Source organism: Fulvivirga ligni, assembly GCF_021389935.1.
Lineage (GTDB): Bacteria > Bacteroidota > Bacteroidia > Cytophagales > Cyclobacteriaceae > Fulvivirga > Fulvivirga ligni.
The window spans coordinates 3181707-3238568 of record NZ_CP089979.1; the positions used below are offsets into that span (position 1 = coordinate 3181707).

Below are 56862 nucleotides of genomic sequence, written 5' to 3' on the forward strand. Positions count from 1 at the left end.
GATGGCTTCCAGGCCAGCGGTTACTTCTTGTATGGCCTGGTTGCCGGTAAGGGCGCCAAGACCAGCTACAAATGGTTGTGTATTAAGCTTTTGCCATAACTTCTCTGCGCCTAAACGAGCCAGCGTGTGCTCTACTAACACTGATCCGCGTAAAGCCACCACGTCTTCAGCTGTATATGGTCTTTTAATGTTTTTCCAGCGAGGATTAGACATCCAGTCGCTATATATCTGTTCTATTTGATCTTCTTTTGTCATCGTAAATGCATTTGTGAAGGTTAATCAATTAAATTATAAGCAGGAATAGTGAGGAAGTCTGCCAATTCATCAGTGAGCACTAATTGGTCAAAAAGCTGCACAGCTTCTTCAAATCGGCCCTGGTCAAAAGTATCGGCACCAAGCATGTTCTTGATCTTCGTCAGTTCCTCTCGCTTCAGCTGATGGTATAGATCTGCCGTTATAGGCTGCCCATCTTCTGTACGGGCCTGGGTGTGAACCCATTGCCATAGTTGTGTTCGTGAGATTTCAGCTGTGGCAGCATCTTCCATCAGGTGATACAGGGCCGCAGCACCCTGACCTCTCAGCCAGCTCTCGATATATAAAATACCCACATTAATGTTCAGCCTCACGCCAGACTCTGTAATGGTACCTTTCGGAATTTCTAATAAATCCTTTTGTGAAGTATCCGCTTCATGGCGGGTGATGTGTATCTGATTTTTGGAAGGCATATGCTGGTCAAAGGCCTCTTCAGCTACCTTTACCAGGGCGGGGTGAGCTACCCAGGTGCCGTCGTGGCCATCTCTGGCCTCGCGAAGCTTATCCTGTCTCACTTTTTCTAGCGCTCGCTCATTGGCTTCGGGGTCATGACTGATCGGTATTTGAGCTGCCATACCACCCATGGCATGAAGGCCACGGCTATGGCAAGCTTGAATTACCGCATGGCTATAAGCTTTCATAAACGGAGTAGTCATGGTGATCTGTGCGCGATCTGGCATGATCATGCCGGGCTGTTTTTTCAACTTTTTAATGTATGAAAAGATGTAATCCCAGCGGCCACAGTTGAGTCCTGCACTATGATCTCTTAGCTCGAAAAGGATCTCATGCAGCTCAAAACTGGCGGTAATGGTTTCTATTAGCACGGTGGCTTTAATGGTACCTTTGGGTAAACCTAAATACTGCTGTGCAAATAAAAAGACCTGATTCCATAGCCTGGCTTCCAGGTGTGATTCCATTTTGGGTAAGTAGAAATACGGTCCGCTGCCTTTGGCTAGCAGGTTTTTAGCATTGTGAAAAAAATATAAACCAAAGTCCATTAAGCTGCCGCTCATTGGTTCACCATCCACTAATAGATGTTTCTCATTCAGATGCCAGCCTCGTGGTCGCACCATCAGCACAGCAGTTTGTTCGCCTAAAGCATAGTGCTTGTCCTTTGCTTGGTTGTAATAAGAAATATCTCCTTTTACTGCATCTCTTAAGTTGATCTGGCCTTCAATCAGATTGTCCCATGTTGGTGTGTTGCTGTCTTCAAAATCTGCCATGAAGGTTTTAGCACCGGAGTTCAAGGCATTGATCACCATTTTACGATCCACAGGACCTGTGATCTCTACTCTTCTGTCTAAAAGGTCCTTGGGTAACGGCGCTACCTGCCAGCTACCACTGCGAATGTGCTCGGTCTCAGGAAGGAAATTGGGCAACTGCCCCTGGTCAATCAGTCTTTGTCGATCAACTCTCTTTTTAAGTAAGTCTAACCGTGGTTGGTTGAATTGGCGATGGAGCTGAGTGAGAAAGGCTAGTGCTTCTTCGGTGAGAATTTCACCATAAGCGCCTTTTAACTCGCCTCTGATCTCCAATTCTTGATCAATAGATGGGTGTGCTAGATGTTGGCTCATATTCATAAGGTTTTAATGAAAAGATATATGAATATAGCGAAATTATTTCTTTAGCGAAATTTCGCTAAAAGAAATTTTACGATGATTTTACATATATTTGGTTTATGGTCACTAACAATTTCTCTATCAACCACATACTAGGCCTCAAAATCAGGGAGCTGAGGGCTCTGAAAAATCTTTCTTTTCAGGAGCTTTCTAACAAGACAGGTTTGTCCATCTCTTATTTAAGTGAGATAGAGAAAGGGAAGAAGTATCCAAAAGGTGATAAACTGATGGCTTTGGCCAATGCTTTTGAAGTGAGTTATGACGCATTGGTATCATTACAGGTGTCTAAAAAGCTACAGCCGGTCATTAATCTCTTAAATTCAGATTTCTTCAAAGAGTTTCCATTGGAAATCTTTGGCCTTGACCCTCAAAAAGTGGTGGAGCTATTATCTCAAGCTCCTGAAAAGGTGAATGCTTTTATTCATACGGTGATTAACATAGCGCGTAATTATGAAATGCGAGGGGAGCATTTTTACCTGGCTGCTTTACGTTCTTATCAGGAAATGCATGATAATTATTTTGAGGAGATAGAGCAGGCGGTGAAGTCATTGTCATCTGAGTTTCCACATCTGGCGCAGTTGCCTTTAAAGGCATCAGTAATTGAAAACGTTCTGAAAGAGCAATTTGGAATTACAGTGTCTCGTGATGAGCTATCCCAGGAACCCACCTTGCGTGACTTGCGGAGCTATTATGTGGAGGGCAAGTCGCGTTTGTTGCTCAATACAGGTCTCACCAGTTCGCAGGAAGGATTTTTATTGGCCAGAGAGCTGGCTTTTCACTGTCTGAAATTGAAGAAGAGGCCACTGGCCACACCGCCGTTGGGTGGAGAGGCTTTCGATGTAGTGTTGAATAACTATGAGGCTTCTTACTTTGCTGCAGCCCTAATCATGCCTGAAGACGTGCTGGTAGAAGATATATCAGCCGCTGCCCGACTTACCAAGTTAGATGATCAGATGCTGGTGAAGTTGCTGGAAAAATATAACGCTACACCTGAGATGCTCATGCAGCGTTTAACCAATTTATTGCCCCATCACTTTGGACTCAAAAACCTGTTCTTTTTGCGGTTTGTGGGTACCGACAACTTTAACCAATACGACCTGACCAAGGAACTGCATCTTTCACGTGCACATTCACCCCATGGTAACGGCCTGAATGAGCACTATTGCAGAAGATGGATCAGTATACGATTGATTAAACAGCTAAGAAGTAATAGTCAGCTCACAAATAGAGCAGGAATGCTATCAGGGGCTCAGATTTCCAGGTACTATGGCACTAATGATGAGTATTTGTGCCTTACACTGGCTTTTCCAAATGTTTCAAACCCAGCTGAAAGCATCAGTGTAACCATTGGCTTTTATATAGATGAGGGCCTAAAAAAGCGTATCCGTTTTATAGAAGATCCATCCATAAAGTCGCGTATAGTAAATACCACCTGCCAGCGCTGCGCCTGGACCGACTGCGAAGATCGCATAGCCCCACCAATTCAAGTAGAGAAGCAACGAGCTTTGAAGGAAACTAGTGAGGCGTTGGAGAGGGTAGGTAGTTTGAAGTGAGGTTGCTTTATTCTTTCTGAAGTTTCTATGGCCACAAACTATTCTTTATCGGAATCGATAATAATTTAGTGCCTATTTCAAGTATCTTAACCATAACTTGAAAAACTGAAATGAGCAAAAAGTTAAAAATTATAGGAATCTGTGGTAGCGCAAGCCAGAACTCCGGGAATTTGGCAATACTAAAGTTTATTTCAGAATGTATGAAAGCAGAATTTGATATTCAGCTAATTGATGATCTTGCTCAATTTCCTCACTTCAGAACTGAGCTGACCACTGAAAACACACCAGAGAAAATCAGCGAGTTCAGAAATGCTGTGCAAGAGGCTGATGGAATAATTATTTGTAGCCCCGAATACGTTTTTAGTATTCCGAGCGGACTGAAAAACGTTCTGGAATGGTGCGTATCTACCACTGTGTTTTCAGATAAACCAGTTGCTCTAATCACAGCATCTGCAAGTGGAGAAAAAGGTCATGAGGAGTTGCAATTAATTATGAAAACCATTCAGGCATCTTTCACCGAGGATAGCACACTATTAATTCAGGGCATCAAGGGTAAAATATCCAAAGAAGGGGAGATTTTAGACCAGCATACCAAGATTCAGTTACAGGATTTAGTTAAGTCATTTAATAATCTATTGCGTTAGTAATATATGCTATCTTGATGAAGAACGTCTGTTTGTATTGTTAGAGGTTAAAGTGTCTAGCTTGCCATTATATATTAAATTCAGTTCATGCGTGAATATGTCGAGTTTTTCTGAGACCATCTTTATGTGCTGTGCGTAAGCTTTTAATTCTTCTTCACTCATTCCTTGCTCATAATTTATCAGGTTAGATAAGCCAAGCAGGTTAGCCACTGGTGCTCTTAAAATATGCGAAATATCAAAAGCTATTTGTTCCAGAGCCTCTTCGTATGCCACATGATCCGTAATATCCTGATAAACACCATACCATACCACATCTCCATTTTTAAGTTTTTCAGGCTTAGCCTTTACCATAAACCATTTTATCTTTGTTTGATAAACCGTTCTATATTCAGCGTACCAGTTTTCAAGATTATTGTAGGACTTTTGTAATGATTCCTGCACCAGATTTCTATCATCAGGATGAATTAATTGAAAACCGAGTTCAGGATTGGCCATTAAGTCTGCTAAAGATATATTTTCGGGTAATATATAATCTCCTAAGCTCAAGAAATCATAAGAAATGGTATTGTCCTTTTTCTGCCTCAGTTGAAATATGGTAGATGGGATATTCTCGGTAAGTTTGAATAGCTTTTCGTTACTGGTGAAAAGATCCTTTTTTTGCTTCTTAATTATCCTTCTCGTATTAAGATAGTTCATTGCTTGCTCAGCCAGGATAACTAATGCATCTTCTTGATCTTTGTTGATTTGTTTAACTTTTCGGTCAATCACACAGAGTGTTCCGATAGCGTGTCCATTTTTTGTGATTAAAGGAGCACCAGCGTAAAAGCGGATAAAGGGATCGTTCGTAACTAATGGATTATTAGAAAACCTGGGGTCTTGTGTGGCATCTTCTACCACCATCACTTCATTTGGAGATTGAATGGCTAATGTGCAAAATGACTCTTCACGTTTAGTGCTATTAATGCTTAAGCCTATTTTTGCTTTAAACCACTGATTGTACTCGTCAATAATTGTGATAAGAGCTATCGGGGTATCGAAAATCAATGAGGCTATTTTAATTATTTTATCTAATTTCTCCTCAGGTTTCGTATATGATATTTTGTATCTATCAAGTTCTTTAAGCCGGTCTCTTTCGTTAGTAGTTAGCATTTTCTGAGAGGGAAGGTGTTGGTAACTATAGATAGTACAAATTTGAAATCAAATTGTTACTTAAAACTCGAGTTCAATCTTACATGCTATTCATGATTAATCAGGAGAAATCATCCGGGTTATTACTTGAAGAGATAACATGCAATTATTGGCATTTGTGTAATTTTGAAAATACCATCCGAAGTTAAAGAATTGGCCAAACCAGCAATGAGCACCACTGATTTAAGAAAATATTTAACATCTCACCTAAACATTGATGAAACCGAAATTTCCTCTTTATTAGAAAATTGCACCACCAAAAAAGTTAAAAGGGACCAATTTCTTCTACGTGAGGGAGAAATTTGCAAGCACACCTTTTTTGTGGAGAAAGGCCTTTTAAGGCAGTATTCTATTGATAAGAAGGGGAAGGAGCATCTAATAGGATTTGGTCCGGAAAACTGGTTTGTTACAGATCGGGAAAGCGTATATTTTAATCAACCTTCTGCTTATTACATACAAGCTTTAGAAGATAGTGAATTAGTGTTGGTAGATGAGTTGTTCGCTCAGTCACTTTCTGAGAAATTTCCTGTATTTACGGATTTTAACAACAGATTGCTGCATAATCATATTCGCCATTTGCAGCACCGTATTAATCTTCTGTTGGGGGCTTCTGCTGAAGATAGATACTTAAACTTTTTAGATACATATCCTGATATATTCTCGAGAGTGCCACAAACCATGGTAGCTTCGTATCTGGGTATCACACCTGAAAGTTTGAGTAGGGTGAGAAGGGAGCTTGCTCAGCGAAGCTCAGTGGAGTAGCTTCTTATCATACATCAATGCAGGGGCATGCTGTTCGGGTTAAATTTGAAGTAGAAATATTAAAAATATGAAATCAAGAACTGTAGAATTAGTAGTAAGCCCTAGTGAACCTCATTTTGTGGGTGATGGCTTCCGTGTACATAACTTTATTCCAAGTGGTTTCAGGCTAGATATGCAGCGAATGAATCCATTCATAATGTTAGATTATAACTCTACTTATCATTTCCCGCCCAGTAATAAGCCTAAAGGAGTGGGAGTACATCCGCACCGCGGTTTTGAAACTGTAACTATAGCATATAAGGGAAAGGTGGCTCATCATGATAGTAGTGGAGGTGGTGGGGTAATCGGAGAAGGTGATATTCAATGGATGACGGCGGCCCGCGGCGTTTTGCATAAAGAATATCATGAAGAGGAGTGGAGTAAGAAAGGTGGCGATTTTCAAATGGTGCAACTATGGGTAAACCTACCTCAAAAGCATAAAATGGATGCTCCGAAATATCAGGCTATAAAGTCAGAGAGTATTAACCAATATAAGTTGGAAAACGAACAGGGGGTTATAGAAGTAATTGCAGGAGAATATGAGGGTGTCAAAGGGGTGGCGTCTACTTTTAGTCCTATACATATGTTCAACGCCAGATTGAAAAAGGGTGCTCAGGGTAAATTCCATTTTCCAGCTAGCTACAATACTGCCTTGTTGGTGATTGAAGGAAGTATTCTGGTGAATGACACCGCAAAGGCACCCGCAGATCATTTAGTACTTATGGCTAATGACGGCGATTCTTTTGATATAGAGGCTACAGAAGAGGCTATTGTGTTGGTCTTAAGTGGTGAAAATTTAAATGAGCCTATTGCCGCCCACGGACCTTTTGTAATGAACACCAGGGCTGAATTACAAGAAGCATTTAATGACTTTAATAATGGTAAATTCGGATTATTAAAAGATTAAGATATGAACGTGTCAGATCAATTGCCTTCCTTAGATTATCAGGGAAACGAACAAAAGAAGATGACCTTACATCTGTTTTTACAGATCATAGGTAAGATCAGATTAAAGTCGACTCCCAGGAAAAATCACTGGTGGTTTATTACGCAATACATTTCCACAAAAGGTATTACTACAGGCCCTGTGCCTTATAATGATGGCTTAGATAGTTTTGATATTACTCTTAATGTGCATCGCCATCAGTTGGAAATAAGTACCAGCCAGGGCGAGTTTGAAAGCTTTTCATTAATTGGTACAAGCGTGGCGGATTTCCATGACCAACTTTATAACATTCTTAATAAGTTCAAGATTTCAGTCACTATTTTAGATAAGCCATTTGATTTGGGTATTCAAAAGCCTTTTGGGCAAATTAAGGAGTATTGCCATTATGATCGTAACTATACAAGAAGTCTTTGGCGAATACTACTTTGGGTCGCTGACGTATTTCAAGAGTTCAGCGGTAGGTTTTACGGTAAAACCTGTCCTGTACACCTTTATTGGCATTCTATGGATTTGGCGGTTACACGCTTCTCGGGTAACAGGGCACCTGCTATGCCCAAAGAAGCTCGTATATCTGATAAAGATGCTTATTCGCACGAATGTATAAGTTTTGGTTTTTGGGCGGGTGATGAAAATGTGAAGGAACCAGCATTTTACTCGTACACCTATCCTTCACCCGATGGATTAAATAAGGAGCCATTAGTACCTTCCTCCGCTGCGTGGGTTGATAATAATGGAAGTCCAATGGCATTGTTGACATATGATAATCTGTTGAAAGCTGAAGATCTGCGCGGCACTTTACTTGATTTCATGGAGTCGGCATATACAGCTGGAGCTAAAAAAGCTCAGTGGAGCATCAGTTCATTGGAAGTACCTCAATTGCAACAACTTTAACCAATTAGTAATATGGAATCTAAAGAGTATCATAATGGTGAAATAACCATTGTCTGGAAAGCGCATAAATGTATTCATTCAGGCGTGTGTGTAAAAACCCTTCCTCAGGTTTATAATCCGGAAGAAAGACCCTGGATTAAGCCTGAAAATGCAGCTTCTGCCGATATAATTAAGCAAGTGTCGAATTGCCCTTCTGGCGCCTTGAGTATTAAACAAGATAATGACCAATGATCAAAATAGATAGAGAAGATAATGGAAAAAAAGGGCGCTTTGTCATTTATGAAAACGGTGAATTTGCAGGGGAAATGACCTATGTATGGGCCGGACCAATAAAGTTTATCATTGATCATACAGGCGTAGAAGAGAAATTTGGAGGCCAGGGTTTGGGTGAAAAATTGGTGATGGAAGCTGTGGAATATGCCCGAAGTAATGATTTGAAAATTAAACCACTGTGTCCTTTCGCTAAAAAGGTTTTTGATAGGCATTCAGAACTTGAGGATATCAGGTTCTAATTAATTGAGTAGTATTCGGGAGCCTTAAGTGATATGAAATGTCATTTAAAAAGTCTAAATTAATTAATGTATGAATTTGACTTATGGTTATGATTTATTGAATATATCTTAGAATATTATATTCATGTTTCAAACCAATTAAGAACAAACTGTGTCATTAATCATAAAGGCTTTATTATGAAAACAAAATTAACTCTCTTGATTTGCGCAATGGCTGTCTTATTTTCATGTAATGAAGAGGAGATAGAAAAATCAGTTTATTCAAATGAAAGTTTCTCTATTGAACTTCCCTCGAACTGGGAGTTTAGTGAATTACAAGGCTATGATTCATATGTTGGTGAATTTAAGATCAGTAATAGCCAAACTATAGGAATGGATTTAGGACTTTATTCCTATGACCTGCCGGTAGATGAGCAAACGCATGATATTTCATACAAGTTGATTGACAGCAGGGAAGCCAAAATTGTTCATCCAAAGAATTTTGAAGATGGTACCACAGGTGTTTATTTTGCTGATCTTGACGGGCAAGGTACAAGACTGGAATTAAGCGGAAGCAATTTATCAGAATCTAATCAACGCCTCTTCCTTAAAGCAATTGAGACTATTGAGTTTAAGTAGGTTTCTAAAATGATTATTTTAATGGCAGCGGAGAAGCAACTTTATTTTAGTCTATAAAATGAGTGAAGCATCAGTATTGATGATGATCGCATTAGGATTTCATATAATTCTATGGGTATCATATAAGTTATTAAGACGGCTTATAGTGTATATTCCGGTTTTATTGTTCACATTGGGTATGGCCATCTTTGGATATTTCAATATAGATAATCCAGCTTTTCAAATGGCTAAAGCATCAGCTGCTAATTTTCTTTTCTCCCCTTTAATATTCATTATCCTGTTTAGAATGGAAAGGTTTTTGTTCTTGAAGATTTTCAAAAATGAACCTTTATTATCTGGATATATGCAAAGAAGTTGGGACCAAGGTGAGTACCGAAGGCTTCACTTTGGAGATGTTATATTTACAATTTCTTGTTTGTTGATTCCAATGGTAGTTCCATTATTTTTCGGAAACGGAATAGAATGATATTTGTGAGTACAGATAGGCCTATCAACGAAAAATTCATGAACATGAAGAAGTCTAAATAAAATAGCGAGCATTATTATTGGGGTGATTGCTGGAGTGGGTGGCATTTGGTAAAATCTCAAGCTTTATTGCATAGATTTCTCCTGACGTCGAAATGACATTGAAATGTTGTGACTTACAATAGCTCTGATCATCACGCCTTCGTAGGTGTCCTACCTACGAAACTGCTGCATGTTCTTTTTTCTATTCCATTTTGAGCGAATGTTTTGCTTAAACAGTGTATATTGATCACGCAGAATATCAAGTTTAATAAATTATGAATGGGAAATTGGTGAGGTTTCTTCGTGTTGCAATAGGATTGGCCTTGCTCCTTTATGTTTTTATATCTGGCTATTCGCATGACCATCAGAAGGTCTTTGTAGTGGCTTACCTGCTGCTATTTGCAATCGTGGACTTGATCTTTTTTAGAAAGAACATGCGGAGCCAAAATCTGGTTAAGGTAACTTCCTATGATTGGATATTCATCATTTTATTCATACCAATGTCAATCCTCTGGCTGGCATCTGATCAGATCAATGGTTGGATCACTCTGGCAATGGTAATTGTGGTTTTAGTTGCTGCTATAAACCTGTATACGTCCATTAATGTGGTCTATCGAATTGATAGTGAAGGTATATGGGATCTAAGTAAAAATAAGAAAATTCTAAAGGCATCCATGATAACGAATGTTAAGTATTTAGAAAACGAAATTTCAATAGATACAACCAGATATATAAATCATTTTGAAATAAAACATAGCAGACTTAAATCGCCGAGTTGGGAAGAATTAATTGAACGAATTAAGGATATAGAAAAACAGACTTTATTACCAGCTAAGGAGGAGTGAGGTCTCTATAACTCTCTTCTTGGAGATGTCATCTAAATGCTACTGATCTCATTACACTGCTTTTTCAGCTCAAATACATGGATTTCTCCTGACGTCGAAATGACATGATTTAGAATAGCTCTGATCATCACGCCTTCGTAGTTGTCCCCACCTACGAAACTGCTATCCTGGATACTCATCGATTCCTGTAAGCGGATAAAATTTGTTCTTTATCAGCTTGAGAAAGACCAAATTTTGAACTGTTATTAACGGGTAGAGGGCTGGAGCAATCCAAATAAAGTACTCGGCATATTAAGTATTCACCAATACTCAAAGTTTCACCCAAACAACCGGATTGAAACTCTACGGCATATGTGTTTTCACTGATTGCACTTAAAATTAGATCAGCCTTATTATTGAGATCTCTTTTACGGAGAAGCCCCTCGTAAGCAATAGCTCTAATATTCCCGTTAGGATAGGTGGTTAGTTTTTTAAGCTCACTAATATGTGCAGTTTTCATTATCCAGTACCGTCTTTCTACTTCATTTGTAGTAGAAATACCATCACCACCAATACCGCTTGTCATGGGGGCTGATACTGCCACCATTACAGAATCTTTAATGCTGTTGTGTATACCTGCCCAATTAAAAGTCCATTTTTCCTCATAACTAGATGCTAAGAAAAATGAGGTGCCTGTTATTAATATGGCAGATAAGGTCATGGTGGATAGACTTTTTATCTGATATTTTTGATACTTTGTTTTCATGCACTTTATTTCAACCGATCAACTCAATAAGTATTTTTTGATTAAAAGTCACAGTGAAAAACGTTAAAATAGAATTCATCACGCCTTCGCAGGTGTCCCCACCTAAGAAACTGCTAGTTATTCCAAGTGGCCTTTTACTGTTCTAACCAACCTTTTATTATTGAATTTCCACCTTTCCACTTACCCTGTATATGAATTTCAGTGCGAATCAATTAGATTGATGTTTAATAAATTATATCGAATCTTTATTTAATTGTAGGTTTCAGATTTTGAGACATCTGTCCAGCCCTAACCATAAATTAAAATGAGCGAACTACCATTTGAATACTGGAACAAGCTTACCAGTCAGTTCATTTTGATATCCGTTTTTTTAGGCGGATTTTCAATAGCCCTTACGGCCAACTTAATCATAAGCCAAACCAATGATAAGCTCCATAATATTATCTTAAAGGTGGCCACCACATCCTCTGGAGGATTTCTTGTTACTGTTTTTGCTATGACCAACATTCTTATGGCTACCACGGAAGGTTATCCGCTAGAGGTAACACAAGACGATTTAAATACTCCAAGGATCATCGGTATTCTGGGGTATTTAGTAGGGGTGTTCTCGCTATTCGCTATCATTGGTTTATCTGGCTGGACAAAGTCGAGGGGTACAGGTATTTTCACCACGGTAGTCAGTGTAATAACTCTGGTTCTTTTTTTGGTTTTAGTTTCTAGTTAAAATGAGGGGCTAAGATGATTACTCCACCCAACCTAATCCTCGTTTCCAACAAGATTTGCAGAGATTGGCATTTGTAATGCCAGACATCTCCACTCTAATTATGAAATCTTTTCAATATACTTTAGCTTCCATTCTATATTTACGTATACCACTAAGTATTTAAATCAACCAGATTGAAAATTATAGAAGCTCAGAAAAATGGTTTTACCATTTCTACAGATAAGGATAAATTGGATATAGAAGCTATTCATCAATTCCTGGCTCACGAGGCCGATTGGAGTAGGGGCATTCCTCTGGACACTTTGAAAACCTCCATAGATAACTCACTAACTTTTGGCGTTTATGATAATGGAAGGCAGATAGGGTTTGCCAGGATCATTTCGGATTATGCCACTATTGCGTATCTCGGAGACGTTTATGTTTTGCAGGAGTACAGAGGCCAGGGCCTTAGCAAATGGTTAATGAAGGAAATAATGGCTCATCCTCAGCTTCAGGGGTTACGGCGGTGGATTCTACTCACAGATACTGCTGAGTGGCTCTATAAGAAGTTTGGCTTTGTAACGGTGCCACGGCCGGAGCTTTATATGGAGAAGCATAACGCTACAGTCTATAAGAGCTAGATGCTTTCAATCATTACTTAAAACTTTATGAATCAACTAATTGAAGATGCTAAAGCGCTTGATGCTTTACTTAATGCCACTAAAAATCAAGGTCTGGATTACCTTACTAATATAAATGATCGATCTACCTCGGTGTCTGTAACTGCTGCTGAAAATGGTGTGCTGGCGGAGGCAGGAGTGGGTGCAAAAGAAGCCTTAAACTTGTTTAATCAGCGGTTTGAGCCTATAATGGTGGCCTCATCCGGCCCCAGGTTTTGGGGTTTTGTTACCGGTGGTTCCACGCCTGCTTCTATTGTGGGCGATTGGCTGGCTACCGTGTATGATCAAAATACTCAGGGTGTAACCGGGCATGGAGATGTTTCAGCCAATATAGAAGTAGAAACCATCAGTCTATTATTAGATCTTTTTGGTCTACCGAAATCTTTTCTGGGTGGGTTCGTTACCGGCGCCACTATGTCTAATTTCACTTGTCTGGCTGTTGCACGACAGTGGCTGGGAAAATGTTATAACAAGGACTTCGCAAAAGAGGGTATCACTGAAAAGATCAATGTGCTCAGTGCTACACCTCATTCATCAGCTATAAAATCACTCTCTTTGCTGGGCATAGGTAGTGGCAATGTGATAAAAGTGAATGCCATGGATGATAGAGAAGCAATATCTATCACAGATCTGGAGCAGCAAATTGAGAAATTAAATGGGCAGCCCTTCATCCTGATAAGCAGTGGCGGCACGGTAAATACTGTTGATTTTGATGATTTTACAGCAATTAAACAGCTAAAACAGAAATATAACTTCTGGTGGCACATTGATGCTGCTTTTGGTGGTTTTGCTGCTTGTTCCACTGATTATGCACATTTGCTTAAAGATTGGGAATACGCAGATAGCATTACCATTGATAATCATAAATGGCTTAATGTGCCCTATGAAAGTGCTGTGTTTTTGGTAAAGGAAGAGCATAAAGTATTGCAAACGGAAACCTTTCAAAACTCAAATGCGCCTTATCTTGGCGATCCAATGGAGAATTTTAGCTATCTCAACTTCTTGCCTGAAAATTCCAGAAGATTAAAAGCACTGCCTGCATGGTTCACCCTTACAGCCTATGGTAAGGAAGGTTATAGAGCCATCGTAGATAATTGCATTACATTGGCTCATTACTTTCAGGAAAAGCTAGAGAATAGCGATCAGTTTATGATGTTGGCACCCGTTATTTTGAATAACCTTTGTTTTACCATAAAAGATGATAATCAGGATGTTAGCACGTTTTTAGCTGATCTCAACAAATCAGGTAAAGTATTTATGACTCCCACTTTTTATAATGGAAGGAAAGGCATAAGAGCCTCTTTTGTAAATTGGCGTACGACCACTGCGGATGTAGATTTGGTATTCGATGTAATGGTTAATTTGTTGGCAAGATGATTTGAGGCATCCTTGGCTCCATAATATATAGCTCAAAGCACTCCAGCGATTATGGAGTGCTTTTTTGTTTTAGATGCAATAGATCCAATGATTAAAGGTGTGAATTTAGCAAGTAATAACTTGCGTATTGATTAGCAAGTATTATCTTGCGTATAAATTAGATTGAGATGAGAAGAGATGTATTTCAGGCCATAGCAGACCCTACCAGGAGAGATATTTTAATGTCGCTTACCAAAGAAACTAAGAACATTAATTCCTTAGCCGATCAGTTTGATATGACCAGACAGGCGGTATCGTTACATGTAAAGTACCTGCAGGAGTGTGGGGTTATAACCATAGAGAAGGAAGGGAGAGAGCGGTACTGTAAACTGGAAACTAAGTCGTTGGCCCAGGTAGAAAGGTGGTTAGATCCTTTCAGGAAGCTTTGGGAGGAACGATTAGACAAGCTAGATAACTTTATACGCAAAATACAAAGTAAAGAAAACCCCTAAAACATGGATGATATTAGTAAAAGGTCTTTAAAAATGACCAGAAAATATAATGCTTCGGCAGAGCTGTTATGGAAGGTGCTCATCACACCAGAATACATCGGCGAATGGTGGGGACCTCATGGTTTTACCAATACCATTCATAAAATGGATGTGCGTGAGGGCGGCAAATGGGAGTTTATCATGCATGGACCTGACGGTACTGATTATGAGAATGAATATGTTTATTCTACCATTATTCCTTTCAAAAAAATAGTGCTAGATCACTTAAAAACCCCAAAGTTCAGTATTGTGATATCTATTCATGAAGAGGGAGAACAGACCACTGTAGAATGGTGCAACATATTTGATTCTATACCCACTAAAGAAGAGGCCGTACGAGCTTTTAAAGCAGATGTAGGACTTGAGCAGAACCTACAAAGATTAGCTGATCATTTAAATAAACCTGAAAAAGTATAACCATGAGCAAAATTATATTCGATAGTGGAATATCTCTTGATGGATATTTCGCGGGTGACAACAGAGGCCCTCAAAACCCTATGGGCGGTGTTTCTGGTCAAATTCATCAATGGATGTTTAAACAGAAAGCCTTTTGGAAGCATCTGAAAATGGACGGAGGTCAAGAGCAGGGTGAGGATGGTAAACTGATTGATGCTGTGTTTGCACGTACAGGAGCTTACATTATGGGCAAGCGGATGTTTGAAGAAGGGGAGGTGAGCTGGCCCGAAGATTTATATCAGGCCGATGTCTTTGTGCTTACCCATGAGAAAAGGGAGCCATGGATTCAAAAAGGAACCACTGCGTTTTATTTCATCAACGACGGTATTCATAGTGCTCTCGAAAAGGCCAAAAAATCAGCCAATGGCAAGGATATAAGAATACAAGGCGGCGCCAACACCATTCAGCAGTTTTTAAATGCAGGTCTTATAGATGAGTTCTTTATCCATGTAGCCCCGGTATTTTTAGGTAGTGGAATCCGCCTGTTCGACGGCATAGATAAAGACAAATTCGATCTCCAAATCATGGAAGTACTTACTTCTGATTTAACTACCCATTTGAGGTATAAGCTGAGTAAAAAGTAGTGTGGCTGTTGGATTGAGGTAGCATCTATATTAAGTTTACTATTAAATGAAATATGTTTTTATCCTTTTGACATGCTGTCTTTCTTCTTCGATAGTGTGCGCTCAAGATAGCACAGTCTATTATCAAGAAAATGCGATTTCTTTCAATAATGAATATATTTTCTATTCTGATAATACCTTCAAGCACTATTATTACACAGATGATGGGCAAGTGTGGTACGGTAAAGGAGCATATTTTGATAGAAGGAAAAGTAGGATATTGAAATTTGAAGAACCTGATTCGACCTTTAGCCCAGAACAAGTGAAAGTTCATTATGAGTCAGGCTTTAAACGCAAACTAAAGTGGAAAAGCACCATTTTGTTGTCAGAAGATTATTATAACACGACGAATAAGGGGCAAATTACTTTGGTGGAGTTTAATGAAGAGTAGTTTCTAACGAGAGATAGAATGTTAATAATTATTGGAGGTATATCAATTTTGATATTGGCATTTTCTGTGGTGATAATGGTGATGTCTATTTGGGTAAAATCCTTGAAATTTGGCTGCTATGGCTTAATTTTTATGTTATTAAGCTTCTATGTAACCTCTCAAATCTTGCCCATACAGCATGCGATAACATACTCAGAAATGATATTGGAAAACGCTGTAAGCGATGACTTAGTCATTAAGGAAAATGTTAATGAGGCACAAAGTCAGCTTTATATCTGGGCTCTCATGGCCCTAGTAATATTATTCTTCCAGGTATTGTTAATTTTATCGGCCAAAAGAAGGAAGAGGAAGCTCCCAGATGGTTATAGTTAATCTTAATGATTAATTATGAAAAATAGTATACTAAGGGGGCATATTTAGAAATATGTAGTTAGCTTAATTTATGGTTGACTGCTAACTTAATTTACTTATGTGTGTATTACATGTCACATGCGGGAAAACGCTCATTAAGCCATTCTTGGATGCCACTGAGATGCCGATTTATCAGTTTCATGAAAGAGGAGATACGATAAAAATAGGATTAAACAAAAATGAACTGTACGAAGATTCAGGGTTTTCATGTGAAATTAGTGACAGAAATTGGAATGATTTTGAAGGACAAATTGATGATCTAAAACAATTTCTGCATAATTATCATTCTGATTTAGTTTTATTGAAAACTCATTACGAGATAAAAACCTGGATCGTTGATCTCCCTTATTTTTTAAGGTTAAATGGTGAATTCTTTTCTCAATCCGATTACTTGGACCCTGAGATAATGAAATTATTATCTGCCCTTGATATTGGATTAGAACTTAGTCTTTACCCGCCTGAGAACTGATTTAAGATCAAATACAGATCTCATCAACATCCAACACCAAAATCACCTCATGAAAAAATTACTATGCATACTACTCTTAACCATTTCATATCAATCTTTTGCAGGGTGGTATCAGTGTTATACGTATGAAGGGAAATTGGCGGGAATGAACGTTCATTTCTACCTTCAATTAAGGGAAATTAACTCCAAGAGCCCTGATTCAATTATGGTGTCTGGCGTATACAAATATGATAAGCACAACACGCCTATTTCACTTAGTGGTTATCTGGTTAATAAAAAACATCTATCTCTTTCTGAGCTGTCAGGTGATAACGAAGTCACCGCAACACTTTCATTAGAATGGTCTGATAATAAGTTAATTAATGGCACCTGGACTGGAAATAACAGTAAGAGGTTTAATATCAGTCTCAATCAGATCGGTCAGTTAATAGATACTAATCCGAAGGGTATAAATCCCGCAACAGAAATAATGATGGGTTCTAGTTTCAAAAATGAATATCTGGTGGGTGTTTATGATAAATTACAAATAGACAACAGGGCTAAGATGCTTGAATTGAGAATCATTGATAAAAAGACCAATGAATTAAAATATAGCATCGATTTTAGAGACCATGGTATGCCTGTGGGCAACGTCATGACCGTAATATTTGCCAATGCCTATGTGAGTGAATCCGCTGATGGTCAATCAAAAAGCATTGAAATGATGCAGGACGATGGCCGAATGGGCACAGAGTTTTATTTAAATTATGATGCGGCTTCTGATAGCTGGGTAGTGGAGGAGTAGGAATGTTGGTTGTCTATTTTTGAAACAACTTACCTATCAACATCAACCAATTTAAAGTTTTGGGTGTCTTATTCATGGAAATAAATGCTAACATTATTAACTCCATGCATCATGAAAAAAGAGAAATTATTTTACATTTTGACACTACTGCCATTCTTAGGATGTAATGACACGAATATTGGCTTAGAAGCTCCTAAGTGCCTTGAAGGCAGAATTGAAACATTTAATCAGTCGTCACACTGTGATGATAGCAGCGTGCAAGAATTTATGTTTCAGGGGAAAAAGGTCTATGTTTTTGATCCCGGTACTTGTGGTAATGACATGCAATCAGCAGTTTATGATGCAAATTGTAACAGCCTGGGAGCGCTAGGAGGTTTTGCCGGAGAGACCTCAATAAACGGAGTAGATTTCCCCTCAAATTCTGAATATATTAGAACGGTTTGGGAGAAGTAGGATTTAATGGCTTAATTTGACAAATCCTACAGACGTTCATGCATAAACTAAAACTCTTTATAATTTCTTTCTTGCTTCTATTCTTAAGTTTCAACCTTATTGCTCAGCAACTATCAGAAAAAGAAATGATAGGGTTTGGTTGTTGGTTTTCAGGTCGGCAAACCAAACAGGTTGAGCGCGGTTTTCAATTGCTCTCAAATAATAACTTAAATCAACTCAGAAAAAATCTCAGAAAGCCTAATTCCGCTGGGCAGTTTTTTGCGATAATTGCACTCACCAAGCTGGATAGTGCCGGAACTATCAGTTTAAGTTCTGGCGAACTCGAGCAAATAGCCAACATTCGTAATTCCACAAAGAAAGTTTCATTTTGCTCAGGCTGTACAGGTTTTTATGAATCGACCTTATCTGATGCATTGGACAAAAATAGCGTGATATACAAAGATTCAAACTTTTGGATCAGTCGGAAGCTTAAGGAATTGAATTATTGTCGGGAGTAATGTCCGTACTATGATTTTTTTAATCATTCAAAATCATAGCCCACAAAAAATCATTCAAATCACAGTTACCCTTCTTTCTTTTCGCATTTATTTATAACTATGCATTAGAATAATTCACTAAACCATTTCATACCTACTTACCATTACCTAACTCCTTGCTTCACGCTCCAGAACATATCGGCAGGCTGATTAAGGCCGGAGATGAGAAGGCCTTTGAGCATCTTTTCAGGGCTAACTATGCAGGTATGTGTGGTTATGCCATGAAATATCTGGAGGAGAAGGAGCAGGCGGAAGAGGTGGTGCAAGATGTGTTTATGCACTTTTGGGATAAAAGAACGGCCCTGGAAGTCAGTGGTTCTTTGGAGGCTTATCTGTTTAGGTCGGTACGAAATGCTTGTTTGAATAAGCTCAAGCATGCCAGGGTGCGTTTACAATATGCTGCTGCTCAGGAGCATGAGGAGAAATATAAGGAAGGCCAAATGGTAGATGGTGTAGTGGAGCTGGAACTTCAGGAGAAAATAGAGGAGTGCATCGGTCAGTTGCCACCAGAGCGACAAAAGATATTTTTGCTTAGCAGAGAAGAAGGACTGAAGTACAGGGAAATAGCCGATCAGCTAAAGATTTCTGTAAAAACGGTGGAAGCCCAAATGGGTAAGGCACTAAAATTTTTAAAGGAAAATTTACAGGAATATCTGCCTGTAATATTGTCTCTGGCCTATTTCAAGGTCATTGGCTGGCTGGTGTTTTTAAAAGATTTGTTTAACGAGTAAGGGTAGATGGAGTTTGGGGTGTCATTATATAAATGGATTAAATGAAGCATGAAGAGGAACATATAGATTATGAGCTGATTTCCAAGTATTTGGCAGGTGAAGCTGATGCCGGGGAAGAGGTGCAGTTACAGGCCTGGATGGATGCTTCGGAGCAAAACCAAAAGGATTTTGCCGATATGGAATTGCTTTGGAAGCATACTGGTCGTGTGATCCCTCATGAAAAAGCTGATGTGGATGTCGATGCCGCCTGGAGTACTTTTAAGCAAAAGGCGGATCAAAAGAAAAGTGTGGCACCTAAGGCAAAGGTTAGACCTATGTATTACCTGGCCCGAGTGGCCGCAGTGCTCATTTTTGGAGCAGTGGTTTACCTCGCATACAGAGCTTTAAATACTGAAGTTCAGGTGGTTAACTCCGAATTGCAGGCAACAACCGAAGCTGTTAATGATTCATTGCCAGATGGCTCTCTCATCAGCTTAAATGTTAACTCTACCTTGACTTATCCTGAAAACTTTACTGGCAATCAGAGGCCGGTGGAGCTGGAAGGAGAGGCCTTTTTCAAAGTAGCTCCTGATAAGCAGAAGCCCTTCATTATCAAAGCAGAGCAGCTCACTGTTACCGTGGTGGGCACCGCCTTTTATGTAAATGCTTATGACAGCCTCGGCGCCATTACAGTAGGGGTGGAAGAAGGAATAGTGAAAGTGGCCGCTAACGGTGAGGAATTTACACTTACTAAAGGGCAGCATATTGAGTTCAATAAAGAGGCATCAGATTTTAAAGCCGTAGATCATTATAATGCGAATAAAATATTTTGGAAAACTGGCAACCTTACCTTCCAGAACGAGTCATTGAAGCAGGTTTTTCAGGCTATCGAAGAAGCGTATCATGTTTCAGTTCAGGTTGAAAATCCGGAAATATTAAATTGTAAGCTTACAGCCAAATTCCAAGATCAGCCTGTGGATAGCATTTTTGATATCATCAATACCAATTTTAACCTTAACTCTGAAAACCGACAGGGAAAATTTCATATTTCCGGTCAGGGTTGCCAATAGCTATGCTTAGGTATATTTTGCTCTTTATTTTCTGCTATGTCACTTTTACTGCGTTGGCTCAGGATGATCTGCTGAGAAGGAGGGTGAGTGTAAATATCAATGACCAGCCGCTGGAAAGCACTTTGATGGCGCTGAGCAATAATGCCAACTTCACGTTCTCTTACGATGCCACCATTTTCAATGAAACCCCGGCGGTAACTTTATCGGCAGAAGATGAATCTGTAAAACAGGCTTTGGAGCAAATACTACCAAAAAATGTGGCTTACAAAGTCAGTGGCAATCATTTGATCTTATTGAGAAAGCTCCAAGAACCTCAAAATGAGAAGTTTACGGTCTCCGGAAATGTATTTGACGCCAATACAGGGAAACCATTGACCAATGTGATGGTGTATGAGGTCAGTAGCCTGGTCTCTTCCATGACTGATGCAAGCGGTGCGTTCAAAATGTCGGTGCCGGTTCAGTATGATCAGTTTGGTATCTCATTTAACCAAAATACCATTCGTGATACGGTCATTGTAATACCTCCAAAAGACCACCACTTATCCATTTCATTGTCGCCCATGAAGGCGGCCAGGCCGGTGGAAAACATTGATATTGTGGCTGCTAAGCCTGCTGTTGAGTCGTTGAATCTGGTGCAAAAACTAGTGTCTGATGAATCATTAGTGCGTACTAAAAATGCAGATATTGTATTGCATAAAAAGGCCCAGATTTCGGTATGGCCCAGCGTGGGTACCAATTTAAAAATGGGCGGCCTCATGCAAAATTCCTATTCACTAAACTTATTTATTGGTTATGCCAATGGAGTCGATGCCTTCGAATTAGGAGGTCTTTTTAACATTAATAGAAAGCATGTAAACGGTGTGCAGATAGGAGGCCTCGGAAACATTACCGGTGGGGAAACGCAGGCCGTGCAGATTTCAGGAGTGTTTAATCATAATAAGGCCGCTGTGCATGGTTTTCAGTTAGGGGGAGTATATAATTTTGTTGCAGACTCTCTTACCGGAGTACAGATAGGTGGCGTAAGTAATAATGTGCTGGACCAGATGAATGGCTGGCAGATATCCGGGGTCAGTAATTTGGTGACGCACAGAGGAAAGGGCGGACAGATTTCAGGGGTTTCTAACTTCGTCAAAGAAGAAATGTCAGGTATCCAGATATCCGGGGTGCTGAACAGGGGTAAAGATATAGAAGGTTTGCAGCTATCAGGCGTGGCCAATTGGGCCAAAGGTGAAATTAGTGGCGTGCAGATCACAGGGGTACTCAATGTAGCGGAAAGCTTTAAAACCTGCCAGATTTCAACGGTGGCCAATTGGGCTTCAGAACCATCTTCAGGTATGCAGATAGGTGCAGTGCTGAACTATGCGCAAGACATTAAAGGCGTGCAGGTGGCCTCAGTGCTGAACGTTGCCAGAAATGTGCAAGGTGCACAAATAGGATTGATCAATATTGCTGATTCCACCTCCGGAGTTCCCATTGGCCTGGTGAGCATAGTGAAAAAGGGAGGAATAAGGCCTTTCGAAGTATTTACCAATGAAATAACTGCATTCAATATCGGTTTCCGAACCGGTGTGAGAAAATTCTATAATATATTCACCGCCGGTTATGGCAGTTTCACTGGAGACACACGCTGGACTATGGGTTATGGCATGGGCACAGAACGAAAAATATCAGAAAAGGCCTTTGTAAATATTGATTACACGTCTAACTGGGTAAATGAAGGAAAGGATTTTATAGAAGACCTTAGCATTCTCAATCGACTGGACGTGACCTTTGGTTATGGAAAATTAAAAGGCTTAAAAATAATTGCCGGCCCGTCTTTCAACCTATGGCTTTCAGAAAATAAGGATCCGGAAAGCGGTCAGTTTCTAACAAACCTGGCGCCTTATACGATAACAGAAAGTGTTAAAAGCACTACGCTCATGCAATTTTGGATTGGAGGAAAACTTGCTGTAAGGCTTTGATTTAGAGTGTATTAATCTCTTGTTAAATTGCCTCTTAAATTTTTTTTCATATTTTTTTTAAAGTAGAGTAAGGGTAGATCGATTCATGGTTGTGATCATGATATAAACCAAAAATTATATCACGATGAATCGATTGAAATTCTTACTTATAGCCTTTCTCACCTTAGTGGCAGGGCCGCAAATTTTCGCACAGGCGCCTTATCAATTGAGCCCGGTACAGATGACCTTTATCCACCCTTTAGGCACCAATGGTAATGCAGCGCCAGAATGTGTTAACCACTTCTCTTTCAATGTGCTCTATGGTCGGTCAGCAGGTGTGCTGGGAGCTGAGTTTGGTGGGTTATTGAACCAATCATCCGGAGATGTTAGTGGCTTTCAAATGGCTGGTCTTGGCAATTATTCTAAGCGAGTAACGGGGGCTCAATATGCCGGTCTTTTTAATATTTCCAATGATTTTCAGGGCGCACAGTTTGCAGGCTTATTCAATATTAATGGTGGAGGTGCCGGGCAATCAACGGGATTGCAAATGGCAGGTATCATTAACAAGAGCTCTTATGCCATTAAGGGTGCACAATTGGCCGGTATTGCTAACATCATAACGGATTCTGTAAATGGCTTTCAAATGGCGGGCATCATCAACTCTGCTGAGAATGTAAAGGGCGTACAGGCGTCTGGTGTCATCAACAAGGCCAATACGGTTTCAGGTGTTCAAATCGGCCTGATCAATATAGCAGACGAGGTGACTACTGGCGTTCAGATTGGTCTTGTAAACATTTCCAGAAACGGATATAAAAAGGTAGAAGTAGAATATAATGAGAGCTTCTACTTGAATGTGAACTATAAAATGGGGAAGAGGCCGCTTTATAGTATCTGGTCTATGGCTTACCGTGCTGATGCTGATAAGAAATTCTGGGCAGTGGGATACGGTATGGGTACTTACCACCAGATCGGAATTCTCACCTCTATTAACCTGGATGCCATCCACCTCTTTGTAAATGAAGATGAATGGTGGACTGAAAAATTGAATACCATTGACAAATTAAAATTTACGGCCTCTTGTCAGCTTACACCAGGGTTTGAAATATATGCCGGTGGTTCCGTAAATCTCCAACTGTCAAAATTAAAAGATGCTGAAGGAAGGTTAGAGGGCAGTTCTTTGGATATTCCAAAGCCCTTTTATGATGAAGTGCATCATAATACCCGCATCATGATTTATCCGGGCTTCCATGCCGGAGTAAGGTTTTAACTCGATCAATTAACAATTCAACACAATGCAAAATTTTAAGGTCAACAGCTATGGCTTACTGTCGAAAATAGTGGCTATATCAACACTCATTTTATTATTCAACACATCATTTGCTCAGACTATTACCCAAACCATCAGAGGTAAAGTAACTGATCTGGATACGCGGGGAGCACTTCCCGGAGCCAATGTGGTTATACTCGGCACTAACCCTGTTTTAGGTGGTGTCACCGACATGGAGGGGAACTTCAGAATTGATAAGGTGCCTGTCGGCCGTGTCTCATTGCAGATCACCTATATCGGTTATGAAGAACGTCTGCTACCGAACCTGCTGGTAACATCAGCCAAAGAGCTAATTCTGGATGTGACCATGCAGGAATCTCTCACTGCCATGGATGAGGTGGTGATCACCGCAGAAAGAGATAAAGCAGAGGTGGACAATGACATGGCGCTGATCAGTGCCAGAGGGTTTACCGTAGAGGAGACCAAGCGCTATGCGGGTTCATTTAACGACCCGGCAAGAATGGTGTCTGGTTATGCAGGAGTTACCGGCGATGCATCGGGTAATAACTTTATCGTAGTGCGCGGTAATTCACCCAAAGGTATTCAATGGAGATTAGATGGTATTGAAATTCCTAACCCTAACCACTTCTCAGATGAAGGCGCTACAGGTGGCCCTATCAATGCTTTGAACAGTCAGATGTTGTCGAATTCTGAGTTTTATACAGGAGCTTTCTCGCCACAATATGGTAATGCTTTTTCAGGTGTGTTTGATATGAAATTGAGAAAAGGAAATAACGAAAAGCGCGAATATAGCCTGAGCATAGGCGCCCTGGGAACGGAAGCCACTGCAGAAGGACCATTCTCTAAAAACAGCAACGCATCTTATCTGATCAACTATCGCTACTCCACCCTGGCCATTTTGGACAACCTGGGTCTGGTAGATTTTGACGGAGTGCCTAAATATCAGGATATGTCGTTTAAGGTTTTCGTGCCAACGGCTTCCATGGGTACATTTTCATTGTTTGGCCTGGGAGGCAAAAGTAAAATTTTGGAGAAGGTTTATGATGAGGAGGATGAAGATGATTTGTTAGAACAAGGTGATTATAAGGCGGATATGGGTGTGATAGGATTAACGCATTACCTGACTTTAGGTAAAAATAGCTATCTGCAGAATATGGTTTCTGTATCTACTAATGGTAGCGCCTATAAGGGTTATAGACCCGATGAAAATGACAATCTTCAGCTTCATGATGATGGAACGCTAGACAAAAACACCTGGAGAGCGGGCTCTACGTTTAATCATAAGTTCAATGCTCATCATAACCTACAGGCCGGAGTCATTTACAGCCAATATTACTTTGACTTCACCAACACTTATTTTGATGAAGCTGAGAGTAGATTTATAACTGATCAAAATATGAATGGTGATGCAGGACATTATCAGGGTTTTGTAAGCTGGAAGTATCGTCCGGTAGAGAAACTGTCATTGGTAAGTGGTTTTCATATGCATGGCACCACCCTTAATGATGAGATTTCCTTTGAGCCCCGTGCCAGTTTGAAATGGCAGTTCAACCCTACGCAGGCTTTTACTGCTGGCTTTGGTGTGCATGGCAAAATGGAATCTCTCACGAATTATTATAGCATCATTACCGATGAAAATGGCCAAGCTACTATGCCAAATATGAACCTTGGCTTTTCCAAGGCCAGGCATTATGTGATAGGCTATGAAAATCGTTTGGGAGCCAACCTGTTCCTTAAATTAGAGGCCTACTATCAGCAGTTATACAATATTCCTGTGGAGGATGATGTGAACAGCTCATATTCATTAATCAATCAGGTAGAGTGGTTTACAGACAGAAAGCTGGTGAACGAAGGAAAGGGAAAAAACCTGGGGCTGGAGCTTACGCTGGAAAGGTATTTTGCTGATAACTACTTCTTTATGGTCACGGCCTCCGCTTATGACTCTAAATATACGGCCTTGGATGGCGTGGAGCGAAACACCAGATTCAACGGGAATTTTGCCGGCAACTTTTTGCTGGGTAAGGAATTCTTGTTGAGTAGTAATAATAATAAGAGCAAAGTACTGGGCATCAATACCAAAATTTCTCTGCTAGGAGCCAAGCGATACACACCGATCAATGTTGATGCTTCCATGGAGCAGAAAGAGGCGGTACTGTATGAATCAGAGGCCTTTTCTTTAAAGGAAGATAATGTGTTCATTGCTAACCTGGCCATCACCTACAGAATAGATCGAAAGAAGACCAGTCAGGAATTAAAGCTTGACCTTCAGAACGTTACCAATAATGCCGCCCGACTAGACAGTTATTACAATAACGTGTCTAACAAAGTAGAATACACTGAGCAGCTGCCTTTGCTGCCTGTAATTATGTATACGATTCATTTTTAAGGGGTGGGGGCTGTCTCTTGATAGTAGATATAGACAGCCCTAATCATTTTACCTCAATTCCACCCCAACATCATCAATCATATAATCTGATGCTTCTTTACCGTTCATAAATGTTTTCACAGCTTGACCAAAACCATCAGGAGCAAAGAGAGCAATAAAGTGAGGAGCATCTTTAATCTTCACATACGAGATATTGGAGCTAAACTTGGAGAGTTCAAGTACATGCCTATCTGCGCCATTCAGACTGGTTTTAGGGTCGAGTGTACCGTGAAGAATTAGGGTAGGAGGCAGGTTGAGAGGTGTACCCGCGAAGTATTCATCTCTCTCGTAGCTAGGCATAGAGTTCTCAGCGATCAGTTGAGCTAGGGGGCTGGTGAATAGTAAGTTACCATCTTCCTGGGCCAGCTCAGTTTTTTTAATCTCGGGGCGTAAGTTATTTTCTGAAGATGAAATGACCTGCGCTAATGGGATGGAGCTGGCGAAGGTTTGATAGTCTGAAGCATAAGTGACGTGAAAAGACATAATATCTCTTACAGCCTGGTTAAGTGCTGAGGTATCACCTTCGTAAAGCGTGTTAATGATACTCGGTATGTTGTTTCTTACTTTCGGTATATTGAGCATCATGCCAAAAAGGTGTGAAAGCTTCTGTTGGGGTAATTTGTTTTTAAAGCTTTGGTCTTCTTTTTCTTTCCGAAGTATTTCAGTGAGTTTTATTGTTAAACTTTTTTCAGACTGGCTGATAGAATCATAGTAGTTCAGTACTTCATTACCTACAGCGTTTGTAACAAAAGATCTATGGCTCAGATCGTTATCCTCATCATTTTGCAAAGGCACTAAAGAGTCTAAGATTAGCCCGTCAAGTTGTGGAGATCCCAGCTGCTGCATGCGTAGCGCCAATTGCGTACCATATGAAACGGCATAAACATATTTGGGCCCTTTGGTACTGATCTTTTGGATAAGATAATTAAGGTCCTTGGCTGCATTGGTGATGGAAAAGGATTTCACATAGTCCTGATGAGTGTACATATAGTTGAAGCAGCTGCCCCATTCATTATTGGCTAGTCCTATGCCGTTAGGAGAATCTATGTTTTCTTCATTGGGACAGATTTTGGCAGACAATCCCGTGCCTCTATGGTCTGGTATGATAATATCCAGGTTAGGGAAAATACTGGCGAATTGATCTACCAATGGGTATAGAGATGCTCCGGATTCTCCAGGTCCGCCGGAGATCAGCCATATTGAACCTTCGCTGGTTTTCCTGGCTGGAAATTTTCTTACAAATAGACTGATGGAATCTGAGCTATTAGCCTGGTAGTTCAATGGGACTTTAATATAAGCTGTTTGTGAACCTTCCAACTGAGTATTTATATGGTTGGTTGAAGGAGTAAACTGTGCAGAACATACTAAAAAAGAGAAAAATAAAACTGAGAGTGATAAGAAAGACTTCATTATTAAGGTTTAGTTGTAAGATTGATTCGAGTAATGGACTGTGAACATTTTGAAATGGTTGCATGGAGGCAGAAGAATTTATGCTGGAGCCAGTTATTAATATCTTATCTAAGTCAGATGTGGCTGGAAATGAGTAGATTGGTTATCCGAAAACGAGAATATTTAGACAGAATTGAAGCCTCAGATACACATTGATAAAGACTTCGGCTGGTTTATAGGTCAGTTTGATAATAACCAGAAGCACAGGCATTATGCCCTTCAGTTGAGCATCCCGATTGATGGTAGCATCTGCATCAAATCTTCCGGGATCAGTCTTGAGACAGCATCTCCAGTACTTATTAAACCCAATGTAGTTCATCAGATAACTTCAAATTCCTCGCATTTCCTGCTTTTGGTAAATCCTGCCTCTACAGTCGGGCACTTTTGGAACCAAATCTCCCTAAATGAAATGGAGGAAATCCAAAATCCGGTATCTGAGCATTTAAAGGAGGTTTTAAGAGATAAAAAACCCTCTCTTGAGGATCATTTAAATAAAATCATCAATGAAAATGACTGTTGGTGCGATGCTGTAGTTCATAGAGGTGATGAAAGGATAAATAAAGCATTATCGTATCTTTCTCATCACTTCGATCGTGTAGTTTCTTTGGAAGAAATAGCCCACTATTGCCATCTTTCATCAGGTCGTTTTTTGCATCTTTTTAAGGAAGAAACAGGAATCACCTATAGACGATTACAGCTATGGAACAAACTGACGAAGGCGTTTCCTCAGCTCACCAAAAAATCCCTTACCGAAATAGCTCATCATAATGGCTTTGCTGACAGCGCTCACTTAAGTAGGGCATTTAAAGAGAACTTCGGTTTCACGCCAAGAGAGTTTATTAAGATTAGCCAGTTTATTCAAGTTTAAGATTCACTTACCAATGAAATTTGCTTCATAATCAAAACATGAATAATATGGAGCAATTACTTGAAAGCAGTGTTCAAAGCAATAATTATCTCATCAAAACCCGTATTCTGAATTATGATTCACCCATCATTCAAACCTTAATAAATGAAAAGGGGTGGAGAGAAATGTCAGCTGAGCAGAAGGTGTTACACATTTATAATTTCGTAAGAGATGAGATAAAATTTGGTTACAATCTTTCCGATAATATACCAGCTTCTCAAGTACTACAAGATGGTTATGGCCAGTGTAATACCAAAGCTAACCTTTTCATGGCCCTTTTAAGAGCTGTGAATATTCCTAACAGAATCCATGGATTTACAATTGATAAAGCGCTGCAGAAAGGTGCCATTACAGGGATATGGTATAAACTTTCACCTCAAAATATTCTACATAGTTGGGTAGAGGTTTGGTTGGATAATGAATGGTATAATTTGGAAGGTTTGATCCTTGATAAATCATACTTACAAGCCTTGCAACAGAAGTTTGCTGACTGTAAAACCACCTTCTGCGGCTATGGTGCGTACACCGATAATTTCCAAGAACCTCCAATAGATTGGAATTTCAACAACACCTACATTCAAAACAAAGGCATTAATCAGGACTTTGGACTATTTGATACACCCGATGATTTTTACCAAAAACATCAACAAAAATTAGGTACTCTAAAGAAATGGATTTTTGAAAATTGGGTAAGGCATTTAATGAATAGAAATGTAAATAGGGTGAGGGGGAATTAGAGCACGCTTATTGCTGTAATCAGTTCCAATCACAGTATTCTATGATCAGAGCGTATTTATTATTGATTTGTATTTTAACAACTTTTCAGCAAAATGATATTTCTGGCACCTATTCAAGCCAAGGTAAATTGAACACAATAGGTGGAATAATGAGAAGCAGAAATACCTTACATCTAAAACCTGATAGCACCTTTCAATACCAAATTAATCTATTCACCAGAAGCACGGTAGAAGTAGATAAAACAATATACTCTGGCATGTGGAGCGTTAATACAGATACACTAAAATTGAAATTTACAACAGTTAATCAAACAGCTTACGATGGTGAAATGAATCTACTTTTATTGAATAGGAGTAGGTTAGAGGTTATAGGAAGTGATGAAAAGTTGGTGTTGAGGAGAGTAATAAATTAAATGGACTAATTAAATAATTCCTATTACCCTCCAATCACCTCTGCAGCCTCATAGTCAAGGTCTGATAAAATGAACTGTCTTAGGGTATTCTGATCATCTTTTATAATGAGCTCATAATTTTCTTCATACAGGATGTTTCTTTCTGAATAAGTGCCTATGAAAGTAAGTACCTTCTCATTATTAAATTCTACTCGAATAGAGTCTCCTTCTAGAAAGTAATCAGGATATATCAGACCACCTTCCGGCTCTGAGCTTGTAAATTTTTCAGACTCCCAGCTATGACTGGGATGAATGATGATGGTTTTTTCCTCACCACTACTTTCCCTTGAAAATGATCTCAATACAACTGTGTATCCGGAATTATTTACTATCTCATACCTGGAGTAAGTCTTTTTGCCCATGTCGCATGACATTAAGGTGGCGGTTAAAATAATTAGCAGATGGAAATGAGTTGCTTTCATTATTAACGAAGAGAGTTGAATACTGTAATAACTCAAAAAAAGACAAGAATAGCAATGTGGTAGGAATAATCAGAGCATGGGATAATGACAGACTTCTCTCAGAACCACTAATTCCCGACTTTCCCCCCCCACAAGTACCAAATTATAATTTGGAGCAACTAGCAAGGCCTCTTCTTCTATTTTTGAGCAATTTTAAATATTGTTATAAATCATATGAGGCATTCAATTAAGATTATTCTTGCTCTATTTATTACGTTTACATCTTGTTCTGATGATGAAAATTTGGATATTGATAAAGGTTTTCAGGCCTATGTTCTTGGTCGGTATACAGATGATGATGATATAGATCATGCGGCGTTATTTAAAAATGGTGTACTCATGGATCTTTCCAAAAGTGGTATTTCAGGGCCTAGCAAAGGAACTGATGTGTTCGTAAGTAATGGAGATGTATATGTCTCTGTTATGGAGGTCGATACCAAGGAGGCTCATTTATTGAAAAATGGAAAAAAACTCTATAGCACTGATCCTTCGCAAAATGCGCGTTTCAACGGCATTTACATCGATGGTGACAATGTCTATGCTTGTGGATATATAATCGAAAATAATACCGGGGTAGCGGCTGTATGGAAAAATGGAGAGCTGACCAAGCTTAGTAAAGCCGATGGCACTATTAACTGTAGCGCCGGTGCAGTTTATGCTGATGGGAATGAGGTATATGTAGCAGGCACCTATTACGAATTGCCTAATAACTCAGCAAGTAAAGCCATCTATTGGGTAAATGGTCAGCAGTTTCTAATAAATCCAACTGGATATAGCAACAGAGGGGTAGATATTTTAGCGGTCAATGATGATGTATATGTTTTGGGGCAAGATAGGTATTGGAAAAATAATGAAGAAATAGGTTTATCGGATGGTGCCGATGCCAGTCATATCTTTAGTTATGACGGTGATCTCTACATAACAGGTGATCTAAAAAATGATGCCACTCTGTGGAAAAACGATTCTATTTCTTATCTCCCCACTGTGAATGAAAAAGCTGACACCAGATTCGTTACCAAAGATCAAGACGATGTTTATGTAATGGGAGCAACAATACCTTTTGATGGTACCAGCTTGGATAGACAAGTATCAATTTGGAAGAATGGAGAAGAGGTAGTAACCATGACTCTGGAGAATGTGGCCTGGTTTGAGGCGATGTATTTGGTGCCTTAGACCCAAGAAATAAGAGTTATAAAAGCCCAGACTGTAATCTGGGCTTTTACTAAATGCACGCGACTTACCAAAATGGATTCTGTACCAGGTTTGGATTTTTATCCATCTCAGATTGGGGCACTGGAAACCAATAGTTTTTCTTACTGAATATGCGCTGCTGATAAACACTTCTTACAAAGAATGCCTCCGGGTTGCTTTCGTCATCACTTACCTGGGTACCAGTAAATTTCATTCCCTTAAAACTTCTGTTGAGTACCTCTTCGCCAATTTTCCATCTGCGGATATCATGGTAGCGAATACCCTCACAATTCAGTTCTACTCGTCGTTCTCTTCTTATTGCTTCACGCATTTCTTCTTGGCTCATACCGGTCGGTAGATCAGGGATGCCTGCACGCTCTCTGATCAGGTTCACATAGGTGAGGATATCCGGGTCACCAGGCGTTGCCTCATTTAGCGCTTCGGCATAGTTGAGGTATGCTTCGCCAAGTCTATATAATATTCCTGGTCTGTATGGATTTATTCCATTTCTTGGGTCATGATCCGGGTGCACTTTCTTTCTAACCAGATAGCCATTTTGTGGCGCATCATGTGTTGGTCCACCATCCCATTCTTCCAGCATAAATCTAGTAGTTCGGTTTTCACGCCTGCACCATGCTCTGTTGTAGAGAATAGATATATAAAAACGCGGCTCTCGGTTGCAGTACATGTTGTAAGTCCCAGCCAGTGTCACTTTGCCTTCGTTACCTTCCTGATTGCCTTGCACTTCTATCCATTTTGTGTTTCTAAACTCAGGGTCAGTAGAGAAACCTTCTTCTGTGTACCCAGAGCTTGGATCATCTATTGGCAACCCATTTTTCATGAAAAATGCATCTACCAGAGATTGAGTAACACCCAGTCCACCATTACCACCGGTACCTCTCGGTTGAGCATGCTTGTCATACTCCCAGGTGTTACAGTCTGGTCTTGCAAAAAGGATCTCATTGTTGCCATCCGAAGTTCTTTTGAACATCATATTTTGATAAGATAAGAAGGGATCTATAGATCCATCTTCATTGTATTCATAATAGAGCTGATGACCTTGCTGATGGGCAGCGTCAATCAGTTCTTGTGAAGCAAGTGCGGCTCTTTTCCATTTAGAGGCATCATAAGTAGAATTAAAAAGCTCTTCTCCTTTGTTATTCACGTGGCCAGCGTAGTCTGGATTACCGTTGGTTAATGGACTTGCGGCAAAGAGTAATATTCTCGCTCTTACAGCCAGGCACATAATGCCAGTAGCTCTGCCAAATTTTTGATTTTCAGAATAGGTGTTAGGCAGTACTGTTGATAAATTGTACAGTTCTGTATCTAACCAGTTAATAATCTGGTCAAAAGGGGTTTGGCCAAGGAAAAGCTCTTCTTCAGGGGCATCATTAGACGTTATACCTAGATTAAATGGAACAGCACCATAGGTTTGAACCAGTATAGAGTAGTAGTATGCAATGAGAAAACGGGCCTCATTTTTCATGTTCTCAACCACTTCTGCAGTCACTTTCTGAGAGGCGTTTGGTCTTACATTCTCAATAAAAATATAAGCCGAACGAATGCGTTTTGGTAGTTCGCTCCAGTAGTTAGGGCTCCAGCCAGAGGCAGGGTTCCAGTTACCAGTTTGTTTAGAGATTACATCCCATCCAAACTGTTCCCATCCGGTAGATGGCGCCAGGTCATCTGATAGTGCGTCATAACCTATTTCTCTTGTATAGCCCCAGTAGGGATCAGGAATGTTGGAGTAGATGCCGGCAAGCCAATCTTCAGTTCTGGTTTTGTCATTAAATACCATCTCTAACGTCAACTGGTCGTCAGGCATTTTATCCAGATAATCTGAACATGCACCCAATGACACGAACACAGAGATTAATAGAATATATCTTAAGATCTTCATGAGTTATGAATTTTTTCGTGCTAAATGATTAAAAATTGAGGTCGAAACCAGCGGAGATAGATTTCATGATGGGGTATCTGAAACCATTGGAGGTATTTAGCTCTGGGTCCCATAGATCGAATTTTGAAAACCTGACCAGGTTGTCACCCCTAACGAAGATTCTGCCGTTCTTCATTTTTGCTTTTGAGAGCATTTTCACAGGGAAATTATAACCCACCTCTATGTTTTTCATTCGAAGCATGCTCATGTCTCTAAGCCACCAGGTAGATGCCTGATTGTTATTAGCATTTTGGTAGTTGGAAAGTCTGGGCCAGAACACATCCTGACTAGGGTTCTCCAGGGTCCATCTATCATCAGCATTGTCATAGTAGTTGCCTAAAGCGCCATTACTGGATCCTGGAATGAATGAAGACCCGCCTATGATTCTGCTTGTAAGTGCGTTACCTTGAAAAAACACACCAAAGTCGAAGCTTTTATATCGCATGTTGATTCCAAATCCGTAAATAATCTGTGGGTCTACAGTGCCGCCTATGGCTGTTCTATCTAAATCATCTATTATACCATCATTGTTAATGTCCTTATACTTAATATCACCTGGACGTACAGGGCCAAATGTATGGTTAGGGATTGATTCAATGAGTTCACCGGTTTCTACGTTAGCGAAATCCGCCTCAGTAAATAGGCCATCATCTTCAAAGCCAAAAATCTGTCCTACCGGTTTTCCGGTGGTTGACCTGCTGGTGCCAATAACTGTGCTGGGCTCATCCTGCTCTATGATTTCATTGACAGCATAGGTAAATGTGCCCCACATAGATAGGTTGAAATCCTGGGATATGTTGGAATTTACATTAAGAGAAAGGTCAACTCCGCGATTGTTAACTTTACCATAGTTGGCCCAGGGTGTGTTCACAAAACCACTAGAGCCTGGTATAGACCTTCGCTGCATGAAGATGTCTTTGCGCTCTTCTATGAAATAGTCTGCTTGTAGTTTAATGCTATTAAAAAGGCCTAACTCCAAGCCAAGATTAGTCTTGGTTACGGTCTCCCATGTGAGGTCAGCTACCCCATAGTCGCCTTCCGTACGACCTGCCCTTTGGTAGTCATTATTAACGCCCCATCGGTACCCACCGGTATTACCGATAGTCGTAATATATGCAAACCGCCTTCCATCTATGCGGTCGTTTCCTACAAGTCCATAAGATGCTCTAAACTTGATCTTGTCAAAGACATCCTTATATGGTTTCATAAATGCTTCTTCACTGAGCAGATAACCTACGGCTACGGATGGGAAAAAACCATATCGCTTACCTTTGGCGAAATTCTCCGATCCGTTGTACCCAAAGTTAAATTCGGTCACATATCTGTGGTCAAAAGCATAAGATAATCTACCAGCAATACCCTGGTTTCTGAAAGGCAATGCGGAACCATCGTCATAATTTCGCTGATTGTACAGGAATAGCATATCTATGTAATGCTTACCAAAGTTTTTAGTGTAGGTTAAATCCCACTGCGCGTAGATGTTTTTGTTTCCCCACTCGGTAGTAGACTCATAGCCTAAGAAATCCTGACCATAATTGGCAATTACAAGATCCAGCGTACCATCATCATTTCTACCAACGGCCGGGTTATAGTAGTCAGGGCTCTTACTTCTCTTCACCCCATTGCTTGAATAACGGTCGAAAGCAAACATTAACTTGGTATTTAGGCCGGGTAGGATAGACCCCAGATCTTGATTTAGGGAGAATAAAGACTCGAGCTTGCTCCCACTTCTTCGCTCATATCCCGTTTGAGTGGCCAGGGCATACGGATTATCTCTCTCAGTTACTTTAGGTATTTCACCAGAAGAGTAGATAGTTGGGTGTACATATGGCGGCGTTTCGAAGGCACGAGCGAATAAATTGTCAATGGACTGTGGAGGTCTGTTATCATCTAATATATAGCCACCAATATTGATGCGAAGAAGTGTGCTGGATGTCACGTTCACATCTACGTTTGACCTCATATTATAGCGTTTGAGTTTAATAGATGAGTCCCAGGATTGTGCATTGTCTCTGGCGATTATTCCATTTTCACCATAATAAGAGGTCACTAAAGAATACCTTAGAATGTCACTTCCGCCGCTTACGGTTAGATTAAGTCTGCTGTTTGAAGCATGATCATTGGTGATTTCATCCAGCCAGTTTACATCCGGATATAGGTCCGGATCCTCTCCAGAACGGGTTTTTTCTATTCTTTCATCTGAGTAGGGTGCTGCCTGACCAGACTCTATGGCTATTTCGTTAAGTAGCTGAAGGTAATCTGCTGCTCCTAAAAACTGCGGAAGTTGTACGGGTTGGGTATATCCTTGCTCGTAGCGAATATTTATCGATGGCTTACCTACGTTACCTCTTTTGGTGTTGATTAAGATGACACCGTTAGCACCTCTTACCCCATACACGGCACTGGCCGCAGCATCTTTAAGTACTGAAAAAGAAGCTATTTCTGCAGGATCAATATTGTCGAGAGATCGCTCTACACCATCTATCAAAACCAATGGATTGCTTGATCCTGCAAAGGTAGAGATACCCCTGATCCAGAAATTTGAATTATCATAACCAGGCTCTCCAGAGCGCTGGACAGCAATTATTCCTGATATCCGACCTCCCAAGTTGTTACTCAAAGATCTTTTAGTGCTAGTCTGCAGTTGCTCAGGCTGAACAGTGGAAACTGATCCAACAATCGAATATTCCTTTTGAGTGCCAAAGGCCACGACCACTACTTCCTCAAGGTTGGTCATATCCTCCACCAGGCTTATAGATAGATTGGTCTGACCGGAAAGCTTAATCTCCTGCTGAGCATAACCAAGAAAAGCAACCACCAGTGTTGAACCCTCCGGGACTGATAATTTAAATGATCCATATTCATCAGTAATGGTACCATTTGATGTTCCTTTTTCTATGATAGTTGCTCCTGGAAGAGGATCGCCATTTTCATCGGTCACCGTACCAATGATCTCTACATCAGCTTGTATCACCTCAACCACAGCTTCGCTTCTGTCTTTGTCTTTTCTATAGATATAGATGTTGCTATTGATCCTCTTAAAAGACAACTCTGTTTGCTGGGAAATTTTCACTAACAGATCTCCGAGGGTCATTCTTTCAGAAATAGCATGTAAACGGTATGAAGGGGCTTTTACCTCATTGTCTCTAAATGAAAAGTGGAATTCAGTCTTTTTCTCTATAGACTCCAGTACTTTATCAAGTTTTGCAGGTGCCTTTAGATTCAGGTCGATCTCAATTTCATTAACGCTTTTTGTTTGCGCCTTGCTGTCCATAGCAAATGTCAGTGAATATACAGAGAGCTGTATAACAATAGCGTATATGCACAATTTGGACATATTAATAAATATTTTATGTAATTTTGATTGCATAAAAATTAGGTTTTTGGTAGTAGTTTTATCAAAAGCTTGAGCCCACATTTCCTGAAAAGTTTCGCAGACAGGCCAGGACTTGTGGGTTTTTTTATTCGTTAGAGTAGCTAAAATTTTGTGTTCGTCATTTCATGTGGGTAAGGGGTTTTTGGTTATAGATTTAGTTATTGATTCGTAATCTTATTCAGTGTGACTTTCTTATCGTCTATTGCAAATTCAAAATGATAAATGTGAGATAATCCCATTAGGACTTGAGAAAGGGGCTCGTTTCTAAACTCACCGGAGAAAGGGCCAAGTGGTTCAAAATTTCCATTGATTTCAAATTCTACTCCATACCACCGTTCCAGCTCTTTAATCACATTATTAAATGGCGCATGATTGAAATAGAGTATCTTTTTTGTCCAGCCAAACGCTTCCAACTCATCCACTTCTTTTTTTAATAATTCTGAAGAACTAAGGTTATGCACGCCCATTTCCAAGGGTGTAAGAATTAATTGATCATTAGAGGTTTTAAAGGATACTTTACCTGTTGCTACTGACACAGAAGATGTGCCCTCATTCTGATAAGTTCTTATATTAAAAGAGGTGCCTAAAACTTTGACTTCACTATTTGCAAAGGCAACATAAAATGGTTTTTGTGGTTGATGTGTCACCTCAAAGAAGGCTTCACCAGTAAGTTGAACTCTTCTGCTTTCGTTAGAAAACACCTCAGGATAGCTGATTTTGGAGCCAGCATTGAGTGTTACTACAGTCCCATCTGGCAACTTAGTGGTCACCTTGGTTCCTAACGGAGCTTCTTTAACCAATAGAGCGACCTCTTTTACATAAGTTACAGGTTCTTTTCTAGATGCCTGGTAAGCAATTATGCCTATAACGCCAATGATCAATAAAGCCGCGGCTACTCTGGCATACCTCCATAAAGAAACAGCCGGCTTTAATGGCCTATCTTGAATATTTGTCAAAGCGCTCAGCTCATGCCACACCACCTGCTCCAGTTCATCTGCCTCCTGATCAATGTTTGAGGTAAAGGACTTTAGATTATTAAGTGTAGTCTTATTCAGATCACTCTTTTCCAGCCACTGGCGCAACTCTTCCCATTCTTCATGAGAAAGCTCGTTATTTAGGTATTTGGTGATTAGGTGCTCCATATAATAGGTCACGCATTTTCTGCGCTCGTATTAAGGAGTATCAATGCTTTGAAAAGGCGCTCAAAATGTTAAAAAATTACATTCTGTTTAATGAAACACTGGATTAGTTGTGAAATTAAATAAGAAAAGGCCTTTTTCAGGTTAAAATTCGCAATGAATATATCCTAGCACTAAGAGATATTGGCTAATCATTCTGATATCAGGCAGGTTGGAGTCATCATGATCATGATAGTACTTGATTATGCCTGCTTTGATTTTGACCTGAGCTTTTCTTTTTTGACTTTTTACGGTCACTACAGAAATGCCCAACTCCTGTGCAATTTCCGCATTTTTAAGTCCACGTTCAGTAGCCATTTCAAAAATCAGCTTACATTGATCAGGCAATTCAGAGGTGATTTTTTTGAGCAGGTTCAGAAGTTCCTTTTCTAGAAGGAGTTCCTCCGGGTTAATATAGTCTATAGATTCCAATTTAACTTCCAGTGCTTCTCTGGAAGAGAATAATTTAGCTTGCTTTTGAAGTGCTTGAACGGCCTGATTTCTAACAGACACAAATAGATAAACTTCCAGATCGTTCACGTGAAGTAGACTATTTCTGTTTTTCCATAATGCCAAAAAGAAGTCAGAGACCACATCTTTCGCCAAACTCTGAGAATCTACTATCACTCGTACATAGGCATACAATCTTTTGAAATACTCTTTGTAAATCCCTTCAAAATAAGCCTCCCATTCTTTATCAGAACGGTTTGCTACATTTGATAATTTGTGAATTTTCCGAGTCATTTAATTCAAAAGGATAAGATTATATCGTAGAATAAACCACAATTTAGAAAAAGTGGGATAGATATAAAGCTTATTTCTACAAACTTATTTAGTCTCAGAGACATATGCCCTCTATGGGCTGAATAGTGAGAAGTTTGTGATAAATTTAGAAGAATCTGAAAAAGGATGCGTTATTATGGTAGATAATGGGATTTATAGGTTTTCGGATTTGAGCTTTTCCCGGAATCAAGTATTCACATAGCTGGATCTCCGCATTAAGTTGTCACGCTTGATATTATCCAGTCTTACACCATAAATACTGTTAAGTTCTTTGGTGAACTCATCCATTTTTTTGGATACCAGTTTAATATGTTGTGCATATGCACGCAATTGCTTTTTAGTAAATGATTTTTCCGTTCCAATTAAGTTGGCCAGCCCTAGTAGGTTGACCACCGGGCCCCTTATAAGATGAGATATATCAAAAGTTATTTGTTCTAATGCTTCTTCATAATTGATGTAGTTGGTAATCTCCTGAAATAATCCATACCAAATGGTTACTCCTGCTTTTTTTCTCTCAGTCATCGCTTTTACCATATACCACCTGGTTTCTTCGTTAATGATTACTCGGAATTCTGCAAACCATTTCTTTCCGGTGAGCCGGGCATCTCTTAATGCATGAATCACCAGGCTTCTGTCTTCAGGGTGTACCAACCTAAGCCCCTCCAAAGGTTTTGATTTTATTTCGGAGTCAAGGTTAATTATGCCATCTCCTGAACTTAGAAAATCATAGCCATAGCTACCATTTTTATTTCTTTTCAATTGAAAAATCACTGAGGGGATATTATTGGTGAGCTTAATCAGTGTTTTGCTAATTTCAGTCACTTCAAGTTGTGACTCCAGGAGCTGTTTTTTAGTATTCAAATAGTCCATCACCTTTCGCGCCAATATTTGCAGCCCTTCTTTTTGCTCGCTGGTAATTTCTTTGGGTTTATAATCAATGACACATAAAGTACCAATAGCTTTACCTGAAGGTGTTATCAATGGTGCACCAGCATAAAATCTAATGAAGGGGTGATGGGTTACGAAAGGATTGTCTTGAACTTTTGAGTCCAGGGAGGCATCATTGATAACCATAACATTTTCTGGACATTCTATGGCGAATTGGCAGAAAGAATCTTTTCGCTTGGTCCTATGTATGCTTATACCTCTTTTTGCTTTAAACCATTGATATTCTTTACCAACAAGGGTTATTAATGACACCGGAGAATCACACATTAATGCAGCTATTTGCGCAATTTCTGTTAATTCATTTTCTGAATCGGTATTTAGAACCTTGTAAGTTTTAACTTCCTCAATCCTTTGTTTCTCACTATTATCCATAAAAGGGTACTATTGGGGTTGAAAAGTACTTGGCATTGAACTGCATATTCAATTTATATCTATTAAGGCTTAACACAATTTTAAAATTCCATCTTTAGTACATGTGTAATGTAAAACATTTGCAGTAGTGACCTGCTGTTTTTTACCATATGGTAAATTCATAGCTAATATCTTTGCTTAACTTAAATCCATGAATGAGCTGATCGATTATATTCTGAAATTTGGACATTTAAATAGTCAACAAATTGAGCTGGTAAAGTTTCAGGTGAAAGAAATGACACTCGCTAAAGATGACTATTTTTCGGAGGCTCAAAAGATACCCAAACAGGTGGGCTTCGTAGTGGAGGGTGTGATAAGAGGCTGTTATTATAATAATAAAGGCGAGGAAATTACCAAGTGCTTCATTAGTGAAAATAGTCTGGTGGTAGATTATGTTAACTTTGAGGCTCATGTGGCCTCTTCTGAATATCTTCAGGCATGTACCGAGTGCAGATTAGTGGTTTTCTCTAAGCAGGCCTGGGAAGAATTGTCTAACACCATAGTAGGGTGGGATAATATTAAAAATAAAATGGTGCACATGTGCATGTTTCATAAATCGCGTAGTGCCCCGGTGATCTCGCAAGACGCTACCACCCGATATTTAGAATTTATGGAAACACATCCTACGCTTATCAATAGAGTGCCTTTGACTTACATAGCATCATACTTGGGCGTAACTCAGCAATCACTCAGCCGAATAAGAAAAAACATACAGTAAATCCGTTTTTACCAAATGGTAAACTACTTCATGCTTTGATCTGGCAGCTTTGTACTGTTAATCAAAAGAATGAATAAAATGGATTCGAAAACACAGCAAAACCCAGATTTAAATAAGAATTTACCCAAGACAGCTTTAATAACAGGAGCCAATAAAGGAATTGGTTTTGAAACCGCCAGGCAGCTATTACAGCAAGGCTTCTTTGTATATCTGGGAAGTAGAGATATAGAAAGGGGCGCCCGGGCTATTCAGCAATTACAAGCCATAGGGCTGATTAATGTGAAAGCAATAGCCATTGATGTGACCAAGTTAGAAACTGTAGCGAAAGCCAGAGAGATCATAGAGCAGGAGAGAGGTCGATTGGATGTTCTCATCAATAATGCTGGAATAAGTGGCGTGGTACCTCAAAGTGCTTTAGAAACACCGGCGGATAATTATAGAGAGGTGCTTGAAGTAAACCTCTATGGAGTAGTGAATGTCACTCAGGCATTTATACCGCTGCTTAAGCAATCATTTAGCCCTAGAATTGTGAATGTTAGTACCAGCGTTGGTTCGCTTACCTTACAGAGTGATCCGCAATGGCCAGCCTATGATTACGCAAAATATGCAGTTTATGCGGCTTCAAAATCGGCAATGAATATGTATACCGTTCACCTGGCTTATGAACTGAGAGATACGGCAATAAAAGTAAATGCGATATGCCCAGGATACACCAAAACAGATTTTACTGGCCACATCGGTGGAGAGGTGGAAAATGCTGGAAAGAGAATTGTAAAGTATGCACTCATTGATGAAAATGGCCCTTCGGGTAAATTTTTTGCTGAAGAAACTAACCCTGATAGCGGAGAGGTGCCATGGTGATATAGGTATTTAAAAGAGTTGCAAGTCGATTTTGCAACTCTACCTTTTATTTAGCACTGCTATGAATTTGGGAGTCAATTATTAAGAAGCTCAGCTTCAGTTTAAATAATATTGAATTTTTTCATTTTTCAAATCAACAATGCAAATTATGCTTATTCAATTTTACATATCGAGATTTATCGATATATTAGTTGAATGAATATTGTTGAGATCTGTAAAGTATTAAGCAATCAGGGTAGGGTGGAGATACTTGGCTGGCTAAAGGAGCCGGAAGAGCACTTTCCGCCACAGGTCAATGTGCCAAATTTTGATCAAGGTGTATGTGTTTGCCATATACAGGATAAGATAGGACTGTCTCAATCAGCCACTTCACATTATTTAAATATGATGGAAAAGGCTGGTTTATTGCTATCCACCAGAATTGGTAAATGGACATATTACAGAAGAAATGAAGCTACCATAGATACTTTCATATCTAACCTAAAAACAGGATTGTAAAAAAATTTGATAAAACATATCTATAATTCTCGATATGTTATTTTGTAAATTCTTCAATTACTTTTTCTAAACTAACATTTATGATGAATCAAGACCTTCTCACCCTTGGATCTCAGGCCTTAAAGAAGATGGCACTTAGTCAGGAGGCTAAGTCCTATATAATTGCCAACCCTCAAATATATAACGTATTAAAAAAAGCTACTGATAGATACATTGGTGGTGATAATTTAGAGCAAACTGTTGCCAAAGTGGTGGATGCTAATCATTTAGGATATAAAGCCTCAATTGAATATATGGGGGAAAACGCGGCCGACGAGCGTCATGCAAACGAGGCTACCGATGAATTTTTAAGGATATTGAAGCAGATAGATGAGCAAAATCTGAATGCCACGGTATCACTGGATTTATCTCATATAGGCCTTAATTTATCTACTGACCTGGCCGAGGCCAATTTGGGTAGGATTTTAGATAATGCAGGTAAAACTGAGGTGATCATTAGCGCCGAGGGTGTAGAACAGACCGATCATGTCTTAAATACATATCTCCAATTTTCACCCGATTTCAGCAATTTGTCTATAACCATGCAGGCCTATTTGTATAGGTCTAAAGATGATTTTATCGAGTTAAAGAAACAATCCGGACGAATAAGGCTGGTGAAGGGTGCTTTTGATATACCAGCCCAACTGGGAATGGCTAGAGGAGAACAACTGGATGAGGTTTATTTAGATTATCTGGATCAGCTATTGGCCTCTCATCACATGTGCTCTATAGCCACCCATCATGATATTATTCAGCAGCAAGCCATTAAGCTGATTGAAAAGTATAACGCCCCGCCCAGCACTTATGAATTTGAATCATTATACGGTATTTGTAACGAGCAGCTTGCCCAGCTGAAGGATCAAGGCTATCCCACTAAATTATACTATGTGTATGGAGAAGAATGGTATCTATACTTGTGTAACAGGTTGGCCGAATACCCTTTAAATCTTTTCAGAGCGCTGAATGATATTATTTCAGAGTGACTAGTGATTATAAATATTGTCATAAGACAACAATCTTGTATTCATACCTTTCTAAATTGCTAGTTGCTATTTATAGAATCAGATTATGTTCAAAGCTCTTGAAAATTTCATTTTAGGTCATGGAGACATTGGAGAGAAAGAATTAGACAAGATCCTCCAATGTTTCCATCTAAAGCAAACCGTTAGAAATGAGATGTTGTGTAATATAGGTCAGGTGTGCAAACACTTTTATTTCATAAACTCAGGCTGCCTGCGGCTCTATGAAATCGATGATAAGGGTAATGATATCACAGGCTTTTTTGCCCTTGAAGATTCTATAATTTCAGCCAACACCAGCTTTATTTTACAAAAGCCTTCAAGAGACTGCCTGGTTTCTATAGAGCCATCAGAGTTGCTTATGATTCACAGAGAAGATTTTTATGCGCTTGTAAATTCTGTGCCGCAGTTTGCCAATGTCTACCATCGTTTTATGGAGTTTGCGTTTATCCATTCTCAAATGAGGATTTATAGTTTTCTAGGCATGGAAGGTATTGATAAGCTTAAATGGGTTATGGAGCACGAACCTAAACTATTAACAAGAGTTTCCAGCAAGGCTGTAGCTTCATACCTGGGAATGACCAATTCAACTTTAAGTAAGCTAAGGGCCAAACTACTCAATTCTTAATTCATCCAGCTCAATTCATAGTTCTGGCAATATTAACGACCACAAAAGCATTGTCATAAGACAACTTTTTAGTTTTTCTTACTCATCAACTTTGTCCTGTATTCGCAAGTCAGCGAAGCAATAAAAGTTAAATATTATGAGTAAATCAATGAAGAAAGCATTCGTCTACACAGAATTACAATTTTCAATTCCTTTTGACAATGTACCTTGGGAAGAGATAAATCCCAATCTCCTTAAAGTGAAAGGGTTAGTAAGAAAAACCTGGCTAAGTGGTGTAAGCTCTAATTCAGTAGGAGGATTCTACGAGTTTGATAGCATAGAAAATGCGCAAGATTTTGCCTGGAACGTTTTCCCGCAGGAGGCCCGAAATTTCGGAGTGAGTTTTATGACCAAAATTTTTGATGGAGCCATTACCGAAACTGCCAGTAAAGGCATGAATTCACCCTATTATAACGATTAAGTAATCTCTAAAACTGCAAGAGCTGAGGCATAGGCTCTTGCAGTTATCTAATTAAAAACATTTATGAAACACGTATTATTTATAGTTACGAGCACCAGCATCACAGGCAGTGGTAGACACATGGCCGGATATGAATTTTCAGAAATTGCGGATCCTTATTTTGAATTTATAGCCAATGGAATAGCCGTAGATTTTGCCAGCATTCTTGGAGGGACACCTCCCTATGTAGGTTATAACCCGGAACACAATAACAGTAGACATTTTAAAGAGAGTGCCGGATTTAAAAGACTAAACTTCAGTCATAAACTCAGCAATATCGACATAGCGGCCTATGATGGTGTGTTTTTTCCTGGTGGCTTGGGGCTGATGACTGATATGGTCAATGATCTTACGGTGAAAGAAGTGGTGAGAAATACTTACGAAACAGGGAAGGTAATAGGCGCCGTCTGCCACGGCCCCACAGCATTACTCAACTGTATATTAAGTAATGGGAAAAATTTACTTCACGGTAAAACAATCAATGCCTTCACAAGTGAAGAGGAAAAACTTGATAATCACTTGCTTGATGAGGTCATCCCCTTTATGTTAGAAGATGAGCTGAAGCGGCAAGGAGCTGTGTTTGAACATACTTCACCCTTTGCTCCATATGTGGTCAATGATGGAATGATAGTCACCGGTCAAAATCCGGCATCGGCTGTGGGTGTTGCTTCCAGAATGATAGAGTTGTTATATGTGATGGACGAGCTACTTCCCCATAATCACCTTCCTGTGTTCAGCGCCCCATTCCGCTAAATGGTCTATGATGGATCGTAGACTTAATCCGTACTCGGTAAGCTGATATTGCACGGTCACTGGTTGGGTATCGAGTACTATTCTTTTAACTAACTTATTCATTTCCAGCTCTTTCAGTTCTTTGCTAAGCATTTTGTTAGAGATGCCTTCTACATCATTCAGAATGTCAGAGAAACGCCGCTTATTATAGTAGCACACTGAAGAAATAATAGATATTTTCCACTTTCCATTCAGCACATACATAGCGTCATGCACGGCTCTGATTTGCTTCTTATTGCTGTCATTTTCAGCACACTTGATTTCCTTCATTTGTTACTTGGTTACCCAAAAGTTACTGTTACTTTTGGTTACAAAGTAACGAAAATAAATCTCGAAGTCTAACTTTGTGTCATTAATCATTTAAAACATTTCAAAAATGGATTTCAAGAATAAGAATGTAGTAATCACAGGCGGTAGCACAGGCATTGGCTTTGCTACAGCTAAAGCATATATTGAAGCAGGTGCCACGGTTTGGATTACCAGCAGAAGCGAGGAGAATTTGCGTAAGGCAGCTGAGAAGATCAATAGCCCGCAGCTGAAGACCGTAGTTTCTGATACCTCAAATTTAGAAGGAATAGGTAAGCTGGAACGTGCCATTGCGGATAGTGGAAGCAAATTGGATGTACTATTTTTAAATGCTGGAATAGCCACATTTGCACCTATTGCTGAGGCTACTGAAGAGCAGTTTGATGCCCAATTCAACACTAATGTAAAAGGTTATTTCTTTACTCTTCAAAAATTACTTCCTTACCTTGTTGAAGGTGCCTCTGTTTTGTTTACGTCTTCCACAGTGGCCACTGCTTCTCAGATGTACGGTAGCATTTATTCGGCAACTAAAGGAGCGGTAAATAAAATTGCTCAAGTAGCAGCTAATGAGTTGGCAGATAGAAAGATAAGAGTAAACATAGTAAGCCCTGGCCCAACCCAAACGGAAGGGTTTGATAAGGCTGTGCCTAATTCTGAAGTTAAAGATCAGTTTGCTGCTACCACGGCTCTCCAAAGAATGGGACAACCAGAGGAAATAGCAAAGACAGTTTTATTCTTAACTTCTGATAATGCCAGTTTCATTACCGGAACGGAGTTATTGGTAGATGGTGGATACATTGGCTATGCCTTGAAATAGAAATTAGGTCTGTTCAAATAAGAAAAGCCCATAGGTGTCAACCTATGGGCTTTTTGCTTTAATTGTGTTAGTTTAACAGTCTAAATGACACCTGATGTTGATACCATCAAGATTTTTAATTGCATTGGTTCTATTGTGTTCATGCTCACTTTCTGATTCGGAGTTGATAGAGCGTGTAAACAATGCCAATCGCATAGAAATCGTAGAGACTTACCATGGCGGAATAGGAGGGGAAGGTCATAATAGCTACGTGTTACAACGGAATGAGCATTTTCCTAAAAATGAAGATTGGATTCTTATTAGAGATGAGAATACACAATTTCAAACTTATGTAGTATTAGATTCTGCTCAGCACGCAAATTTTCTATTTTTTCTCCAACGCGCGTTACAAACACATGATGTCACCAGAGAATATGATAATTCTTGCACCACTTTTGGGCCGAATCCAAATGAATATGACATTCATGTCGATTTATATAGCAAACACCTGCAACCAGATGAAAAAACGGATAGCTTGTTTTCTACTTTAGCTACAGCCTTTTGTCCTATAAAGCATGTTTATAAATAAGAAGATCTTTGAGCGTAGTTAAAATCAAATAAATTGAAAGCTATTGCCATTTTCTCGAATTTCATGCTTTAATTTATTCGTTACAATGGCATCTAAACATCAATACCCCGGTCCTGAATTAACTTCAGCTTTAAAGCTGCGGGGCTTTAAGGTGAGCAGAAATACTTTGTCTAAAAGTAAGATCTCGGCCTTTGGGCGAAGGTACTTTTATTTAATTCTATTAAGTAAAGGAAACAGTAAGCTGCATTTTGATGATCATGTAGTGCATATGAATGGAGTCTATTTAGTCCTTATCAATCCCAAGGTGCCATATGCTACTGAAATATTAGAAGATAATCACCAGGGATATTCTTGCGTATTTACAGACGTGTTTATGAAGCCGATGGAAAGAATGCAGAGTTTAAGAAGTTCTCCACTCTTTCAGGTAGCGTCACCCCCGGCCTATAAACTAAACGCCCATCAAGAAGCGGCCATCACAGACATTTTTGAAAGTATGCTTCGGCATGAAAATACCGATTATCTGTATAAAGATGACCTCATGAGAAATTATATTCAAATGATAGTTCACGAGGCGCTACACATTAACCCCACCGATAATTTCAGGAAATATAGTACGTCAGCTTTAAGAATTACCACTCAGTTTACAGATTTGCTAGAAAGCCAGTTTCCAATAGAAGATCTGCATATGTCTGTGCGCCTGAAGTCAGCTCAGGATTATGCTGATATCTTGTCTATTCATGTTAATTATCTAAATAGAACGGTGAAGGAAATAACCGGTAAGTCTACTACTCAATTGATTTCCGAAAGGTTAATAGCCGAGGCTATTACCCTGCTTAGACATACAGACTGGTCGGTAGCGAATATAGCCTATGCACTGGGTTATGAATATCCGAATTACTTCAGTAACTTTTTCAAAAAGATGACTGGATCCACTCCAAAGCAATTTAGATTATAAGTATGGTTTGAAATTTATACTTTTTGACTTGATTCATTTCATATTTTGAATCATGCTACTGCTAATTTTGTAAAAGCTTCGAAGGAAAAAAGATTGCAATCTTAATTTTTTAGGTATTACAAAAAGTGAATTCGGATATGAAAGATTTAGCAGTAAACAACAATAAGGATCAAAGAATTTTTAAAGAAGCCTATTCTTATGACGATGGAGGTATCCATGGCATATGGAGCAAGTTTGATCCTCGCACCGAGATTTTACCCAAAGGTTTTCAACTAGATCAAAAGTTTAAGCCTCTCTCTTCAGATATTGTATTTGAAAAGGATGTGCCAGTGAAAATGCGTGACGGCATCACCATCTACACAGATCTATACAGACCAAAAGGTGAAGAGAATGTGCCGGTAATCATAGCGTGGAGTCCTTACGGAAAAAGCGGTGGATCTGCACCCAGAACCACAGCCCTTTATAACATGCTGGGGATTGATAATGGTATCCTTTCTGGTCTGGCTAAGTTTGAAGGACCAGATCCCGCCTACTGGTGCAGCCAGGGGTATGCTATCTGTAATCCTGACCCTCGCGGAGTGGCCTATTCAGAAGGGGATATATCCATGTTTGGTACTCAAGAAGGTAGAGATTGCCATGATTTGATAGAGTGGCTTGCAGAACAAGAGTGGTGTAATGGTAAAGTGGGCATGAGTGGAACCTCCTATCTGGCTATTTCACAGTGGTTTACAGCAGCGGAGCGTCCACCGCATTTAGCAGCTATTAACCCATGCGAAGGTTTAAGTGATGTATATCGTGACTTAACCAGAAAAGGCGGAATGGCCGACCTGCATTTTACCAAGAGGCTACAGGTAAACCACGTCGGTAATGGCTTACGTGAAGATGTATTTGAGGAGGCACAAACTTATCCGTTTGCAGATCATAGCGTATGGCAGGATAAAATAGTGAATCTAAGCAATATCAATGTGCCGGCGTATGTGGTGGCTAGCTATTCTAATACGCTTCACACCATGGGCACATTCAGAGCATGGTGTAAAATAGCATCTGAAGAGAAATGGCTACGAATTCATAACACACAAGAGTGGCCAGATTACTATGATGAAGACAATACTGAAGATTTAAGAAAGTTCTTTGATTATTATTTGAAAGGTGAAAGTAATGACTGGCAAGAAACGCCACGCGTGCGTTATGCTGTTCACGACTTCAATGGAAACGACAGAGTTAACACTCCTGCAACCAGTTTCCCTCCGGTAGATGTACATAATGAACAGTTCTTTTTAGATGGTAAGACACGAGAATTAAAGCCGGGAAATGCTAGTGAACATATACCTGTAATTTATGATACACAGGCAGGCCCTGGAATGGTCTCTTTTATCCATAGGTTTGAAGAAGAAACAGTCTTAGTAGGTTATCCAAAAGCTCACCTTTGGGTTTCTGCCGAAGATGCTGATGATATGGATCTGTTTTTCTATCTGCAAAAGCTGGATAAGTATGGTAATCACCTACAGCAGTTTGTAATTCCTAATCAAGGAGCGCTAATGCATGACCTTACGGAAGATGGTGGATCAGTATTAAGATATAAAGGATCTAATGGTAGACTCAAGGTATCTGCCAGAAATCTGTCTTCAACATCTGGAGATCAGGTTCCTGAGCATAGCTTTGATAGAACAGAAAAATTAGCTCAAGGTGAAATAGTAGCGATAGAAGTGGATCTTATGCCCATAGGCATGGTGCTTTACCCAGGCGAGCAATTGAGGTTTGTGATTACAGGGAAGAACTTTTTAGGGGCCATTATGCCTGGTACCCCGAGTTATGAGCCAGAGAATGCAGGTAAGCATATTGTGCATACCGGAGGGCAATATAAATCCTTTCTGCAATTACCTGTGATGCAGTAATTTTATTACAAAAAAATCCCACTCATCCGGTGGGATTTTTCATTTTTATAAGCCGGTCTTAAGATGAAATTGGTGACCTTTACTTTTTAAACATTGAAGCAGTTTTAGTCTTCATTTTTCTATATCAGAGATTCATTCTTATGCACCAATCCATCATCCATATAGCCTTAGTAGTAAAAGATTATGACGAGGCGATTGAATTTTATACACAAAAGCTACATTTCAAGCTGGTAGAAGATACTTACATGCCAGAGCAAGATAAAAGGTGGGTATTAATAGCGCCACCTAACTCTAAAGGCACTAATATCCTGTTGGCTAAGGCATCTGGCCCTGAGCAAGAGGCGGCCATCGGTAATCAAACAGGAGGGAGGGTATTTCTTTTCTTAAGTACAGACGATTTTTGGAGAGATTATAATGATATGGTGGACAATGGGATCGAGTTCATGAGAGTACCTAACGAAGCGGAATATGGCACCGTTGCGGTGTTCAAAGATCTATATGGAAACCTGTGGGATCTAATAGAGATGAAGGCAAAATAGTCCAAAGAAGATTAATTTAGCGGTGAAACCTCTCCATTGAAATGTCGTTGTTAGATTTTTATTCTGTTGACTTATGAAGATATTGATCATTGGTGCATCAGGAAATGGAACTACCACCCTGGCGGGTGAAATTGCCAAAAATTCAGCATTCACCCATTTAGATGCGGATAATTATTACTGGAAGAAAACAGAAGTGCCTTTTACAGAAAAGGAATCTTTACAGGATAGAAATGATCATCTAAAAAGTGATTTATCAAAAGTAGAGAATGCAGTGGTCAGTGGTTCGCTCATTAGCTGGGGCCATGAATGGAAGTCTTATTTCGATCTGGTTGTGTTTATATACCTGCCCAATGCTATACGCATGCAGCGCCTTCGACAACGAGAGCAGCAACGCTACGGTGAAAAGCTAATCACCGATGATCTCACCCGAAGAAACTCAGAGGCATTCCTCACCTGGGCCGAACAATACGATGACCCTGATTTTACAGGCAGATCCTTTAAAATTCAGGAGCAATGGCTCAGGGAGGTCTCGGGTACAGTCATTTGGCTGGAAGGAGAGTTGGAGCTGGAGGAGAAGGTGGAAGAGGTTTTCAATCACATAAATCAATGATTGTATAAAAAAAGCTTTATAATTAAAAAAAACTCATGAAATCGGTCATTCTCATCATTTTGGCAATATTCTCCAGTTGTTTCGTGAAAGCGGACGTTGGCGCGTGCCGATTTTATGAAGTTAAAGTACAGTTAAAAGACAATTCTGTATTAAGTGGGTATTTACAACTGGCTTCAAGAAATATCCTTCCGAAAAACAATGATCAGTTGCTGTCTTATTTAAAAAGTGAGAGAGAACAAAAAAACGGAAAGATCAGACTATTTGTATCCATTCAAACTATTAATTTTCCCAAGCCTGAAGAGCCTGTTAAAATTAAATACTCAGCGGCTTCACTAGAAGATATGCAAGTCTTAAGCTTAGAAAATATTAAGAAGATTGATATTGTTGAAATGAAGTCCTGTGAGTGTAAGTTACAGAGAACGGAATGTGAGTATTCAGATTCAGACTTTCAAATTGCCTACTATCATAAGTTGATTATATTGGCTCAAAAGGAGATAGATCAACTAAATTCTGCCCCACCTATATTCTCTAATACAGTTCAAGTGGACCAAACCGATATAGATGTTTTCGCCGTTCTTAGCTATAATCAAGAATTAGATCAATCAGCGTTCAACGACCTTTCGAATAAATTGAAATTCCCCAAGCAAGACGATCAAACATGGGACGATTATGCCATTAAACGCCAAAAGCACATAAATCAGGTCAGAGAATCATTAAGAGAAAAAGGAATAATTATCATTGAACTGTTTAGTTATACCTGATTTGAGCTCGATCGCAATTTTGAGCTCGATCGCAATTATATTGCGATCGAAACATTCCCGGGCATTTGTAATGCCCGAGTTCTATGCTCATCACCCCTTACTATTCACCCATAAAGCATGAATAGCCCCTGGTACCCAGAAGATGATGGTAAGGATAAGGTTAACCAAAAAGGTGGTGCCCAGTCCATGTTTTAGGAATACGGCCAATGGTGGAATTAGTATGCTTAATATAATGGTGAGTAATGACATAGTTTTTTTAGTTATAGTTATTGATTTCATCAACAGCCGCTCACTTACAATTGTTTAAGCCACTCTCATTCGCCGCACCTTCTGAGTAATGAAATGACCAAAATGCCTTAGCTTTGTAATATGAATGCGCAGATTGAAAAGATTGAGGAGGCCATAGCGCCGTTAAGAAAGCAACTTACTGATCACCACCTTTATCAGAAATTATCTTCTCTGGAAGACATAAAAATATTTATGGAGCAGCATGTATATGCCGTGTGGGATTTTATGTCTTTGCTCAAAGCTTTACAGCAAAAACTCACCTGTACTAACGTGCCTTGGGTGCCTGCTTCAGACCCGAATGTGGCCCGTTTTATAAATGAAATAGTGCTGGGTGAGGAAAGTGATGTGAACGAAGCTGGTGATGTAATGAGTCACTATGAAATGTACTTAGCTGCCATGGAGCAAGTGGGGGCTGACACCGCTGAGATCAATCGCTTTCTAGAAAGTATTGCTAATAATGGCCTGGATAAGTCTATTGAAGCCATTGAAATACCGGCCGTTAAGAAATTTGTGCAGTTCACTTTTGATACCATTAAAACCGGTAAGCCACACCTTATTGCCTCTGCCTTTACCTTTGGCCGCGAGGATCTGATACCAGATATGTTCATCGAGATCATCAAGCGCTCAGAGCAAGAGGATAATACCAGTTATAATCAGCTTACTTATTATCTGAATCGCCATATAGAATTAGATGGTGACGAGCATGGACCGCTATCTTTGAAAATGATAGAAGGCCTGTGTGGAGATGATGAGAACAAATGGGAGGAAAGCCTCAAGGTGGCGAAAGAAGCTCTAGAAGTACGTATCAATCTTTGGGATAGTGTGGCTGAGCATATCGGCCAGAAAGTGATTCATTAAGGTACACTAGCTTCTATTTCTCCTTCAAAATAGAAAAGTATTGGTTCATTATTATCTCTTCCGGTTGCTGTAAGATCGGCAGAGATAGACCACCTGTCATTGTTTAGCTTAGAAATGGTCAGCGTTCCGCTCGTAACTGGGTTGAAACCTCTGTTAAAGCATCTACATCCGCTTATTTCTATAAAGGCCTTATAATTTTCCCAGTCGTCTATACCAAGGTCTTTGTTGGAAGGCATGGAAATGACCAAAGTCTTGTCCATTCCGGCATCTATTCTTTTATCACCAGGGCCGATAACGGTGAGGGATAAAATGGTTTGTTCACCTTCAGTAAAAGCTAACGTATTATCAGTGACGGTGAAATCACTTTGGCTATGAAGAGTTAGCGTGGCCTTAGGCTGAGAAGTAGAAGATTGGGCATAGCTGATATGCGTTAGTAATACCAGCCATGCACCTAATATAATCTTAGTTTTCGCTAATTGTAATTTTTTCAATCTTATCACCTTGTCTGATGTTGTCTATAACGTCTACACCATCAACTACTTTGCCAAAACAAGTGTGATTTCTGTCCAGGTGAGCAGTATTATCTCTGCTATGGCAGATGAAGAACTGGCTTCCGCCTGTGTTTCTTCCGGCATGAGCCATAGAAAGAACACCTCTGTCATGATATTGATTGTCACCATCTAGCTCGCAATCAATTTTGTAGCCAGGTCCGCCAGCACCAGTGCCATCAGGACAGCCACCTTGAATTACGAAATTAGGGATTACTCTGTGGAAGGTTAGTCCATCATAAAACCCCTTTTTAGAAAGGTCTATAAAGTTTTGTACTGTTTTAGGAGCATCTTTTTCATAAAACTCCACCTTCATGGTTCCTTTTTCAGTTTTTATCTCTGCAGTTTTCATATTATCTATTAAGGTTAAATGCTTTTACAAAAGTATCAAATTCTGGTTTATTAGCCCTATATTTCACCCATGCTGAGTGATAGAAGAAAGATGAAATTGATTAATTGGTGGCCTCCCATGCTCGGAACAGGCATCAGTTTGAAGAAAGTAGCCCCTGATATGTCGCGTTTTGAGGTGATCATGAAGATGAGGTGGTATAACAAAAATCTGGTAGGCATTCACTACGGCGGGTCTTTATATTCTATGTGCGATCCCTGGTACATGTTCATTCTTATAGCTCAGCTAGGCAAAGGTTATGTAGTTATGGACAAAGGAGCCGCCATTAGATACAAAAAGCCAGGGAAGGGCACCTTAAACTGTGTTTTTGAAGTGAAGAAGGACCAGGTGGAGAAGATAATAGCAGAGCTGGATCAGGTAGGAAAGAAGGACTACACTTTTCTTTGTGAAGTAAAAAATGAAGAAGGCGAAGTGGTGACAGAGGTAGATAAAATAGTCTACGTCCGTAAAAAAGGCTTTGACTTTGACAGCCTCACAGAATCAAAATAATTTGATAAAATAGGCATTTGTGTTTTTAAAAAGTAGTGGCTTAAATTAGTGCATCTTATAGCATTAAAATATCCTCATGATCACTACTCTAAAAACATTCTTTATATCATTACTCATTACTCTTCCCGCCTTTTGCTTTGCCCAGGATCAGCTGGATCTAAAGGTGATGACCTCTAACATCAGGCTGGCCGCAGAAAGTGATGGTATCAACTACTGGGATAATCGCCGAGACTGGTTTGGAGATTTTGTGAGGTTTGAAGATGTAGATATTTTCGGCGCTCAGGAAGTGCTTTATTCTCAGCTAACAGATATTAAAGACAGACTTCCTGCCTATGAGCACATTGGTGTGGGCCGTGAAGGAGAAAACAAAGGAGAGTTTTCACCCATATTTTACAAAAAAGATAAATTTGAGGTGTTAGAATCTGAAACTTTCTGGCTTTCGCCAACGCCGCAAAAGGTGGCTTCTAAAGGTTGGGATGCCGCATTACCACGCATCGTTACCTGGGCTAAATTTAAAGATAAGGCCACTGGCAAAGAGTTTTACTTTTTCAATACACACTTCGATCATATAGGCAAAGAAGCACGTAAGCAAAGTGCAGAAATCATAAAAAACAAAGTGGCTAAAGTAGCTGGTAATCAACCAGTAATCGTTACGGGAGACTTCAATGTGCCTCCGGCTAATGCACCTTATCAGGTACTAACCTCCGGAAGCGATAAGCTGGAAGATACCTTTAAGCAAGCAGAAAGGAAATATGGCCCTTTTTACACATTTAATGGATTCCAACTAGAGCCTGATATGAAAAGAGATAGAATTGATTATATCTTTTACAAAGGCGATGTTTCTATCGTCACTTATCAGGTGGTAGATGGCCAGAGGGGAAAAACCTATATTTCAGACCATTTTCCAATAATCGTTGAGGCGAAAGTTAACTAGAACTTTAATGTGAGCTGTCCGGAGGGTTCTTCTTTCAGCTCATGATTAAGGTTGGAAATGGAGAGCCCTAGGAGCCTTACTTTCATAGATTCGTTGTCAAAAGTGCCTAAAAGCTCTTCGTAGAGCTGCTTTATCTGGGCCTCATCTTCGATCCATTGAGTGATGGTCTTACTTCTGGTAATCTGCTGAAAATCATGGAATTTCACTTTCAAAGTAAGGGTTTTGCCTTTGGTGTTGGACCTTTCCATGCGTCCGGTAAGCACCTGGGTGATCTTCTCCAGCTCTGTTTTTAGTTCGGCTGTGGTAGTCCTATCGTCTTCAAAGGTGTTTTCAGCACCAAGAGATTTCCTGATTCTGTTAGGCGTTACCTCCCTTTCGTCCAGACCCCTAGCAATTCTATAGTAATACCGGCCTGACTTCCCAAAACGAGATGCCAGGTCCGCTTCACTATACTTTTTGAGATCAGCGCCATTCAAAATGCCCATCTTCCTCATTTTTTCTGCCGTTACTTTACCTATGCCGAAAAAACGCTCAATGGGTAAAGTCTCCACAAAACGCTCAGCTTCATCTGGCGGAATGAGGAAAAAGCCATTGGGCTTATTAACATCAGAGGCAGTTTTAGCCAGAAACTTATTGATAGATATACCAGCAGAAGCGGTAAGCTGAGTTTCTTCTAGTATGCGCTTTCTTATCTCCTGAGCAATGAGCGTAGCAGATGGCATATCCTTTTTGTTAACCGTCACATCAAGATAAGCCTCATCTAAAGACAAGGGCTCCACCAAATCAGTATACTCGTAAAAGATATTCCGAATTTGGTTAGAAACACCTTTATAGGCATCGAACCTGGGCTTCACAAAAATCAGATCAGGACATTTTATGGCTGCAATTTTAGAAGGCATAGCAGAGCGCACACCGAATTTGCGGGCCTCATAGCTGGCGGCGGCTACTACACCACGGCGGGAGCTTCCCCCCACAGCCACAGGCTTCCCTTTGAGCTCAGGGTTGTCACGCTGCTCTACGGAGGCATAAAAGGCGTCCATGTCTATATGTATGATTTTTCGCATTAACCTTTACAACAGGTGTATTTTACCGCTTAAATAATTGCTATGTGATTTTAACTCTTTAGTTTACATATTACGCTACAAGCTTAAACAACGTTTGGCTTAAATCATTAAATCAACCAAAAAAAGGAGGAAACTTGAAACGAAGAGACTTTATGCAACTGGCCGGTTTTGGTGCCGGAGCCATGATGATCCCCGCTTCTGTAATGGGGAACGCCATTCCGGTAGAGGCACTTTTAGATCCAGGGCTGGATGTAGCTAGCAAGAAAAAGCTGGCCGACGTGGCCTTAAACAGTGCCAGATCACTAGGAGCATCTTATGCCGACGCCAGAATAGGTCGCTACTTAAATCAGTATGTTTTTACCCGTGAAGATAAAGTGCAGAATGTGGTGAACACCGAATCATTCGGTATGGGCATCAGGGTAATAGCCAATGGTACCTGGGGCTTTGCTTCAACTAATGATGTTTCGCCGGAAGGCATAAAAAAAGCCACTGAACAAGCCGTGGCTATAGCTAAGGCCAACTCCAAAATACAAAAGGAACCAGTAATACTTGCTCCGGTACAAGGTTACGGAGAGGTAAGCTGGAAAACCCCCATCAAAAAAGACTTTAAAGAAGTGCCGGTTTCAGAAAAGGTAGATCTACTACTGAATGCTAATGCCGCAGCCATGGATAATGGAGCCAGTTTTGTTAATTCGGCTTTATTCATGGTCAATGAACAAAAATACTTTGCCTCTACAGAGGGCTCTTACATAGACCAGGATATCCATAGAATATGGCCTACGTTTGGTGTAACGGCTATTGATAAGGAGAAAGGCAAGTTCAAATCTCGTCAGGCGCTTAGTGCTCCTATGGGCATGGGCTATGAATATATGGATGGCTTGGCCTCAGAGAAAATTGCCGGCCCTGGC

At 39.8% G+C, this 56862-nt stretch carries 66 protein-coding genes (2 of these 66 running past the window's edge); 49 read left to right on the forward strand and 17 right to left on the reverse strand.

The features are described 5' to 3' along the window. Nucleotides 1–255: the 5' end (the start) of an isocitrate lyase gene (gene aceA / locus LVD16_RS13535; RefSeq protein ID WP_233774481.1), read on the reverse strand. It extends 1029 nt beyond the left edge of the window; 255 of the gene's 1284 nt are visible here — the first part of the coding sequence; it begins with the start codon at nt 253–255; its stop codon lies beyond the left edge, outside the window. Nucleotides 256–275: 20 nt separating this feature from the next. Beyond that, the gene (aceB, locus tag LVD16_RS13540; protein WP_233774482.1) at nt 276–1886 is read right to left on the reverse strand and encodes a malate synthase A; all 1611 of its coding nucleotides are present in this window, start codon (nt 1884–1886) and stop codon (nt 276–278) included. A 104-nt stretch (nt 1887–1990) separates the two neighbouring features. Between aceB and LVD16_RS13545 the strand changes: the two genes are divergently transcribed. Further along, nucleotides 1991–3484, forward strand: a complete 1494-nt coding sequence (locus tag LVD16_RS13545) for a helix-turn-helix domain-containing protein (protein ID WP_233774483.1) — start codon at nt 1991–1993, stop codon at nt 3482–3484. Nucleotides 3485–3594: 110 nt separating this feature from the next. Then, on the forward strand, nt 3595–4128 hold the full coding sequence (locus LVD16_RS13550; RefSeq protein ID WP_233774484.1) for an NADPH-dependent FMN reductase: 534 nt from the start codon (nt 3595–3597) through the stop codon (nt 4126–4128). Between the two features lie 9 nt (nt 4129–4137). On the opposite strand, the gene LVD16_RS13555 is transcribed toward LVD16_RS13550, so the two are convergent. Next, the gene (locus tag LVD16_RS13555; protein WP_233774485.1) at nt 4138–5277 is read right to left on the reverse strand and encodes a GAF domain-containing protein; all 1140 of its coding nucleotides are present in this window, start codon (nt 5275–5277) and stop codon (nt 4138–4140) included. Between the two features lie 165 nt (nt 5278–5442). Here LVD16_RS13555 and LVD16_RS13560 point away from each other — a divergent pair, with 165 nt between their 5' ends. The 8 genes from LVD16_RS13560 (at nt 5443) to LVD16_RS13595 (ending at nt 10436) form a co-directional block, all read left to right on the forward strand. Beyond that, entirely contained in the window at nt 5443–6078 is a 636-nt protein-coding gene (locus LVD16_RS13560; protein WP_233774486.1) for a Crp/Fnr family transcriptional regulator, read from the forward strand. Between the two features lie 67 nt (nt 6079–6145). After that, the gene (locus tag LVD16_RS13565; protein WP_233774487.1) at nt 6146–7024 is read left to right on the forward strand and encodes a pirin family protein; all 879 of its coding nucleotides are present in this window, start codon (nt 6146–6148) and stop codon (nt 7022–7024) included. A 3-nt stretch (nt 7025–7027) separates the two neighbouring features. Further along, entirely contained in the window at nt 7028–7954 is a 927-nt protein-coding gene (locus LVD16_RS13570; protein ID WP_233774488.1) for a DUF5996 family protein, read from the forward strand. Nucleotides 7955–7966: 12 nt separating this feature from the next. After that, nucleotides 7967–8185 (forward strand): (4Fe-4S)-binding protein, encoded by a 219-nt coding sequence (locus LVD16_RS13575; RefSeq protein ID WP_233774489.1) that lies wholly within the window; start codon nt 7967–7969, stop codon nt 8183–8185. After that, nucleotides 8182–8466, forward strand: a complete 285-nt coding sequence (locus LVD16_RS13580; RefSeq protein ID WP_233774490.1) for a GNAT family N-acetyltransferase — start codon at nt 8182–8184, stop codon at nt 8464–8466. Before LVD16_RS13575 ends, LVD16_RS13580 begins: the two co-directional genes overlap by 4 nt. A 177-nt stretch (nt 8467–8643) precedes the next feature. Beyond that, nucleotides 8644–9084 (forward strand): hypothetical protein, encoded by a 441-nt coding sequence (locus LVD16_RS13585; protein ID WP_233774491.1) that lies wholly within the window; start codon nt 8644–8646, stop codon nt 9082–9084. Nucleotides 9085–9142: 58 nt separating this feature from the next. Continuing rightward, the gene (locus LVD16_RS13590) at nt 9143–9550 is read left to right on the forward strand and encodes a hypothetical protein (protein ID WP_233774492.1); all 408 of its coding nucleotides are present in this window, start codon (nt 9143–9145) and stop codon (nt 9548–9550) included. Between the two features lie 316 nt (nt 9551–9866). Then, entirely contained in the window at nt 9867–10436 is a 570-nt protein-coding gene (locus LVD16_RS13595) for a hypothetical protein (RefSeq protein ID WP_233774493.1), read from the forward strand. 32 nt (nt 10437–10468) lie between these two features. Here LVD16_RS13595 and LVD16_RS13600 read toward each other — a convergent pair whose 3' ends face one another. After that, nucleotides 10469–10615, reverse strand: a complete 147-nt coding sequence (locus LVD16_RS13600) for a hypothetical protein (protein ID WP_233774494.1) — start codon at nt 10613–10615, stop codon at nt 10469–10471. Then, a complete protein-coding gene (locus LVD16_RS13605; RefSeq protein ID WP_233774495.1) occupies nt 10612–11181 on the reverse strand; it encodes a hypothetical protein in 570 nt (189 codons plus the stop codon). The genes LVD16_RS13600 and LVD16_RS13605 overlap by 4 nt, the downstream gene beginning before the upstream one ends. A gap of 304 nt (nt 11182–11485) precedes the next feature. Between LVD16_RS13605 and LVD16_RS13610 the strand changes: the two genes are divergently transcribed. From LVD16_RS13610 to LVD16_RS13690, 17 genes are all read left to right on the forward strand, one after another. Further along, nucleotides 11486–11905, forward strand: a complete 420-nt coding sequence (locus LVD16_RS13610; protein ID WP_233774496.1) for a hypothetical protein — start codon at nt 11486–11488, stop codon at nt 11903–11905. Nucleotides 11906–12078: 173 nt separating this feature from the next. Beyond that, a complete protein-coding gene (locus LVD16_RS13615; RefSeq protein WP_233774497.1) occupies nt 12079–12525 on the forward strand; it encodes a GNAT family N-acetyltransferase in 447 nt (148 codons plus the stop codon). Between the two features lie 27 nt (nt 12526–12552). Further along, complete coding sequence (locus LVD16_RS13620) at nt 12553–13941, forward strand: pyridoxal phosphate-dependent decarboxylase family protein (protein WP_233774498.1); 1389 nt, start codon at nt 12553–12555, stop codon at nt 13939–13941. A 167-nt stretch (nt 13942–14108) separates the two neighbouring features. Next, complete coding sequence (locus tag LVD16_RS13625) at nt 14109–14432, forward strand: ArsR/SmtB family transcription factor (protein ID WP_233774499.1); 324 nt, start codon at nt 14109–14111, stop codon at nt 14430–14432. Nucleotides 14433–14435: 3 nt separating this feature from the next. After that, nucleotides 14436–14888 carry an SRPBCC domain-containing protein gene (locus tag LVD16_RS13630; RefSeq protein ID WP_233774500.1) on the forward strand — a complete coding sequence of 151 codons (453 nt, stop codon included), beginning with the start codon at nt 14436–14438 and terminating at the stop codon, nt 14886–14888. 2 nt (nt 14889–14890) lie between these two features. After that, a complete protein-coding gene (locus LVD16_RS13635; RefSeq protein ID WP_233774501.1) occupies nt 14891–15511 on the forward strand; it encodes a dihydrofolate reductase family protein in 621 nt (206 codons plus the stop codon). 46 nt (nt 15512–15557) lie between these two features. Next, nucleotides 15558–15941: a hypothetical protein gene (locus LVD16_RS13640; protein WP_233774502.1), complete on the forward strand. Its 384-nt coding sequence runs from the start codon at nt 15558–15560 to the stop codon at nt 15939–15941. Nucleotides 15942–15959: 18 nt separating this feature from the next. Continuing rightward, nucleotides 15960–16313, forward strand: coding sequence for a hypothetical protein (locus LVD16_RS13645; RefSeq protein WP_233774503.1), 354 nt, complete (start codon nt 15960–15962; stop codon nt 16311–16313). Nucleotides 16314–16410: 97 nt separating this feature from the next. Further along, nucleotides 16411–16821 carry a hypothetical protein gene (locus LVD16_RS13650; RefSeq protein WP_233774504.1) on the forward strand — a complete coding sequence of 137 codons (411 nt, stop codon included), beginning with the start codon at nt 16411–16413 and terminating at the stop codon, nt 16819–16821. 49 nt (nt 16822–16870) lie between these two features. Next, nucleotides 16871–17605, forward strand: coding sequence for a hypothetical protein (locus LVD16_RS13655; protein ID WP_233774505.1), 735 nt, complete (start codon nt 16871–16873; stop codon nt 17603–17605). 111 nt (nt 17606–17716) lie between these two features. Beyond that, the gene (locus tag LVD16_RS13660; RefSeq protein ID WP_233774506.1) at nt 17717–18058 is read left to right on the forward strand and encodes a DUF6970 domain-containing protein; all 342 of its coding nucleotides are present in this window, start codon (nt 17717–17719) and stop codon (nt 18056–18058) included. A 38-nt stretch (nt 18059–18096) separates the two neighbouring features. Beyond that, nucleotides 18097–18555, forward strand: a complete 459-nt coding sequence (locus LVD16_RS13665) for a hypothetical protein (RefSeq protein ID WP_233774507.1) — start codon at nt 18097–18099, stop codon at nt 18553–18555. A gap of 155 nt (nt 18556–18710) precedes the next feature. Continuing rightward, nucleotides 18711–19325 (forward strand): RNA polymerase sigma-70 factor, encoded by a 615-nt coding sequence (locus tag LVD16_RS13670; RefSeq protein WP_233774508.1) that lies wholly within the window; start codon nt 18711–18713, stop codon nt 19323–19325. Nucleotides 19326–19366: 41 nt separating this feature from the next. Continuing rightward, a complete protein-coding gene (locus tag LVD16_RS13675; protein WP_233774509.1) occupies nt 19367–20374 on the forward strand; it encodes a FecR family protein in 1008 nt (335 codons plus the stop codon). Between the two features lie 2 nt (nt 20375–20376). Beyond that, a complete protein-coding gene (locus LVD16_RS13680; protein ID WP_233774510.1) occupies nt 20377–22335 on the forward strand; it encodes an STN and carboxypeptidase regulatory-like domain-containing protein in 1959 nt (652 codons plus the stop codon). Between the two features lie 124 nt (nt 22336–22459). Next, nucleotides 22460–23581, forward strand: a complete 1122-nt coding sequence (locus tag LVD16_RS13685) for a hypothetical protein (RefSeq protein WP_233774511.1) — start codon at nt 22460–22462, stop codon at nt 23579–23581. 25 nt (nt 23582–23606) lie between these two features. Next, nucleotides 23607–25988 (forward strand): TonB-dependent receptor, encoded by a 2382-nt coding sequence (locus LVD16_RS13690; RefSeq protein WP_233774512.1) that lies wholly within the window; start codon nt 23607–23609, stop codon nt 25986–25988. 48 nt (nt 25989–26036) lie between these two features. On the opposite strand, the gene LVD16_RS13695 is transcribed toward LVD16_RS13690, so the two are convergent. Then, nucleotides 26037–27437 carry an alpha/beta hydrolase gene (locus LVD16_RS13695; RefSeq protein WP_233774513.1) on the reverse strand — a complete coding sequence of 467 codons (1401 nt, stop codon included), beginning with the start codon at nt 27435–27437 and terminating at the stop codon, nt 26037–26039. A 172-nt stretch (nt 27438–27609) separates the two neighbouring features. Here LVD16_RS13695 and LVD16_RS13700 point away from each other — a divergent pair, with 172 nt between their 5' ends. Genes LVD16_RS13700 through LVD16_RS13710 form a run of 3 tightly spaced genes read left to right on the forward strand, consistent with a single transcriptional unit; the run spans nt 27610 to nt 29533 of the window. Further along, a complete protein-coding gene (locus LVD16_RS13700; RefSeq protein WP_233774514.1) occupies nt 27610–28344 on the forward strand; it encodes an AraC family transcriptional regulator in 735 nt (244 codons plus the stop codon). Between the two features lie 47 nt (nt 28345–28391). Continuing rightward, a complete protein-coding gene (locus LVD16_RS13705) occupies nt 28392–29120 on the forward strand; it encodes a transglutaminase-like domain-containing protein (RefSeq protein ID WP_233774515.1) in 729 nt (242 codons plus the stop codon). A gap of 41 nt (nt 29121–29161) precedes the next feature. Continuing rightward, nucleotides 29162–29533: a hypothetical protein gene (locus LVD16_RS13710; RefSeq protein WP_233774516.1), complete on the forward strand. Its 372-nt coding sequence runs from the start codon at nt 29162–29164 to the stop codon at nt 29531–29533. 23 nt (nt 29534–29556) lie between these two features. Here the strand turns inward: LVD16_RS13710 and LVD16_RS13715 are convergent, their stop codons facing one another. Further along, on the reverse strand, nt 29557–29994 hold the full coding sequence (locus tag LVD16_RS13715; protein WP_233774517.1) for a hypothetical protein: 438 nt from the start codon (nt 29992–29994) through the stop codon (nt 29557–29559). A 213-nt stretch (nt 29995–30207) separates the two neighbouring features. Between LVD16_RS13715 and LVD16_RS13720 the strand changes: the two genes are divergently transcribed. Next, nucleotides 30208–31206 carry a hypothetical protein gene (locus tag LVD16_RS13720; RefSeq protein ID WP_233774518.1) on the forward strand — a complete coding sequence of 333 codons (999 nt, stop codon included), beginning with the start codon at nt 30208–30210 and terminating at the stop codon, nt 31204–31206. A gap of 64 nt (nt 31207–31270) precedes the next feature. On the opposite strand, the gene LVD16_RS13725 is transcribed toward LVD16_RS13720, so the two are convergent. The 5 genes from LVD16_RS13725 to LVD16_RS13745 form a co-directional block, all read right to left on the reverse strand. Beyond that, the gene (locus tag LVD16_RS13725; protein WP_233774519.1) at nt 31271–33124 is read right to left on the reverse strand and encodes a RagB/SusD family nutrient uptake outer membrane protein; all 1854 of its coding nucleotides are present in this window, start codon (nt 33122–33124) and stop codon (nt 31271–31273) included. A gap of 28 nt (nt 33125–33152) precedes the next feature. After that, on the reverse strand, nt 33153–36500 hold the full coding sequence (locus LVD16_RS13730) for a SusC/RagA family TonB-linked outer membrane protein (RefSeq protein WP_233774520.1): 3348 nt from the start codon (nt 36498–36500) through the stop codon (nt 33153–33155). 197 nt (nt 36501–36697) lie between these two features. Continuing rightward, entirely contained in the window at nt 36698–37681 is a 984-nt protein-coding gene (locus LVD16_RS13735; protein WP_233774521.1) for a FecR family protein, read from the reverse strand. Nucleotides 37682–37822: 141 nt separating this feature from the next. Continuing rightward, nucleotides 37823–38461, reverse strand: a complete 639-nt coding sequence (locus LVD16_RS13740) for an RNA polymerase sigma-70 factor (protein WP_233774522.1) — start codon at nt 38459–38461, stop codon at nt 37823–37825. A gap of 225 nt (nt 38462–38686) precedes the next feature. Further along, complete coding sequence (locus LVD16_RS13745; protein ID WP_233774523.1) at nt 38687–39820, reverse strand: GAF domain-containing protein; 1134 nt, start codon at nt 39818–39820, stop codon at nt 38687–38689. Nucleotides 39821–40010: 190 nt separating this feature from the next. Here LVD16_RS13745 and LVD16_RS13750 point away from each other — a divergent pair, with 190 nt between their 5' ends. The 7 genes from LVD16_RS13750 to LVD16_RS13780 all read left to right on the forward strand — a co-directional run bounded on the left by LVD16_RS13750 (nt 40011) and on the right by LVD16_RS13780 (nt 44874). Beyond that, a complete protein-coding gene (locus tag LVD16_RS13750; protein ID WP_233774524.1) occupies nt 40011–40577 on the forward strand; it encodes a Crp/Fnr family transcriptional regulator in 567 nt (188 codons plus the stop codon). Nucleotides 40578–40655: 78 nt separating this feature from the next. Further along, nucleotides 40656–41438 (forward strand): SDR family oxidoreductase, encoded by a 783-nt coding sequence (locus LVD16_RS13755; protein WP_233774525.1) that lies wholly within the window; start codon nt 40656–40658, stop codon nt 41436–41438. Nucleotides 41439–41633: 195 nt separating this feature from the next. Further along, nucleotides 41634–41936, forward strand: coding sequence for an ArsR/SmtB family transcription factor (locus LVD16_RS13760; protein ID WP_233774526.1), 303 nt, complete (start codon nt 41634–41636; stop codon nt 41934–41936). A gap of 80 nt (nt 41937–42016) precedes the next feature. Next, entirely contained in the window at nt 42017–42958 is a 942-nt protein-coding gene (locus LVD16_RS13765) for a proline dehydrogenase family protein (RefSeq protein WP_233774527.1), read from the forward strand. Between the two features lie 85 nt (nt 42959–43043). Continuing rightward, nucleotides 43044–43622: a Crp/Fnr family transcriptional regulator gene (locus LVD16_RS13770; protein WP_233774528.1), complete on the forward strand. Its 579-nt coding sequence runs from the start codon at nt 43044–43046 to the stop codon at nt 43620–43622. A 148-nt stretch (nt 43623–43770) separates the two neighbouring features. Further along, nucleotides 43771–44082, forward strand: a complete 312-nt coding sequence (locus LVD16_RS13775; protein WP_233774529.1) for a YdhR family protein — start codon at nt 43771–43773, stop codon at nt 44080–44082. A gap of 63 nt (nt 44083–44145) precedes the next feature. Then, complete coding sequence (locus LVD16_RS13780) at nt 44146–44874, forward strand: type 1 glutamine amidotransferase domain-containing protein (protein ID WP_233774530.1); 729 nt, start codon at nt 44146–44148, stop codon at nt 44872–44874. On the opposite strand, the gene LVD16_RS13785 is transcribed toward LVD16_RS13780, so the two are convergent. Continuing rightward, entirely contained in the window at nt 44827–45183 is a 357-nt protein-coding gene (locus LVD16_RS13785) for a winged helix-turn-helix transcriptional regulator (protein ID WP_233774531.1), read from the reverse strand. The genes LVD16_RS13780 and LVD16_RS13785 overlap by 48 nt on opposite strands. 106 nt (nt 45184–45289) lie before the next feature. Here LVD16_RS13785 and LVD16_RS13790 point away from each other — a divergent pair, with 106 nt between their 5' ends. The 7 genes from LVD16_RS13790 to LVD16_RS13820 all read left to right on the forward strand — a co-directional run bounded on the left by LVD16_RS13790 (nt 45290) and on the right by LVD16_RS13820 (nt 51364). Continuing rightward, the gene (locus tag LVD16_RS13790) at nt 45290–46036 is read left to right on the forward strand and encodes an SDR family NAD(P)-dependent oxidoreductase (RefSeq protein ID WP_233774532.1); all 747 of its coding nucleotides are present in this window, start codon (nt 45290–45292) and stop codon (nt 46034–46036) included. 94 nt (nt 46037–46130) lie between these two features. Then, complete coding sequence (locus tag LVD16_RS13795) at nt 46131–46604, forward strand: hypothetical protein (RefSeq protein ID WP_233774533.1); 474 nt, start codon at nt 46131–46133, stop codon at nt 46602–46604. Between the two features lie 85 nt (nt 46605–46689). Beyond that, a complete protein-coding gene (locus LVD16_RS13800) occupies nt 46690–47559 on the forward strand; it encodes a helix-turn-helix domain-containing protein (RefSeq protein ID WP_233774534.1) in 870 nt (289 codons plus the stop codon). 137 nt (nt 47560–47696) lie between these two features. Further along, nucleotides 47697–49454, forward strand: coding sequence for a CocE/NonD family hydrolase (locus LVD16_RS13805; RefSeq protein WP_233774535.1), 1758 nt, complete (start codon nt 47697–47699; stop codon nt 49452–49454). 140 nt (nt 49455–49594) lie between these two features. Beyond that, on the forward strand, nt 49595–49993 hold the full coding sequence (locus LVD16_RS13810) for a VOC family protein (protein ID WP_233774536.1): 399 nt from the start codon (nt 49595–49597) through the stop codon (nt 49991–49993). Between the two features lie 73 nt (nt 49994–50066). Further along, nucleotides 50067–50603 (forward strand): AAA family ATPase, encoded by a 537-nt coding sequence (locus tag LVD16_RS13815; protein WP_233774537.1) that lies wholly within the window; start codon nt 50067–50069, stop codon nt 50601–50603. Between the two features lie 35 nt (nt 50604–50638). After that, entirely contained in the window at nt 50639–51364 is a 726-nt protein-coding gene (locus tag LVD16_RS13820) for a hypothetical protein (protein ID WP_233774538.1), read from the forward strand. 90 nt (nt 51365–51454) lie between these two features. On the opposite strand, the gene LVD16_RS13825 is transcribed toward LVD16_RS13820, so the two are convergent. Next, complete coding sequence (locus LVD16_RS13825) at nt 51455–51613, reverse strand: YqaE/Pmp3 family membrane protein (RefSeq protein ID WP_233774539.1); 159 nt, start codon at nt 51611–51613, stop codon at nt 51455–51457. 120 nt (nt 51614–51733) lie between these two features. Here LVD16_RS13825 and LVD16_RS13830 point away from each other — a divergent pair, with 120 nt between their 5' ends. Continuing rightward, nucleotides 51734–52510, forward strand: a complete 777-nt coding sequence (locus LVD16_RS13830) for a DUF3050 domain-containing protein (RefSeq protein ID WP_233774540.1) — start codon at nt 51734–51736, stop codon at nt 52508–52510. Here LVD16_RS13830 and LVD16_RS13835 read toward each other — a convergent pair. Continuing rightward, entirely contained in the window at nt 52507–53001 is a 495-nt protein-coding gene (locus LVD16_RS13835; protein ID WP_233774541.1) for a hypothetical protein, read from the reverse strand. The two genes, LVD16_RS13830 and LVD16_RS13835, sit on opposite strands and share 4 nt — an antisense overlap. Next, nucleotides 52973–53410, reverse strand: a complete 438-nt coding sequence (locus LVD16_RS13840) for a peptidylprolyl isomerase (protein ID WP_233774542.1) — start codon at nt 53408–53410, stop codon at nt 52973–52975. The genes LVD16_RS13835 and LVD16_RS13840 overlap by 29 nt, the downstream gene beginning before the upstream one ends. A gap of 90 nt (nt 53411–53500) precedes the next feature. Between LVD16_RS13840 and LVD16_RS13845 the strand changes: the two genes are divergently transcribed. Further along, the gene (locus LVD16_RS13845) at nt 53501–53956 is read left to right on the forward strand and encodes a YiiD C-terminal domain-containing protein (RefSeq protein WP_233774543.1); all 456 of its coding nucleotides are present in this window, start codon (nt 53501–53503) and stop codon (nt 53954–53956) included. A gap of 76 nt (nt 53957–54032) precedes the next feature. Beyond that, nucleotides 54033–54890, forward strand: a complete 858-nt coding sequence (locus LVD16_RS13850) for an endonuclease/exonuclease/phosphatase family protein (protein WP_233774544.1) — start codon at nt 54033–54035, stop codon at nt 54888–54890. Here LVD16_RS13850 and dinB read toward each other — a convergent pair. After that, the gene (gene dinB, locus LVD16_RS13855; RefSeq protein ID WP_233774545.1) at nt 54887–55954 is read right to left on the reverse strand and encodes a DNA polymerase IV; all 1068 of its coding nucleotides are present in this window, start codon (nt 55952–55954) and stop codon (nt 54887–54889) included. The two genes, LVD16_RS13850 and dinB, sit on opposite strands and share 4 nt — an antisense overlap. A gap of 134 nt (nt 55955–56088) precedes the next feature. Between dinB and LVD16_RS13860 the strand changes: the two genes are divergently transcribed. Continuing rightward, nucleotides 56089–56862, forward strand: partial view of a TldD/PmbA family protein gene (locus LVD16_RS13860; protein WP_233774546.1) — the 5' portion only. It continues 867 nt past the right edge of the window; only the first 774 of its 1641 coding nucleotides appear in the window; the start codon lies at nt 56089–56091; its stop codon lies off the right edge, out of view.

Coding starts and splice junctions, on each gene's coding strand:
- LVD16_RS13595 (WP_233774493.1), top strand. CDS start 9,867: ATGAATGGGAAATTGGTGAGGTTTCTTCGTGTTGCAATAGGATTGGCC.
- LVD16_RS13715 (WP_233774517.1), bottom strand. CDS start 29,994: ATGAAAGCAACTCATTTCCATCTGCTAATTATTTTAACCGCCACCTTA.
- aceB (WP_233774482.1), bottom strand. CDS start 1,886: ATGAGCCAACATCTAGCACACCCATCTATTGATCAAGAATTGGAGATC.
- LVD16_RS13655 (WP_233774505.1), top strand. CDS start 16,871: ATGAAAAAATTACTATGCATACTACTCTTAACCATTTCATATCAATCT.
- LVD16_RS13845 (WP_233774543.1), top strand. CDS start 53,501: ATGAAATTGATTAATTGGTGGCCTCCCATGCTCGGAACAGGCATCAGT.
- LVD16_RS13545 (WP_233774483.1), top strand. CDS start 1,991: ATGGTCACTAACAATTTCTCTATCAACCACATACTAGGCCTCAAAATC.
- LVD16_RS13815 (WP_233774537.1), top strand. CDS start 50,067: ATGAAGATATTGATCATTGGTGCATCAGGAAATGGAACTACCACCCTG.
- LVD16_RS13805 (WP_233774535.1), top strand. CDS start 47,697: ATGAAAGATTTAGCAGTAAACAACAATAAGGATCAAAGAATTTTTAAA.
- LVD16_RS13790 (WP_233774532.1), top strand. CDS start 45,290: ATGGATTTCAAGAATAAGAATGTAGTAATCACAGGCGGTAGCACAGGC.
- LVD16_RS13590 (WP_233774492.1), top strand. CDS start 9,143: ATGAGTGAAGCATCAGTATTGATGATGATCGCATTAGGATTTCATATA.
- LVD16_RS13680 (WP_233774510.1), top strand. CDS start 20,377: ATGCTTAGGTATATTTTGCTCTTTATTTTCTGCTATGTCACTTTTACT.
- LVD16_RS13640 (WP_233774502.1), top strand. CDS start 15,558: ATGAAATATGTTTTTATCCTTTTGACATGCTGTCTTTCTTCTTCGATA.
- LVD16_RS13685 (WP_233774511.1), top strand. CDS start 22,460: ATGAATCGATTGAAATTCTTACTTATAGCCTTTCTCACCTTAGTGGCA.
- LVD16_RS13690 (WP_233774512.1), top strand. CDS start 23,607: ATGCAAAATTTTAAGGTCAACAGCTATGGCTTACTGTCGAAAATAGTG.
- LVD16_RS13710 (WP_233774516.1), top strand. CDS start 29,162: ATGATCAGAGCGTATTTATTATTGATTTGTATTTTAACAACTTTTCAG.
- LVD16_RS13820 (WP_233774538.1), top strand. CDS start 50,639: ATGAAATCGGTCATTCTCATCATTTTGGCAATATTCTCCAGTTGTTTC.
- LVD16_RS13605 (WP_233774495.1), bottom strand. CDS start 11,181: ATGAAAACAAAGTATCAAAAATATCAGATAAAAAGTCTATCCACCATG.
- LVD16_RS13765 (WP_233774527.1), top strand. CDS start 42,017: ATGATGAATCAAGACCTTCTCACCCTTGGATCTCAGGCCTTAAAGAAG.
- LVD16_RS13740 (WP_233774522.1), bottom strand. CDS start 38,461: ATGACTCGGAAAATTCACAAATTATCAAATGTAGCAAACCGTTCTGAT.
- LVD16_RS13775 (WP_233774529.1), top strand. CDS start 43,771: ATGAAGAAAGCATTCGTCTACACAGAATTACAATTTTCAATTCCTTTT.
- LVD16_RS13735 (WP_233774521.1), bottom strand. CDS start 37,681: ATGGAGCACCTAATCACCAAATACCTAAATAACGAGCTTTCTCATGAA.
- LVD16_RS13825 (WP_233774539.1), bottom strand. CDS start 51,613: ATGTCATTACTCACCATTATATTAAGCATACTAATTCCACCATTGGCC.
- LVD16_RS13695 (WP_233774513.1), bottom strand. CDS start 27,437: ATGAAGTCTTTCTTATCACTCTCAGTTTTATTTTTCTCTTTTTTAGTA.
- LVD16_RS13750 (WP_233774524.1), top strand. CDS start 40,011: ATGAATGAGCTGATCGATTATATTCTGAAATTTGGACATTTAAATAGT.
- LVD16_RS13610 (WP_233774496.1), top strand. CDS start 11,486: ATGAGCGAACTACCATTTGAATACTGGAACAAGCTTACCAGTCAGTTC.
- LVD16_RS13565 (WP_233774487.1), top strand. CDS start 6,146: ATGAAATCAAGAACTGTAGAATTAGTAGTAAGCCCTAGTGAACCTCAT.
- LVD16_RS13720 (WP_233774518.1), top strand. CDS start 30,208: ATGAGGCATTCAATTAAGATTATTCTTGCTCTATTTATTACGTTTACA.
- LVD16_RS13755 (WP_233774525.1), top strand. CDS start 40,656: ATGGATTCGAAAACACAGCAAAACCCAGATTTAAATAAGAATTTACCC.
- LVD16_RS13675 (WP_233774509.1), top strand. CDS start 19,367: ATGAAGCATGAAGAGGAACATATAGATTATGAGCTGATTTCCAAGTAT.
- LVD16_RS13550 (WP_233774484.1), top strand. CDS start 3,595: ATGAGCAAAAAGTTAAAAATTATAGGAATCTGTGGTAGCGCAAGCCAG.
- LVD16_RS13555 (WP_233774485.1), bottom strand. CDS start 5,277: ATGCTAACTACTAACGAAAGAGACCGGCTTAAAGAACTTGATAGATAC.
- LVD16_RS13800 (WP_233774534.1), top strand. CDS start 46,690: ATGGCATCTAAACATCAATACCCCGGTCCTGAATTAACTTCAGCTTTA.
- LVD16_RS13570 (WP_233774488.1), top strand. CDS start 7,028: ATGAACGTGTCAGATCAATTGCCTTCCTTAGATTATCAGGGAAACGAA.
- LVD16_RS13795 (WP_233774533.1), top strand. CDS start 46,131: ATGTTGATACCATCAAGATTTTTAATTGCATTGGTTCTATTGTGTTCA.
- LVD16_RS13650 (WP_233774504.1), top strand. CDS start 16,411: ATGTGTGTATTACATGTCACATGCGGGAAAACGCTCATTAAGCCATTC.
- LVD16_RS13625 (WP_233774499.1), top strand. CDS start 14,109: ATGAGAAGAGATGTATTTCAGGCCATAGCAGACCCTACCAGGAGAGAT.
- LVD16_RS13630 (WP_233774500.1), top strand. CDS start 14,436: ATGGATGATATTAGTAAAAGGTCTTTAAAAATGACCAGAAAATATAAT.
- LVD16_RS13725 (WP_233774519.1), bottom strand. CDS start 33,124: ATGAAGATCTTAAGATATATTCTATTAATCTCTGTGTTCGTGTCATTG.
- LVD16_RS13575 (WP_233774489.1), top strand. CDS start 7,967: ATGGAATCTAAAGAGTATCATAATGGTGAAATAACCATTGTCTGGAAA.
- LVD16_RS13660 (WP_233774506.1), top strand. CDS start 17,717: ATGAAAAAAGAGAAATTATTTTACATTTTGACACTACTGCCATTCTTA.
- LVD16_RS13645 (WP_233774503.1), top strand. CDS start 15,960: ATGTTAATAATTATTGGAGGTATATCAATTTTGATATTGGCATTTTCT.
- LVD16_RS13730 (WP_233774520.1), bottom strand. CDS start 36,500: ATGTCCAAATTGTGCATATACGCTATTGTTATACAGCTCTCTGTATAT.
- LVD16_RS13785 (WP_233774531.1), bottom strand. CDS start 45,183: ATGAAGGAAATCAAGTGTGCTGAAAATGACAGCAATAAGAAGCAAATC.
- LVD16_RS13850 (WP_233774544.1), top strand. CDS start 54,033: ATGATCACTACTCTAAAAACATTCTTTATATCATTACTCATTACTCTT.
- dinB (WP_233774545.1), bottom strand. CDS start 55,954: ATGCGAAAAATCATACATATAGACATGGACGCCTTTTATGCCTCCGTA.
- LVD16_RS13580 (WP_233774490.1), top strand. CDS start 8,182: ATGATCAAAATAGATAGAGAAGATAATGGAAAAAAAGGGCGCTTTGTC.
- LVD16_RS13745 (WP_233774523.1), bottom strand. CDS start 39,820: ATGGATAATAGTGAGAAACAAAGGATTGAGGAAGTTAAAACTTACAAG.
- LVD16_RS13810 (WP_233774536.1), top strand. CDS start 49,595: ATGCACCAATCCATCATCCATATAGCCTTAGTAGTAAAAGATTATGAC.
- LVD16_RS13840 (WP_233774542.1), bottom strand. CDS start 53,410: ATGAAAACTGCAGAGATAAAAACTGAAAAAGGAACCATGAAGGTGGAG.
- LVD16_RS13760 (WP_233774526.1), top strand. CDS start 41,634: ATGAATATTGTTGAGATCTGTAAAGTATTAAGCAATCAGGGTAGGGTG.
- LVD16_RS13830 (WP_233774540.1), top strand. CDS start 51,734: ATGAATGCGCAGATTGAAAAGATTGAGGAGGCCATAGCGCCGTTAAGA.
- LVD16_RS13635 (WP_233774501.1), top strand. CDS start 14,891: ATGAGCAAAATTATATTCGATAGTGGAATATCTCTTGATGGATATTTC.
- LVD16_RS13780 (WP_233774530.1), top strand. CDS start 44,146: ATGAAACACGTATTATTTATAGTTACGAGCACCAGCATCACAGGCAGT.
- LVD16_RS13770 (WP_233774528.1), top strand. CDS start 43,044: ATGTTCAAAGCTCTTGAAAATTTCATTTTAGGTCATGGAGACATTGGA.
- LVD16_RS13665 (WP_233774507.1), top strand. CDS start 18,097: ATGCATAAACTAAAACTCTTTATAATTTCTTTCTTGCTTCTATTCTTA.
- LVD16_RS13600 (WP_233774494.1), bottom strand. CDS start 10,615: ATGAGTATCCAGGATAGCAGTTTCGTAGGTGGGGACAACTACGAAGGC.
- LVD16_RS13585 (WP_233774491.1), top strand. CDS start 8,644: ATGAAAACAAAATTAACTCTCTTGATTTGCGCAATGGCTGTCTTATTT.
- LVD16_RS13620 (WP_233774498.1), top strand. CDS start 12,553: ATGAATCAACTAATTGAAGATGCTAAAGCGCTTGATGCTTTACTTAAT.
- LVD16_RS13705 (WP_233774515.1), top strand. CDS start 28,392: ATGGAGCAATTACTTGAAAGCAGTGTTCAAAGCAATAATTATCTCATC.